50 protein-coding genes, 20 tRNA genes and 3 rRNA genes (2 of these 73 only partly in view) are annotated in these 56,929 nt (G+C 43.6%); 56 read left to right on the top strand and 17 right to left on the bottom strand.

The features are described from left to right. The 7 genes in view from NSQ49_RS10430 to gvpU are tightly spaced (at most 54 nt apart) and all read left to right on the top strand, a layout consistent with a single transcriptional unit that may run on beyond the window. Positions 1-86: the final stretch of a GvpL/GvpF family gas vesicle protein gene (locus tag NSQ49_RS10430; protein WP_159868987.1), read on the top strand. 721 nt of this gene lie to the left of the window's left edge; the window shows 86 of its 807 coding nt (coding positions 722-807); the start codon falls outside the window, past its left edge; its stop codon occupies positions 84-86. 14 nt (positions 87-100) lie between these two features. After that, positions 101-376, top strand: a complete 276-nt coding sequence (locus tag NSQ49_RS10425; protein WP_159868984.1) for a gas vesicle protein — start codon at positions 101-103, stop codon at positions 374-376. Next, the gene (locus NSQ49_RS10420) at positions 342-626 is read left to right on the top strand and encodes a gas vesicle protein K (RefSeq protein WP_159868981.1); all 285 of its coding nucleotides are present in this window, start codon (positions 342-344) and stop codon (positions 624-626) included. The genes NSQ49_RS10425 and NSQ49_RS10420 overlap by 35 nt, the downstream gene beginning before the upstream one ends. 25 nt (positions 627-651) lie before the next feature. Then, complete coding sequence (locus NSQ49_RS10415; RefSeq protein WP_159868978.1) at positions 652-987, top strand: gas vesicle protein; 336 nt, start codon at positions 652-654, stop codon at positions 985-987. A gap of 17 nt (positions 988-1,004) precedes the next feature. Beyond that, complete coding sequence (gene gvpT / locus NSQ49_RS10410; protein WP_251284958.1) at positions 1,005-1,541, top strand: YtxH domain-containing protein; 537 nt, start codon at positions 1,005-1,007, stop codon at positions 1,539-1,541. Between the two features lie 54 nt (positions 1,542-1,595). After that, positions 1,596-3,776 (top strand): GvpT/GvpP family gas vesicle accessory protein, encoded by a 2,181-nt coding sequence (gvpT, locus tag NSQ49_RS10405; protein ID WP_251284957.1) that lies wholly within the window; start codon positions 1,596-1,598, stop codon positions 3,774-3,776. 2 nt (positions 3,777-3,778) lie between these two features. Continuing rightward, positions 3,779-4,174: a gas vesicle accessory protein GvpU gene (gene gvpU, locus NSQ49_RS10400; protein WP_159868969.1), complete on the top strand. Its 396-nt coding sequence runs from the start codon at positions 3,779-3,781 to the stop codon at positions 4,172-4,174. Between the two features lie 527 nt (positions 4,175-4,701). Here the strand turns inward: gvpU and NSQ49_RS10395 are convergent. Both NSQ49_RS10395 and NSQ49_RS10390 read right to left on the bottom strand, forming a co-directional pair. Then, entirely contained in the window at positions 4,702-5,523 is an 822-nt protein-coding gene (locus NSQ49_RS10395; protein WP_159868966.1) for a manganese catalase family protein, read from the bottom strand. 327 nt (positions 5,524-5,850) lie between these two features. Beyond that, positions 5,851-7,068, bottom strand: coding sequence for an IS110 family transposase (locus NSQ49_RS10390; RefSeq protein ID WP_159871966.1), 1,218 nt, complete (start codon positions 7,066-7,068; stop codon positions 5,851-5,853). A gap of 287 nt (positions 7,069-7,355) precedes the next feature. Between NSQ49_RS10390 and NSQ49_RS10385 the strand changes: the two genes are divergently transcribed. Next, the gene (locus NSQ49_RS10385) at positions 7,356-8,714 is read left to right on the top strand and encodes an IS1182 family transposase (protein WP_159871981.1); all 1,359 of its coding nucleotides are present in this window, start codon (positions 7,356-7,358) and stop codon (positions 8,712-8,714) included. Positions 8,715-8,855: 141 nt separating this feature from the next. On the opposite strand, the gene NSQ49_RS10380 is transcribed toward NSQ49_RS10385, so the two are convergent. From NSQ49_RS10380 to NSQ49_RS10365, 4 genes are all read right to left on the bottom strand, one after another. Then, positions 8,856-9,863 carry a FecCD family ABC transporter permease gene (locus NSQ49_RS10380; protein WP_159868963.1) on the bottom strand — a complete coding sequence of 336 codons (1,008 nt, stop codon included), beginning with the start codon at positions 9,861-9,863 and terminating at the stop codon, positions 8,856-8,858. Then, complete coding sequence (locus tag NSQ49_RS10375) at positions 9,860-10,870, bottom strand: FecCD family ABC transporter permease (RefSeq protein WP_159869084.1); 1,011 nt, start codon at positions 10,868-10,870, stop codon at positions 9,860-9,862. The genes NSQ49_RS10380 and NSQ49_RS10375 overlap by 4 nt, the downstream gene beginning before the upstream one ends. Positions 10,871-10,969: 99 nt before the next feature. After that, positions 10,970-11,896 carry an iron-hydroxamate ABC transporter substrate-binding protein gene (locus tag NSQ49_RS10370; protein WP_159868960.1) on the bottom strand — a complete coding sequence of 309 codons (927 nt, stop codon included), beginning with the start codon at positions 11,894-11,896 and terminating at the stop codon, positions 10,970-10,972. Then, complete coding sequence (locus NSQ49_RS10365; RefSeq protein WP_159868957.1) at positions 11,847-12,692, bottom strand: ABC transporter ATP-binding protein; 846 nt, start codon at positions 12,690-12,692, stop codon at positions 11,847-11,849. The genes NSQ49_RS10370 and NSQ49_RS10365 overlap by 50 nt, the downstream gene beginning before the upstream one ends. A gap of 213 nt (positions 12,693-12,905) precedes the next feature. Between NSQ49_RS10365 and NSQ49_RS10360 the strand changes: the two genes are divergently transcribed. Next, positions 12,906-13,955, top strand: a complete 1,050-nt coding sequence (locus tag NSQ49_RS10360) for an NAD(P)/FAD-dependent oxidoreductase (protein ID WP_251284868.1) — start codon at positions 12,906-12,908, stop codon at positions 13,953-13,955. A 177-nt stretch (positions 13,956-14,132) separates the two neighbouring features. Here the strand turns inward: NSQ49_RS10360 and NSQ49_RS10355 are convergent, their stop codons facing one another. Continuing rightward, the gene (locus NSQ49_RS10355; protein WP_251284867.1) at positions 14,133-15,347 is read right to left on the bottom strand and encodes an MFS transporter; all 1,215 of its coding nucleotides are present in this window, start codon (positions 15,345-15,347) and stop codon (positions 14,133-14,135) included. Between the two features lie 144 nt (positions 15,348-15,491). Between NSQ49_RS10355 and NSQ49_RS10350 the strand changes: the two genes are divergently transcribed. Further along, entirely contained in the window at positions 15,492-15,827 is a 336-nt protein-coding gene (locus NSQ49_RS10350; protein WP_251284866.1) for an antibiotic biosynthesis monooxygenase family protein, read from the top strand. 50 nt (positions 15,828-15,877) lie between these two features. On the opposite strand, the gene NSQ49_RS10345 is transcribed toward NSQ49_RS10350, so the two are convergent. Both NSQ49_RS10345 and NSQ49_RS10340 read right to left on the bottom strand, forming a co-directional pair. Then, the gene (locus NSQ49_RS10345) at positions 15,878-16,909 is read right to left on the bottom strand and encodes a FecCD family ABC transporter permease (RefSeq protein WP_159868945.1); all 1,032 of its coding nucleotides are present in this window, start codon (positions 16,907-16,909) and stop codon (positions 15,878-15,880) included. Beyond that, the gene (locus tag NSQ49_RS10340) at positions 16,909-17,943 is read right to left on the bottom strand and encodes a FecCD family ABC transporter permease (RefSeq protein ID WP_159868942.1); all 1,035 of its coding nucleotides are present in this window, start codon (positions 17,941-17,943) and stop codon (positions 16,909-16,911) included. Before NSQ49_RS10340 ends, NSQ49_RS10345 begins: the two co-directional genes overlap by 1 nt. Positions 17,944-18,079: 136 nt before the next feature. Here NSQ49_RS10340 and NSQ49_RS10335 point away from each other — a divergent pair, with 136 nt between their 5' ends. The 8 genes from NSQ49_RS10335 (at position 18,080) to NSQ49_RS10300 (ending at position 27,713) form a co-directional block, all read left to right on the top strand. After that, positions 18,080-19,621: an AraC family transcriptional regulator gene (locus NSQ49_RS10335; RefSeq protein ID WP_236566301.1), complete on the top strand. Its 1,542-nt coding sequence runs from the start codon at positions 18,080-18,082 to the stop codon at positions 19,619-19,621. A gap of 153 nt (positions 19,622-19,774) precedes the next feature. Then, positions 19,775-20,722: an ABC transporter substrate-binding protein gene (locus tag NSQ49_RS10330; RefSeq protein ID WP_159868939.1), complete on the top strand. Its 948-nt coding sequence runs from the start codon at positions 19,775-19,777 to the stop codon at positions 20,720-20,722. A gap of 146 nt (positions 20,723-20,868) precedes the next feature. Then, positions 20,869-22,695, top strand: a complete 1,827-nt coding sequence (locus NSQ49_RS10325) for an IucA/IucC family protein (protein WP_251284865.1) — start codon at positions 20,869-20,871, stop codon at positions 22,693-22,695. Then, positions 22,667-24,382, top strand: a complete 1,716-nt coding sequence (locus NSQ49_RS10320) for an IucA/IucC family protein (protein WP_159868933.1) — start codon at positions 22,667-22,669, stop codon at positions 24,380-24,382. The genes NSQ49_RS10325 and NSQ49_RS10320 overlap by 29 nt, the downstream gene beginning before the upstream one ends. A gap of 19 nt (positions 24,383-24,401) precedes the next feature. After that, positions 24,402-25,637, top strand: coding sequence for an AMP-binding protein (locus tag NSQ49_RS10315; RefSeq protein WP_159868930.1), 1,236 nt, complete (start codon positions 24,402-24,404; stop codon positions 25,635-25,637). Next, positions 25,634-25,909: a petrobactin biosynthesis protein AsbD gene (gene asbD / locus NSQ49_RS10310; protein ID WP_159868927.1), complete on the top strand. Its 276-nt coding sequence runs from the start codon at positions 25,634-25,636 to the stop codon at positions 25,907-25,909. Before NSQ49_RS10315 ends, asbD begins: the two co-directional genes overlap by 4 nt. Then, entirely contained in the window at positions 25,906-26,889 is a 984-nt protein-coding gene (locus NSQ49_RS10305; protein ID WP_159868924.1) for a DUF6005 family protein, read from the top strand. Before asbD ends, NSQ49_RS10305 begins: the two co-directional genes overlap by 4 nt. Further along, positions 26,886-27,713: a sugar phosphate isomerase/epimerase family protein gene (locus NSQ49_RS10300; protein WP_159868921.1), complete on the top strand. Its 828-nt coding sequence runs from the start codon at positions 26,886-26,888 to the stop codon at positions 27,711-27,713. The genes NSQ49_RS10305 and NSQ49_RS10300 overlap by 4 nt, the downstream gene beginning before the upstream one ends. 122 nt (positions 27,714-27,835) lie before the next feature. Here NSQ49_RS10300 and NSQ49_RS10295 read toward each other — a convergent pair whose 3' ends face one another. Together NSQ49_RS10295 and NSQ49_RS10290 are read right to left on the bottom strand one after the other, a co-directional pair. Next, positions 27,836-28,060, bottom strand: coding sequence for a hypothetical protein (locus tag NSQ49_RS10295; protein WP_159868918.1), 225 nt, complete (start codon positions 28,058-28,060; stop codon positions 27,836-27,838). A gap of 168 nt (positions 28,061-28,228) precedes the next feature. After that, the gene (locus NSQ49_RS10290) at positions 28,229-29,962 is read right to left on the bottom strand and encodes an ABC transporter ATP-binding protein (RefSeq protein ID WP_159868915.1); all 1,734 of its coding nucleotides are present in this window, start codon (positions 29,960-29,962) and stop codon (positions 28,229-28,231) included. A gap of 125 nt (positions 29,963-30,087) precedes the next feature. Between NSQ49_RS10290 and NSQ49_RS10285 the strand changes: the two genes are divergently transcribed. The 4 genes from NSQ49_RS10285 (at position 30,088) to NSQ49_RS10270 (ending at position 34,602) form a co-directional block, all read left to right on the top strand. After that, entirely contained in the window at positions 30,088-30,705 is a 618-nt protein-coding gene (locus NSQ49_RS10285; protein WP_159868912.1) for a DUF3298 and DUF4163 domain-containing protein, read from the top strand. 129 nt (positions 30,706-30,834) lie between these two features. After that, positions 30,835-31,464 (top strand): MurR/RpiR family transcriptional regulator, encoded by a 630-nt coding sequence (locus tag NSQ49_RS10280; RefSeq protein WP_236566300.1) that lies wholly within the window; start codon positions 30,835-30,837, stop codon positions 31,462-31,464. A 221-nt stretch (positions 31,465-31,685) separates the two neighbouring features. Beyond that, positions 31,686-33,257, top strand: coding sequence for a PTS transporter subunit EIIC (locus tag NSQ49_RS10275; RefSeq protein WP_159868909.1), 1,572 nt, complete (start codon positions 31,686-31,688; stop codon positions 33,255-33,257). Continuing rightward, positions 33,244-34,602 (top strand): 6-phospho-alpha-glucosidase, encoded by a 1,359-nt coding sequence (locus NSQ49_RS10270; protein ID WP_159868906.1) that lies wholly within the window; start codon positions 33,244-33,246, stop codon positions 34,600-34,602. Before NSQ49_RS10275 ends, NSQ49_RS10270 begins: the two co-directional genes overlap by 14 nt. Before the next feature lie 99 nt (positions 34,603-34,701). Here the strand turns inward: NSQ49_RS10270 and ahpF are convergent, their stop codons facing one another. Both ahpF and ahpC read right to left on the bottom strand, forming a co-directional pair. Next, positions 34,702-36,231, bottom strand: a complete 1,530-nt coding sequence (gene ahpF / locus NSQ49_RS10265; RefSeq protein WP_159868903.1) for an alkyl hydroperoxide reductase subunit F — start codon at positions 36,229-36,231, stop codon at positions 34,702-34,704. Positions 36,232-36,245: 14 nt separating this feature from the next. Next, positions 36,246-36,809: an alkyl hydroperoxide reductase subunit C gene (ahpC, locus tag NSQ49_RS10260; protein WP_159868900.1), complete on the bottom strand. Its 564-nt coding sequence runs from the start codon at positions 36,807-36,809 to the stop codon at positions 36,246-36,248. A gap of 721 nt (positions 36,810-37,530) precedes the next feature. Here ahpC and NSQ49_RS10255 point away from each other — a divergent pair. Then, complete coding sequence (locus NSQ49_RS10255; protein ID WP_159868897.1) at positions 37,531-37,872, top strand: zinc ribbon domain-containing protein YjdM; 342 nt, start codon at positions 37,531-37,533, stop codon at positions 37,870-37,872. A gap of 140 nt (positions 37,873-38,012) precedes the next feature. Next, positions 38,013-39,641, top strand: coding sequence for an ATP-binding protein (locus tag NSQ49_RS10250; RefSeq protein WP_159868894.1), 1,629 nt, complete (start codon positions 38,013-38,015; stop codon positions 39,639-39,641). A gap of 78 nt (positions 39,642-39,719) precedes the next feature. On the opposite strand, the gene NSQ49_RS10245 is transcribed toward NSQ49_RS10250, so the two are convergent. Both NSQ49_RS10245 and NSQ49_RS10240 read right to left on the bottom strand, forming a co-directional pair. Next, positions 39,720-40,553 (bottom strand): aldo/keto reductase, encoded by an 834-nt coding sequence (locus NSQ49_RS10245; protein WP_159868891.1) that lies wholly within the window; start codon positions 40,551-40,553, stop codon positions 39,720-39,722. A 21-nt stretch (positions 40,554-40,574) separates the two neighbouring features. Then, entirely contained in the window at positions 40,575-41,777 is a 1,203-nt protein-coding gene (locus NSQ49_RS10240; protein ID WP_251284863.1) for an MFS transporter, read from the bottom strand. A 288-nt stretch (positions 41,778-42,065) separates the two neighbouring features. On the opposite strand from NSQ49_RS10240, the gene NSQ49_RS10235 reads away from it, so the two are divergent. After that, complete coding sequence (locus NSQ49_RS10235; protein ID WP_159868885.1) at positions 42,066-42,395, top strand: winged helix-turn-helix transcriptional regulator; 330 nt, start codon at positions 42,066-42,068, stop codon at positions 42,393-42,395. Positions 42,396-42,447: 52 nt separating this feature from the next. Here the strand turns inward: NSQ49_RS10235 and NSQ49_RS10230 are convergent, their stop codons facing one another. Further along, positions 42,448-42,774, bottom strand: a complete 327-nt coding sequence (locus tag NSQ49_RS10230; RefSeq protein ID WP_159868882.1) for a hypothetical protein — start codon at positions 42,772-42,774, stop codon at positions 42,448-42,450. Between the two features lie 127 nt (positions 42,775-42,901). Between NSQ49_RS10230 and NSQ49_RS10225 the strand changes: the two genes are divergently transcribed. From NSQ49_RS10225 to NSQ49_RS10110, 24 genes are all read left to right on the top strand, one after another. After that, on the top strand, positions 42,902-43,840 hold the full coding sequence (locus tag NSQ49_RS10225; protein WP_159868879.1) for an alpha/beta hydrolase family protein: 939 nt from the start codon (positions 42,902-42,904) through the stop codon (positions 43,838-43,840). A gap of 337 nt (positions 43,841-44,177) precedes the next feature. Further along, positions 44,178-45,727: ribosomal RNA gene (locus NSQ49_RS10220) — 16S ribosomal RNA — on the top strand. Between the two features lie 208 nt (positions 45,728-45,935). Beyond that, positions 45,936-48,871: ribosomal RNA gene (locus tag NSQ49_RS10215) — 23S ribosomal RNA — on the top strand. 138 nt (positions 48,872-49,009) lie between these two features. Next, positions 49,010-49,126: ribosomal RNA gene (gene rrf, locus NSQ49_RS10210) — 5S ribosomal RNA — on the top strand. Together the 16S, 23S and 5S rRNA genes with 20 tRNA genes alongside form the textbook arrangement of a ribosomal RNA operon. Positions 49,127-49,150: 24 nt before the next feature. Beyond that, positions 49,151-49,225 (top strand) — tRNA-Glu (locus NSQ49_RS10205). Positions 49,226-49,229: 4 nt separating this feature from the next. Further along, positions 49,230-49,305 (top strand) — tRNA-Val (locus NSQ49_RS10200). A 177-nt stretch (positions 49,306-49,482) separates the two neighbouring features. After that, positions 49,483-49,558: transfer RNA gene (locus tag NSQ49_RS10195), tRNA-Lys, on the top strand. A gap of 15 nt (positions 49,559-49,573) precedes the next feature. Continuing rightward, positions 49,574-49,658 (top strand) — tRNA-Leu (locus NSQ49_RS10190). A 6-nt stretch (positions 49,659-49,664) separates the two neighbouring features. Next, positions 49,665-49,739 (top strand) — tRNA-Gly (locus NSQ49_RS10185). Between the two features lie 7 nt (positions 49,740-49,746). After that, a tRNA-Arg gene (locus NSQ49_RS10180) sits at positions 49,747-49,823 on the top strand. Positions 49,824-49,828: 5 nt separating this feature from the next. Further along, a tRNA-Pro gene (locus tag NSQ49_RS10175) sits at positions 49,829-49,905 on the top strand. 18 nt (positions 49,906-49,923) lie between these two features. Further along, positions 49,924-49,999: transfer RNA gene (locus NSQ49_RS10170), tRNA-Ala, on the top strand. 19 nt (positions 50,000-50,018) lie between these two features. Continuing rightward, a tRNA-Met gene (locus tag NSQ49_RS10165) sits at positions 50,019-50,095 on the top strand. Positions 50,096-50,118: 23 nt separating this feature from the next. Further along, a tRNA-Ser gene (locus NSQ49_RS10160) sits at positions 50,119-50,211 on the top strand. Positions 50,212-50,311: 100 nt separating this feature from the next. Further along, positions 50,312-50,385: transfer RNA gene (locus NSQ49_RS10155), tRNA-Met, on the top strand. A gap of 3 nt (positions 50,386-50,388) precedes the next feature. Further along, positions 50,389-50,465 (top strand) — tRNA-Asp (locus NSQ49_RS10150). A 170-nt stretch (positions 50,466-50,635) separates the two neighbouring features. Beyond that, positions 50,636-50,711: transfer RNA gene (locus NSQ49_RS10145), tRNA-Phe, on the top strand. Between the two features lie 22 nt (positions 50,712-50,733). Continuing rightward, a tRNA-Tyr gene (locus NSQ49_RS10140) sits at positions 50,734-50,817 on the top strand. Between the two features lie 7 nt (positions 50,818-50,824). Further along, positions 50,825-50,898 (top strand) — tRNA-Trp (locus NSQ49_RS10135). 11 nt (positions 50,899-50,909) lie between these two features. Beyond that, positions 50,910-50,985: transfer RNA gene (locus tag NSQ49_RS10130), tRNA-His, on the top strand. Positions 50,986-51,010: 25 nt separating this feature from the next. Next, a tRNA-Gln gene (locus NSQ49_RS10125) sits at positions 51,011-51,085 on the top strand. A 10-nt stretch (positions 51,086-51,095) separates the two neighbouring features. Further along, positions 51,096-51,169, top strand: a tRNA-Cys gene (locus NSQ49_RS10120). 18 nt (positions 51,170-51,187) lie between these two features. Continuing rightward, a tRNA-Gly gene (locus tag NSQ49_RS10115) sits at positions 51,188-51,261 on the top strand. A gap of 8 nt (positions 51,262-51,269) precedes the next feature. Continuing rightward, a tRNA-Ile gene (locus NSQ49_RS10110) sits at positions 51,270-51,346 on the top strand. Between the two features lie 83 nt (positions 51,347-51,429). On the opposite strand, the gene NSQ49_RS10105 is transcribed toward NSQ49_RS10110, so the two are convergent. Continuing rightward, complete coding sequence (locus NSQ49_RS10105; RefSeq protein ID WP_268891637.1) at positions 51,430-51,561, bottom strand: hypothetical protein; 132 nt, start codon at positions 51,559-51,561, stop codon at positions 51,430-51,432. Between the two features lie 340 nt (positions 51,562-51,901). Between NSQ49_RS10105 and NSQ49_RS10100 the strand changes: the two genes are divergently transcribed. From NSQ49_RS10100 to NSQ49_RS10070, 7 genes are all read left to right on the top strand, one after another. Continuing rightward, a complete protein-coding gene (locus tag NSQ49_RS10100; protein WP_159862421.1) occupies positions 51,902-52,042 on the top strand; it encodes a cytochrome c oxidase subunit 2A in 141 nt (46 codons plus the stop codon). Positions 52,043-52,054: 12 nt separating this feature from the next. Further along, on the top strand, positions 52,055-52,519 hold the full coding sequence (locus tag NSQ49_RS10095; protein ID WP_035333055.1) for a cytochrome c oxidase subunit II: 465 nt from the start codon (positions 52,055-52,057) through the stop codon (positions 52,517-52,519). Positions 52,520-52,533: 14 nt separating this feature from the next. Further along, positions 52,534-54,228: a cbb3-type cytochrome c oxidase subunit I gene (locus NSQ49_RS10090; protein WP_159862420.1), complete on the top strand. Its 1,695-nt coding sequence runs from the start codon at positions 52,534-52,536 to the stop codon at positions 54,226-54,228. Between the two features lie 59 nt (positions 54,229-54,287). Beyond that, a complete protein-coding gene (locus tag NSQ49_RS10085; RefSeq protein ID WP_159862419.1) occupies positions 54,288-54,923 on the top strand; it encodes an SCO family protein in 636 nt (211 codons plus the stop codon). Next, complete coding sequence (locus NSQ49_RS10080) at positions 54,920-55,477, top strand: hypothetical protein (RefSeq protein ID WP_159862418.1); 558 nt, start codon at positions 54,920-54,922, stop codon at positions 55,475-55,477. Before NSQ49_RS10085 ends, NSQ49_RS10080 begins: the two co-directional genes overlap by 4 nt. A gap of 156 nt (positions 55,478-55,633) precedes the next feature. Beyond that, the gene (locus NSQ49_RS10075) at positions 55,634-56,422 is read left to right on the top strand and encodes a DUF2935 domain-containing protein (RefSeq protein WP_159862417.1); all 789 of its coding nucleotides are present in this window, start codon (positions 55,634-55,636) and stop codon (positions 56,420-56,422) included. A gap of 228 nt (positions 56,423-56,650) precedes the next feature. Next, positions 56,651-56,929, top strand: the 5' end (the start) of a protein-coding gene (locus NSQ49_RS10070; protein ID WP_159862416.1) for a cation diffusion facilitator family transporter. Its footprint extends 591 nt past the window's final position; the window shows 279 of its 870 coding nt (coding positions 1-279); its start codon is at positions 56,651-56,653; its stop codon lies beyond the right edge, outside the window.

The following is a 56,929-nucleotide window of genomic DNA, read 5'->3' as shown; positions in this document are numbered from 1 at the left end:
ATTATGAAAAGAGTATGCAAAAAGCCGGATGGCGGTTTGAGGCTACAGGGCCATGGCCGGCATATCATTTTTCCAGCTTTTCATAAGTGAGGATGAGAATATGTCACTAAGAGAATCTATTGAAAACAAAGATATTGCCTTAATTGATATCCTGGACGTCATTTTAGACAAGGGAGTTGCTATTAAAGCAGATCTCGTAATCTCAATAGCAGGGGTCGACCTGGTCTACCTTGACTTGAGGCTGCTCATAGCATCCGTAGAATCCCTTGTTCAGGCACAGGAGGGGAATGGCAAGACGATATCATCAGAACAATTTGACTCACAAAGGGAGGAGTTGAATCATGCAACAGGCCAGCCAGACAAATGGAAAGATTAATCTTGATCCTGATAATGCAGAGCACGGATTAGCCCAGCTTGTGCTAACCGTTATTGAGCTTCTGAGGCAAATTGTTGAAAGGCATGCCATCAGGCGTGTCGAAGGCGGGACTTTGACAGACGAGCAAATCGAAAATTTAGGAGAAGCATTAATGAATCTTGAAGAAAAAATGGAAGAGTTGAAAGAAATTTTCGGATTGGATGCTGAAGATTTAAATATTGATCTAGGTCCTTTAGGAAGCTTAATGTAATTCAACTGAAATAGGAGGACTTAAAATGGCAGTCGAACATTCAATGCAGTCAAGTACGATTGTTGACGTACTGGAAAAAATATTGGATAAAGGCGTGGTAATTGCCGGTGACATCACCGTGGGGATTGCTGATGTTGAGCTATTGACAATTAAGATCCGCCTTATTGTCGCTTCCGTCGATAAGGCAAAGGAAATTGGCATGGACTGGTGGGAAAATGATCCTTATCTCTCGTCCAAAGCTGCAGATAACAATACAAAAACTCTCCAGGAAGAGAATAGGAGACTGCAGGAAAGAATTGAATCTCTTGAGCAGCAGAATTTGTCCAATAACCGTCTGAAATCCACAGAAATAAACTATTAAAACGGGAGGTTTCGTCCATGGAAGCTACAAAAAAACCAGAAAGCGATTTTAAAGACTTGAACAATACTGAAAACCAAACACAAGAAACAAAAAACAGCGAGAACCAGACTGAGGATAATATTTCTAACGGGAGCCCGATTAAACGTACGATAACAGGCACCTTGATTGGGGCCACAATTGGATATTTGGCAACTCCTGAGAATGGGAAAAAACTTAAAGAGAGTATGAGTGCAGAGCAATTAAAAAGCACAGGATCCAGTATTGGCCAAACCGTGAAAGAGAAATCAAAGAAAGCCGTGGATACTATTAAAGGTTCGGCAGGGAAGCTATTCAAGAAAGACGATGTGTCTACCGATGGATACTCCAATGAAACCGATGAGAATCCTGAAAATGAAACCACTCTTAATTCCAATAACGAAAAAGACATAAAAAAACACAATAAGGAATCATCCGGTAACAGCGATGAAAATGTCAATGAACGCATTGACCGCTTAGAAGAGATGTTATCCCGGCTTCTTGAGGAGGACGGAGGACAGGAGACCTCTAACAAATAAAATATGAATCTATAAAAATAGTAAACAAAGATATAGAAAAATGGAGGTTTTAATATGGCTGAAAAAAATACAAATGAAACCCGGGAACAGGAATCCCAAAACGAAAATAATTCAAATGCTTTGCAGCTTAGACGCTCAATTGTAGGTGGACTGATAGGGGCTTCTATCGGATATTTAAGTGCGCCGGAAAATGGGAGAAAGCTTCTCTTAAGGCTGAATCCTGAAAAGGCAAGCGGGGAAGGCAAAGGGATAGGGCAGAAAGTCAAAGAAAATTCCCAAAAAGCAGCAGATTCCATTAAGAGCTCTGCTTCAAAGCTATTTAACAACAGCAAAGAAGATTCAGAGGGCGGTTGCTCCAAATCAAAACAAACAAGTCCTAAATCTGATAATAGCAAATCAAGCGAGACACAGCAGCGAAAATCAAATCAAGAAAGCGGAAGCCTTCATGACCGCCTTGACCACTTGGAAGAAATGATCACAAAACTATCTCATCAAAGAAAGAGCAAAAATAAAAAAGATGAAGGAACGAATGATTCTTCTGAAGCGAAGCAAGAGCCATCTTCCAGCAGTGATTTGAAGAGTGAAAAGGGGGATTACGAGGAAGTTCAGGGGAAATCCCAAGGTCAAAATAACGACACTGACTCTCAATCGTATTTAGAATCACCTTTTCAATCACAATCTGATGGTAAAGAAGAGAAGAACAGTACCAATTCCAAGCATAAGGGAAAAGAAGAAAATAAAGATACCCAGTTCCAACCGGGGGATGAAGATAAGAAAAAAGAAACCCAGTCTCAGCTGAATGAGGAAGAAAAACAGGAAGAAACCAACTCCCAGCGTGAGGATAGAGAAGGAATCTCTCCGTCACAATCAGAGAGTGCAGAAAAGAAGGATGGCTCACAGCCGCAATTAGAGGAAGAGGACAAAAATCAGATGTCTCAAACAGAAGGCCATGAGGACACTGATGAAAAGACCGATAAATCCAATGAAAACTCTTCCCGGGAATACGAGTCATTAAAAAAAGAAAATGAAGAATTGCAGGGGCGGCTAGGAAAAATTGAAGAGATGCTGACCGTTTTAATACAAGAGAAGAAGCCTAAAGATTCCTCAGAGGAAAGCCTGTCCCAGAGCAGCGATGAGAATAAAGAAGGATCAGGCCAGGAAAATGGAGACAATTTTGATGACGAAGACGAGTTAGGTGACGAATCTTCAGAGGAAAGCCAGTCTCAGAGTGGTGAAGAGAACAAAGACCAAGCTAAGCTAGAAGAAAATGATGGTTCCTCTGAGGGTGACGAGGAACAGTCAGAAGACAAATCTTCAGACAAAGGCCGACCCCAGAGCGGCAAGGAAAACCAGGACGAAGCGGATCAGGAAAAAAATGAAGACTCCCCCGGGGAAGACGAGGAACAGTCAGGTGACGAATCTTCAGAGGAAAGCCAGTCTCAGAGTGGTGAAGAGAACAAAGACCAAGCTAAGCTAGAAGAAAATGATGGTTCCTCTCAGGGTGACGAGGAACAGTCAGAAGACAAATCTTCAGACAAAGGCCGACCCCAGAGCGGCAAGGAAAACCAGGACGAAGCGGATCAGGAAAAAAATGAAGACTCCTCCGGGGAAGACGAGGAACAGTCAGGAGACGAATCTTCAGAGGAAAGTCAGTTCCAGAGTGGTGAAGAGAACAAAGACCAAGCTGAGCTAGAAGAAAATGATGGTTCCCCTGAGGAAGACGAGGAACAGTCAGGAGAAGAATCTTCAGACGAAAGCCAGTCCCAGAGTGGTGAAGAGAACAAAGACCAAGCTGAGCTAGAAGAAAATGATGGTTCCTCTGAGGAAGACGAGGAACAGTCAGAAGTCGAATCTTCAGACGAAAGCCAATCCCAGAGCGGCGAAGAAAACAAGAACGAATCGAATAAGGAAAGAAACGCAGACACCTCCGGGGAAGATCAGGATGATGACAATGAAGACCAGGACGAAGAGGAAGACGAGGAAGACAATGAAGAAGTGAAGAACCATGATCGGAATGAAGGTGATAAAGCTGAGAAAGATGATCAGGATAGTGAAAACGAAATAAATCCTGATAGTAATAAGGATAAGAATGCTAATAAAAGATCCGGCAAAAACAAAAAACGTGCTGCTGGCAAAAAATCAAAAGCTAAGGTATCCAAAGGTGATAAGGAATACACTGTTATTTCTGATGAGGAGGAGACATATCTATTAAATGGATTTAAAAAGGAGGATTAGAAATGAGTTCTGACACAACGAAAGATAACATTCTCGAGTTTTTTGTGCATGCAGCAAACAAACATGATTTTTCCTTAGATATTACATTGAATGTAAAGGGGGCCGTTATTACGGGAACCCTGGTATCTGCTAAGGAGTATTTTAATACACTAAGTCAAACGTTTGAGGATGGGAACGATGTTGCCCAAAAGGTAAGTGAACAGCTGGAAATAGCAGGGGAGGCCGCCCAGTCTAATGATGATTCGGAAATTAACTTCATTCATATGAAAGAAACAAAAGTATACTGCGGCGATAGTAAGCCGACCCCTTCAAAAGGGGATATACTCTGGCGGGGCAAGTTAAGTGAAGTGGATGGCTTCTTTTTAGGGAAGATTTATGACAGCGGTAAAAAAGACTAATAGAGTCAACCGGGAGTATTAGCAATTGTCAGGGAATGACCTGCAATTGCTAATATTCAAAATCCCTGGCTCTAAATGCAGTAGGGGAGAAATAAATTACCTGCAAGTCGGGCCATCTGCTGAGAAAACTCTATATGAGACATCCTTCTTAATTAGGAGGAGTAAAATCAATCAAACGTTTGATTGAATAAAGAAAGCTGTATGATCCAGCATATTTATTCTGATTTTTTTAAGTGAGTTTATCTTCACTAATTGTTATGATTTTGATTAAACAGGAAGGGCAGCCCTTTCAAAAGTTTCATCTGTAATGAGTTGAGATAGTAGCAAAAAGTTTTTTTATTGTCTGGATCCCCCTTTTCTTTTTAGAAATTAGCCGCTCTTTCTGCCAAAGAAGGGCAGGGATTACCTGGAAGATGGACTATCTGTTGAGGGAAATCTCTATGAAGAAAGGAATAATGAAATCAATCAAACGTTTGATTGAAATAACAAAACAGGCTATGCATAAGCCTGTTTTGTTATTTCTATTATTAATCCATCGGCAATGTATTATGAAGATTTGGAGGAGCAGGCTTAAGCATAGGCTTGTCTCCTTCTGGCTTTGGATTGCTGACATATTTGTATTCTCCCTGGCCATCAAGAGCAGGACCCTGTGCCCACCTGCCAGTACTGCTTTCTTCGCCGGCTGATAGGTTGTAGAGTGTGTAGGCGATATCTGTCCGTTCGTTTTCCCGCGGGAAAGTGCTAGGGACAAGCAGGCCTTCTTTTTCCTCAAGCTCTGCAATCGCTGCAGCCCATTGGTTTTGGTGGTAGGCGTCTCTGGCAATTAGGACGGAAAGCAGATCCTTAATGCCCTTATCATCTGTCATCTCATAGAGACGTGCAGCCTGCAGACGTCCCTGAGATTCTGCATTCAAGTTTGAACGGAAATCTGCTAATAAGTTTCCGCTTGCTGTAATATAAGAGCCCATCCATGGGTTCCCCACACTGTCAGAAGGGCGTGCGCCAAGTCCGGATACAATAGCATGCTGAGGATTCATTCCTCCCATGATCGCCCCAACAACTGGATCCTTCGCTGACTCTTCCTGCTGATTAATTGGAGCATTATCCATCAGTCTCGCAACCATTGTAGCAAGCATCTCGACATGACCAATTTCCTCAGTTCCTATATCGAGGAGAAGATCACGATATTTTTCATTCCCGCGTGTGGCCCAGCCCTGAAACATATATTGCATGGCAACAGTCATTTCACCATATTGGCCGCCAATTAGTTCCTGAAGCTTTTTTGCAAAAACGGGATCCGGACGTTCCGGCTTTGCTTCAAACTGCAATTCCTTTACATGAAAAAACATCTAAATTCCTCCAATTCTAGTAAACTGTTAAATGATGAGACTTTATATATTTGCCCAAGATTTCCAGAAGAAAACATAAATTATAAAAAAAATGACGTGCAGTATGCACGTCATTTCAGACTGTCGACAAACTCAATGAAAATTGAGCTTGTCTGCAGTCTTTCTTACGATTAGTCAAGCACCTTTAAACCGTTAATTTATTTTCTGTATAAATGAATCCCCTTCAACGTTGTGTTTGAAGAGGGGCCAGATTTATAGGTATACCTAATAGGCCTAGTGATTTCGCGTTTTTTAACTAGACCTGCCTTTGTGGTATTATGTACTAAACTATGATTGGGTGGCTAACCGGAAGTCATAGTTCATATTGTGTGTAATAAGGTGGAAGATAATCTTCAAAAGCTTATTCACACAGGCAATGGATGCAACCTTATGGCACTTGTTATAGGGTTGCGTTTTTAATTTATCGTAATAATCAACAATATGGTTTTGACTGAAACGGCGTAGTTTAATCATGTTCTGGATAATGATAAAAAGGAGCTTACGTAAATGCTTATTGCCACGTTTATTAATCTTGTCCTTGTAAAAGGTCTTACCTGATTGGTAACGGCGAATATCAATACCAGCGTATGCGTTTAGCTGCTTATTGTTTTCAAAACGTCTAATATCCCCTATTTCTGCCATTAGACGTACTGCAGTGTTTGAGCCAATCCCCGGGAAACTGAGGAGAATATGGTATTCAGCCCGGCTTTCTGCTAGTTGCGCCATGTCCTCGATACACCTTTCTTTCATGGATAGGAGTTCCTGGTAACGCCTAGCGTAAGATATCAGCTGGCTACACAGGACATCGGTTGACGAAACGGCAGGAAATGATAAATGCGCTGCTTCAAGCAATTGAGTAGCTTTTTTTTCAGCCCTTGCGGTAGAAATATTCTTATCAGTGTTTGTCCGGATTTTGTTCTTTATAACCGTTTTTGAATGTTGGAGCACCAAGTCTGGATGTGGGTACAATTGAACAATATTGAGGAATAGCTCTGATTTGGTTGTAAAGATTTTTTCCAGTTCCGGAAAGGTTAGCTGAATAACTTTATGCATGCGGTTGCGTGTTACGGATAACTCGTCATCAAGTTCACTGTAAAATCGGGATAGCGACTTCAATTGGAGAAAAAGATCTTCTGTGCCATTTCGATTAGTCCTTTGCGTTGAAAAGTGGGTAAGGGCAAGTTGGTGGGCATCACTCTTATCCGTTTTGTGGATCCTCAAGGAGTCGCACTGGAGCTTAGCTTCCAGGGGATTCAAGGAACAATAGGAAAAACCATTTACATTCATAAACCGCTCCAATTGCCTGGAATAGACCCCAGTTGATTCAAATACAATATGTGGCTGTTCACCATAACCTTCTGTTAATCTGTCGATCCTCTTCTTTAAGTTTTCAAATTCAGGCCGTGAATGCTTGATTTCTCCTTCATAAATACACTTTTTTAGTGTGTTGTAAATTACCATGTAGCTTTTTCCCATACTTACATCAAATGCGATGACATGTTTCACGTTATTTCCCCCAAAAAAGTTTTGAAGTTCCCTCACTTACTCTTATCGACTCCCATTTCTTATACACGATCTCAAGGATCCAACATACTTAAACCTGATTCGAATAAGGTAAGTGAAGAAGGTCAGTTTTTTGTACGGATTCTAAGATCCTAAGACTGCAACGACCTATTCTTCACTTCTACTATATAAAAAAATAGTAGTGCCAACCAATGCCTTGGTCAGCACTACTAATCTTAGTATGTTTTTTGTTTTAAAATAGAAGTAATACGATACTTGAGGTGATTAAGATGCTTTCTAAACATAATCCAATTCAACGGGATCAAATCGAAATGATTGCATTAGATGAACTTGTCCCAGCGGACCATTTGGTTCGCAAAATTGAAGCGGCGATTGATTTTTCCTTTGTCTATGATTTGGTGAAAGATATGTATTCAGAAGTAGGACGCCCAAGTATTGACCCTGTTATCTTAATCAAACTCACATTCATTCAATATACCTTCGGTATTCGCTCCATGCGTCAAACAATTGAGGAATTGAAAACAAATATGGCCTATCGGTGGTTTTTAGGATACGGCTTCCACGATAAAGTTCCTCACTTCTCAACTTTCGGAAAAAACTATGAGCGCCGATTTAAAAATACCGATCTCTTTGAACAGATATTCTATCGAATTTTAAAAGCTGCAGCTGAAAAGAATTTAATAAGTGCAGAACATGTTTTTGTAGATTCTACTCATGTAAAAGCGAGTGCGAATAAACGGAAATTTGAAAAGAAAGTTGTTCGAAAAGAAACCCGTGCCTATCAACAACGCCTTCAAGAAGAAATTAATCGAGATCGTGAAGATCATGGAAAAAAGCCTTTTCCGCCAGATAAGTTTGATAAGGAAGAATTCAAAGAAACTAAGGAAAGTACAACTGACCCAGAGAGTGGATACTATGTAAAAGATGAGCGTACAAAACAGTTCGCCTATTCTTTTCACGCTGCCGCAGATCGCAACGGCTTTGTACTAGGCACAACTGTAACCCCTGGTAACACGCATGATAGTCATATTTTAGAGCCATTGGTAGAACAAGTCATTGAGAAAGTTAGTAAACCAGAAGCTGTTGCGGCCGACGCAGCCTATAAAACACCTGCTATCACGAGCTACTTATTGAAAAACGACATCACACCTGCTTTACCTTACACACGACCTCGCACAAAAGAGGGTTTCTTCAGAAAACATGAGTATGTTTATGATGAGCATTTTGACTGTTACATTTGCCCAGCTGGTGAGATATTAAAGTATAAAACGACTACAAAGGAAGGTTATCGTCAATATAAATCAGATCCGCGAATTTGTGCTGGATGCCCGTTCTTGTCTCAATGCACACAGAGTCAAGCGCACCAAAAGCTCATTCAACGTCATGTGTGGGAGGAACATTTGGAAGAGGCAGACCACCTTCGCCACCATCAAAACGTCAAAAAAATCTATGAGAAGCGAAAAGAAACAATTGAACGTGTTTTCGCAGATGCAAAAGAAAAGCATGGCATGCGTTGGACAACTTTAAGGGGACTTAAAAAATTGTCAATGCAGGCGATGCTTACTTTCGCTGCCATGAATTTAAAGAAAATGGCCAACTGGACTTGGCAAGGCCCAGTAATAGCCTAGAAGATGACCTCGGAGAGGTTTACAGTCATGAAAAAATGCTTTCAAGTCCAATAAAAAGTAAAAAGGGTCCGGAATAAGGCTATTCCGAACCCCTTTTGTCTACAAACTGAAATGACGTGCAGTATGCACGTCATTTCATATTTATTTTTTTAATAATAGATATATAAAATAGGGAGCTCCGATAATAGCAACCATAATTCCGGCTGGCAGGCCATCCGGGTCAGCCAGGTTCCGTCCGAGTGTGTCGGCGAATAAGAGGAACCATCCGCCTAAAAGAATCGAGATTGGTATAAAAAGCTGATTCCGCGGTCCAACAAGTGCTTTAGCCATATGCGGTGCGATTAAACCGATAAAGGCAATTCCACCGGTAACAGATACAGCGGAAGCGGCCAAGGCAACGGCTGTAAGCAGGAGGACGATCCGTTCTCTTTCGATGGATACCCCTATGCCGATAGCAACGGGCTCGCTTAGACTTAATAGATTCAAGCGATTTGCTTTATATAAAGTGAACGGAATAAGCAGAAGAAGCCATGGGAGGATTGCCCAAATGAACGGCCAATCCGTTCCCCATATATTCCCTGATAGCCATTTAGCAATGAAATCGACTTTCTCTCTTTCCGCTGAAGAAATCAGGACAATCATCACACCCGAAAGCGCCATGGAAAATCCGACACCCACAAGCACCATCTTTACTGGCTGAAGTCCCTCTGCTTTTTTATAGGAAAAAGCATAGATGAGAATAGCAGTAACCAAGGCGCCGAAAAATGCGCATAACGGCAGCATGTAGATGAAAGTGCCTGCTTCAATCGGGAAGAACAGAAAGAAAACGGCAATTGCAACTCCGGCACCTGAATTTATGCCGATGATGCCTGGATCCGCCAGGTCATTGCGGGTAATTCCCTGTAAAATGGCACCGGATAGTGCCAGTGCCATACCGGCTAATACTGTAATAAACACTCTCGGGAGCCGTATGGAAAATAACACAAACTCCTCTTTAAAAGTTCCATGTCCCAGGAGGGTCGGGATTAACCGGTCATATGAAAGGGAGGCATAGCCTAATCCCATTCCTATAACAATGGTAACGATAATAAGTACTGTTAAAACGGCCATCAAGATTCGCTGTTTTTTTACTAACTCCGGCTGGATCATGAGAACACCTTACCCCCTTTATGAACAATGAACAGAAAGAAAGGTAGCCCCATTACAGCAATTATGGCCGCAACCGGAGTTTCATAAGGAGCATTCATGGTTCTCCCGAGTGTATCGGCAAGAAGCATGAACGAAGCTCCCGTGAGAGCGGACATCGGAAGGATATAACGATAATCCGTTCCGACAATGGCCCGGACGATATGAGGCACCATCAATCCTATAAAGGCCATATTGCCGACCAGTGCAACAGCTGCCCCTGCAAGCAGGGTGACTAAGATAAACAGGATGATTTTAATTTGAGTTGTATTCTGTCCCAAGCCTACTGCCACTTCTTCGTTTAAGCTTAGTATTGTAAGCTGCTTGGAAAGAAAAAGGGAAACGAGTATGCCTGCTGAGATAACCGGGACAATAATCTGCAGCTGGGTCCAGGATGTGCCGACGAGCCCGCCTGCAGTCCACAGACTGACATCTTTTGATATTTTAAAATAGATGCCGGTGCCTTCAGCTATTGCAAAAAGGAAGGCAGAAACTGCGGCTCCGGCTAAAACGATTCGAATCGGAGAAAAGCCTCCTTTTTTCATGGCGCCAATGCTGAAAACCATCCCCGCACCGATAGCTGCACCTATGAAGCAGGCGAACAGAATTCCTATGTAATTCGCTGATGGAATTAGAACGAGAGTTATGGCAAGTGCAGCATTGGCTCCAGCCGTTAATCCGAGTAGTCCTGGATCTGCAAGAGGGTTTCTTGTCATTCCCTGCATGATGGCGCCAGAAATGCTAAGAGCTGCTCCGACAAAAATTGCCGCAATTTCACGGGGCAGACGGATTTCACGAATGATCGAGATTTTTTCTCCGGAAGTATTGGAGGTAAGTGCAAGCCAAACATCTCTAACCGTAACATCGGCTGCTCCAAACACACAGGCAGCCACAAACATGCCTGCAAAAATGATGAAGCATGCCGCAAGTTTAATTATAAATGGAATAAAGGGCTGAGCGTCTTTAGTCATTGTGCGTCCATCTTTCTTCGGGTTTATTTTTGCCATTCGTGAACTATCTTTTTAAACAGGAAAGAGGAATTCCTAAAAATTAAGAATCCCTCGTGAGTATTAGTTTCCTAAAAATGATTCTTTAAAGAACTCCAGCTGTGCATCAAGTGTGATTGGATCACTGAAGGAAGCGCCATTGCCTTCCATTTCGAAAACACGGTTATTTTTCACAGCAGGGATATTTTTGTACGTATCGGTTTCCTGGAATGAATGGTCTGCATCTGAGTATTTGCTTATAATCATATAATCTCCTGCATATTCCGGCAGCACTTCAGCTGAAAGGGCATAGTATCCATCTTTTAGGGCCATTTCTTTAACCTTTTCAGGCATTTTTAAATCCATAGCCTGATACAGGATTTCAGTTCCGCGTGCCCAGTTATCGCCAAAAACATAAAGCTGTTTGTCGAAGATTTCAAATACAGAAACGGTTGCATCTTCACCAATTTTTGCACGAATGTCTTCCCCGGCTGCTTCAGCGCGCTGTTTGAAATCAGCTACCCATTTCTTTGCTTCTTCCTCTTTATTAAGCAGCTTGCCGATTTCCTCATGCTGGGAAAGATAATCTAATTTACCCCATGTATAAGTTACAGTTGGTGCAATTTCCTTAAGTTTATCATAGTTTTTAACAGTAGATAAGGCAATAATCAAGTCTGGTTCTAATTCGATTATTTTCTCTAGGTTATCTTCAGATACTTCTTCAGCATCCTTCAATTGTTCTTCAAAGCGAGGATTATTTTTGGACCAAGTATCCACGCCGACAATATTTACGCCCAATTGCATAACATTTCCTGTGAAGCCTGAAAGGAGAACAACTCTCTTAGGATCAGCCGGGACTTCAACCGGTCCAGTTTCAGATTCATAAGTGATTGTACCCGATTTTTTATCTTCCTTTGGTTCAGATGAGCTTGTATCTTTTTCTTCTGTATTGCCGCAGGCGCTAATAAGCAGAAGCAGCAAGATCGTAAATGGGATCAATAGTTTCTTCATGTTGATTTTCTCCTTTTAATAAATTATAAGTTATACACATTGGTTTGTTTGTGCGGGGATCACGTCCAATGACTGCATCAATATTGAACACCTTCCTTAAAACATCCTGTGTAATGACTTCTTCATAGCTTCCTGATTTAACAATCTCACCATCTTTTAATGCGACGATATGGTCGGCAAAGCGGGCTGCCTGGTTTAAATCATGGAGGACCATTACAATGGTGCGCTCTTGTTCCTCGTTCAGCTTTTGAAGAAGTTCGAGAACTTCAAGCTGGTGTGCCATATCTAAATAGGTGGTAGGTTCATCAAGGAAAATGATATCGGTTTCTTGTGCAAGTGCCATGGCGATCCACACTCTTTGGCGCTGGCCGCCTGACAAAGCATCAACAGGCCGGAACTTAAATTCTTTAGTGCCTGTCACTTCGAGAGCCCAGTCGATCACTTCATAATCCTTTTTCGTCAATCTTCCAAATCCTTTTTGATAAGGGAAGCGGCCATATGAGACTAGCTCGCCTACTGTTAAACCGCTTGCACTTTCAGGTGTTTGAGGCAAAATCGCCATCTTCTTGGCAAGGATTTTCGTATTTTCCTTTGAAATGTTCTCCCCATCCAGGATAACAGTGCCTGATTGATGGGAAATGATGCGGGTAATGGCCTTTAAAAGGGTTGATTTCCCACAGCCATTTGGACCAATGATTGTTGTGATTTTCTTATCGGGAATCTGGACGCTTAGATCCTTTACAATTAGTCGTTCGCTATACCCAATGTTCAAGCCATCTGTATATAGACGGACCATTATGTAACCTCCGTTTATGTGAGAATTTATTTTCAATTAGTGATAATGATTATCAGTGTCGGTTCATTTTTACTATAAGTCTAGTTAACTTATAAGTCAACAGTATTTGAAGGAAATTACCAAGGTAAATTTTTATTGTCAAAGGAGAAGAAAGGACGTATAGTTGAAGTGAGAATGATAATCAATAATAATTGATTATAGGGGTGAACGGATATGAAGCAGATGGAGATCTTTGATGTAACGGTTATAGGAGGAGGTCCAGCCGGGCTATACTCTTCTTTTTACAGCGGTTTAAGGCAAATGAAAACAAAACTGATTGAATTTCAGCCGCAGCTGGGCGGAAAGATTCATGTGTATCCCGAAAAAATGATTTGGGATGTCGGCGGGCTGACTCCTACTCCGGGAGCAAAGCTGATTGAACAGCTGGTCGAGCAGGGGCTGACCTTTAATCCGACGGTTGTCTTAAATGAAAAGGTGGAATCCATCAGTAAGAATAAAGATGGAGTATTTGTTTTGAAAGGGTCTTCAGGAGAAGAGCATTATTCAAAAACAGTGATTGTGGCAGTCGGCAGCGGAATTCTAAAGCCGCAAAAGCTGAAAATTGAAGGTGCAGAGCGCTTTGAAGTCTCTAATCTAAATTACACCGTCAAGTCTCTGGCCCATTTCAAGAATAAAACAGTAATTGTGTCAGGAGGAGGCAATTCTGCAGTAGACTGGGCCAATGAATTGGAGCCTGTTGCTAAGCAGGTATACATCACTTGCAGGCGGGATGCGTTAACTGGCCATGAAGCTCAGGTTTCACAGCTGATGAATAGTTCGGTTATCTGTATTAACCATACGTCCATCACCAAATTAATAGCAGGCGGAAACCACGAGGAAATTGAGCAGGTGGAATTGACGAATAATGAAACGGGTGAGGTTTCATATCTTGCCATCGATGAAGTGGTCATTAACCATGGATATGAGCAGGATACGGAACTCTTGAAAAATAGCAATTTGAATATTGATATGCTGGAAGATTTCTATATTGCTGGGAATGCAAACAGTGAGACATCAGTTGAAGGGCTTTATGCTGCAGGGGATATTCTTAAGCATGACGGCAAGCTTCACTTAATTGCGGGAGCCTTCCAGGATGCTGCGAATGCAGTAAATAAAGCAAAGCAGTACATTGAACCTGATGCAGCCGGGGCGGCGATGGTTTCATCACATAATGATGTATTTAAAAGGCGAAACCGGGAATTGGTGAAGCAGCTGGTTCTCTAAGGCAAATAAATTAAGTGCACATAAATTCTCTTTATCCGCACATAAAACAGGGTTATGCGCACAGAAAAAAGTGTATCCGCACGTAAAAATTGGCTATCCGCACACAATTGAAAAGACCTCTGACAATAAGGCGAAATAGCAGTAAAAAGCCGGCCCACACAAAGGTGAGCCGGTTTTTTACGTGCTGATTTTTTCTTTTATCTGTACTTCGGTCCTAAGCTGCTTGAATTTAAAGAAGAAAGCAGCTGTCATGACTAAGGATAGAATGCCAAAAATAACGACCATTACCTGAAGTCCAACGGCATCCAGCAGGAATCCTGTCAGCAGGAGCACAATTTGGAAAATAACACGATCTAGCATGTTCCGGAAGGAGAAGAATCTTCCGTGGAATTCCTTCGGCACCCTTGTTTGAAAAATGGTGGCTGCCGTTGGGAAGAAACAGCCAACGGCAAACCCGAATACAAAGAACGCCGCAATAGATAGGACAGGAACATCTGCAAAGTACAAAAGCAGCTGTGAAACGCCAATGATAAATGAGAAGAAAAATAAAATTGCGTAAGGCGACCTTTTTTGGCTGATTTGCTTGACGATAAATGCGCCGAGCATGAAGCCGATTCCTTCTGCCGTATAAATTAACCCTTTAATGGATGAACTGTCCTGAAGCTCGCTGATGTTAATGACCATAAGGTTGAAACCTCCAAGAAACAGCAGTGGAACCAGAGTTAATATCAGGGTCATGAATACAATGGGGAGGCCTTTAATAATCGGGAAGACTTCTTTAAATCCTCCGCTGCTTCGGGAAGACTGTTTTCCTGTGCCTGGCTGTTCTCTTTTTTCCTCAAAATCCATAAACCAGGTTATTCCGAATAGAGCCAGATAAGCGACCAGCGACCCGATATAAAGCATGGATAATGGCAGAATGACTAGCAGAACCCCAGCCAGGGCTGTGCCCAATATCCTCGAAAGGGTGGACACATTCATGTGTACTCCATTCAGCTGCAGCAAATCTTTTTCAGCAACAAAAAGCGGGATGGCTGCCTGCAGTGCAGGAAAGTAAAAGGCTGCAGACAATTGAATAATTACCAGGAACAGAACCATCCACCACACAGAGCCCGTTTGAATAGCAATCAGCATGAAAATTACACTAATAGCCCTGACAAAGCCTGATCCCAGCATGACGGTCTTTTTATTCAGCTGGTCGGTAATTCTGCCGGCAAGGGGGCCGACTGCAATTCCTGCCAGCAAACCTGACGCCAGAATAAGTGACTTCAGGAAGTCAGAAGGAACCTTTTCCTGCATAAACTCAAGGTTTCCTATAATGCCAAGCCAAAGGCCGAGCCCTGCTATAAATTCACCAGTTAAAAGAATCCATACGTTCTTATTTTTCCACATAAAACGGCCTCACAATTTTAGTAAATTTCGATAATCTAACAATACTATAAAATGAATGAATACTGAATCTATTTTTTTAAAACAGTTGAAAATGAAAATCGTTATCAATTATAATAACAAAAAAGAACAGAGGAGGAAATGGGTATGTTTGTTCAATTAAAGACAATTAAGGTTCAAGAGGGCCACGCTGAAAAAATGGTTGAGCGCTTTGCAGGGGATGGAATCATCGAAGAGCAGCCTGGATTTCTTGATTTAAATGTATTAAAGAAAAAACAGCGCAGCGGAGAGGAAGAAATCATTGTAATGATCCGCTGGGAATCTGAAGAGGCCTGGAAGGCATGGGAAACAAGTGATGTACATATTGCTGGCCACCGAGCAAACCGCCGGAAACCTAAGCCTGAATTTATTATCGACAGCCGTCAGGATGTATATCATGTGCTGGGGCAAAAACAATACAGAGAGCCTGCTGAAATCAAATAAAGCTGAATGCCCATTCAAAAGGGATTGTTGAATGGGCATTTTTCTTGAATTTAAACGCTTATCCCGGAGCCTTTCCGGGTCAGCAGCATGAAGATCAGGTAGGGGGCACCGATAACTGATATGACGATACCGACGGGAATATCCGCTGGTGCCAAAAGATTTTTTCCAATCATGTCTGCCATAAGCACCAGAACTGCTCCGATCAGTGCAGACAAGGGCAGACTGCTGAAGTAATTGGGTCCGCACAGCCGCCGTGCCAGATGGGGAGCCAGCAGACCAATAAATGCGATTCCGCCGCCGACAGCCACACATGCTCCTGCAAGGGCTGCAGAAAGGCACAGAAGCAAGCGGCGTTCAGACTCCACTTTTAAACCAAGAGCAATCGGAACTTCCTGCTTAAACTGAAGAAGATTCATGGTCCTTGCTTTGTAAAAGGCAGCGGGTATAAGAAACAAAATCCATGGAAGCAAAGCCCGTACATATGGCCACCCGGCTCCCCAGATGCTGCCTGTCAGCCAAATGGCAGCCTGCTGAAAATCCTTTGGATCCATTTTTAGCTGCAGAATCATTAGAAGGGCACCGCATAGAGCATTAAACCCGAGACCAACAAGGAGAAGCCGTTCTGGGTCAATTCCTCCTTTCCATGAGAACCGATATATCAGAGCTGCAATAGCGAGAGCGCCGGCAAAAGCGAAAACGGGCAGAAAAAATGGTTCAGAGAGGAGATTTCCTTTCTCCTGTCCGAAAAGATAGATCGAAAAAACGACAGCCAGTCCAGCTCCGGCATTAATTCCGAGAATGCCTGGGTCAGCCAGAGAGTTCCGGGAAAGTCCCTGGAGAATGCTGCCTGATAGTGCAAGTCCGGCACCAATCAGCATGGCAATGACCATTCTCGGCAATCTCAGCTGAAATAAAACAAGCTCTTGTCTTGGGGTACCGCTGCCAGCTAACGTGTTCAATACCTCAGAAATACTGATGGGCATCACGCCAGTGGACAGGCTCATTACAAAGGTGGCCATAATTAATAGGATAAAGGCTGCCAGCCAGTTTTTGGTTCGGCTTAATGCCAGCTTCCAATCCATTATAAATACCCCCTCTTCCTTCGGGATAAATATAGGAAAAATGGAACTCCAATCAAGGCGGTTACTGCGCTGACCGGTGTTTCGAAAGGCGGATTGATCATCCGTGCCCCGATGTCCGCGATTACCAGGAGAAGGGCACCGGCAATGGCACTTAACGGAATCAGCCATCTGTAATCAGATCCGATTATCATCCGCACCATATGGGGAACCACAAGGCCAATAAAGCCGACTGCCCCTGCAATGGAAACGGCTGCGCCAGATAATAGAATAACGGCAATGAGCCCGATCCACCTGACTTTCTCTCGTGATTGACCGAGGCCTGCTGCCACTTCTTCCCCTAAAGCCAATATAGTCAGAGAGCGGCTGATCCATAGGGATAGCAGCAGCCCTGTGATAACAGCGGGTAGCAGTATAAAAACATGCGGCCATTTGGTGCCGGACAGGCCTCCGGCAAACCAGAAGCTCAAGTCCTGTGCTACCTGGAAATACAGGGCGATACCAGTAGAAAGGGCGCTGAATAATGTGCTTAACGCAGCACCGGCAAGCGTCAGGGTCACAGGAGATATCCGCTCTTTTGAAATCATGGAAAAAGAGAGGACAAGCATGGCGCCTGCTGCAGAACCTGCAAATGACCAGACCAGAAGGATCCAGTAAGAGCCGCTTGAAACAAATGCAAGCGAAATGGCGATGGCAAGTCCGGCTCCATGGGTAATGCCAATGATTGAAGGGTCGGCAAGCGGATTGCGTGTGATGCCCTGCATAATAGTACCTGCCACTGCCAAAGCAGCCCCAATAAGAGCACCACCCAATGCCCTCGGAAGACGCACTTCCCTGATCAGCTGGTGTTCAATTTGGCCAGCTTGAAAAGAGAAAAAAGAGTCCCAAACGACAGAAGGGGAGATCCATATGGCTCCAAGTCCGATGGAAGCGAGCAGGCCAAGGAAAATACATACTAAGCCAAAAAGGCCCCATTTAATAGATTTTGAGTGAACAGGCCGATGGGGATCTGTTATGTCAGCGGCGGTTCTGGCCATTATGATCAGTCCTTTTTTTATGTATTTTATAATTGAAAATGAGAATCGTTATCGCATTAGAAGAACGATATTAATCTACTATCCTTCCACAGCATTTGTCAATTCATATTTCAGGAAAAGAAGGGAGTGTCTAAATATGCTGCTGAATAGCCATATGTTTGAATTTGCATCATTTCACCTGCGTGAGGGCTTATCCCAGGAAGTAAATGAAAAAAGCAGTCATTTTTTTATCCTATACATATTATCTGGAAAAGGCACCTTGGTAAGCGGGAACCAGAGATTGAGGGCAGAAGAGGGTAAAAGCTATTTCCTCACGGATTCCAGCACCCTCACATCGTCATCTTCTTCTCTGCTTTCTGTTCATTTGCTTTCCTGGCCAAAAGAAGGCGATGTGCTAAAAAGTATGTTATCCCGTCCGCTGGCTGACCTGGCCCCCGCAAAAATGGTTCCCCTATGGGAAGAGATGAAGAAAAGCCGGAAGGAAAAATCAGTTTCGGCCAAATGCCGATTTCTATCCCTGCTCTGGGAGATGCTATCCATCCTGACAGACGCAGCCGATATTGACCGAATGGAAGAAGCAGAGGAATTGATCCGGAACAGCCTGTCCCGTCCCTTAACCGTTGCAGAATTAGCTTCTAAAGCAAAAATGACTCCGGTAACATTTTCAAGGGCTTTTAGGAAAAGGACCGGTATGACCCCGAAGGAATTTTTAAATGCAGAACGAATAAAGACTGCCAAAAAGCTGCTGCTCCAAAATAGAGGAATTACAGCTAAAGAGGTTGCCTTGCAAATAGGGCTGCAGGATGAATTTTATTTCAGCCGTCTTTTTAAAAGCAGAGAAGGGATGCCGCCAACTGTTTTCATGAAAAGGGCAAGTGAACGGATTGCTGTCGTAAGTCAGCTGTTTCTGCAGGATCACCTTCTTTCACTTGGAATCCAGCCTGTTGCAGCTCCGTCCTACCCAACCGTCTATTCTGCCAGCAGAGGGGTGCCAAGCTATCTTCAAACAGAGCTCGAAGGGACTAAATTGTTAAACGCAGAAAAACCATTTCAGCCGGAAGATATTTTGCTGACCCATCCGGATCGCATTATTAAAACTCCTTTGCATCAATTTCAGCTTCAAAGTGTGCTGCTTTCAAAGCAGGAGCAAGTTTATCATATGTCTTTGAAGCAGGACTGGCGTCATTATCTCTTTGAAATAGCATCGGTGGTCGGCTGTGAAAGCCGTGCTGAATACATAGAAAAAGACATTCATTGTATGGAATGCCAAGTACGGGATGAGATGTGTCCATTAACGAAAACTGGCCAGTGGGCTGTCATTTGGATTCGCCCGGAAGAAATACGCCTTTACGGGAAGGGAAATCATGCCCTTCTCGATCTTCTTTTTCAAAGTCTGGGATTCCAGCCCCACCCTGATCTGCATGATGAGGGATACCGAAATGTCAGCCTGAAAGAGATTGCTGAATTAAACCCTGACAAGCTGCTCATTTTATGGAGTCATGAAAAGGATGTGTGGAGAACTGCCCATACTCCAGAATGGAATAAAATCCGTGCTGTCCGGAACGGAGAAGTCTATTACCCTGAAAGCCATGAGTGGGATCCGTGGGGGCCCATTGGGAGGAAGAAGCTGCTTGAAGTCTTTCCTTCAAGCATTCTTAAAGCCAAACTAAAAGCTTAAAGAAAATAATTAACGAGCAGCTGCAGACTTGCAGCTGTTTTTTTAATGAAAATTCATTTTGTGCATGCAGGAAGTTAAAAATGTCCATGTTCAGCAATGGTGATAATGATTATCATTGAGAATGAATTTCATTATTGTTAGGGAGGATTATTCATGAAGAAGTTCTTTGCTCCTTTGAGCGTTGTTTTTATGTTATTTATACTTGTTTTAACAGGCTGTGGAAAAGAAGAGGAAGCTTCAACAGAAGCAGCTGAAAAGAAGAAAGAGGAGAAAACAGAGGAAACAAGGACCGTTGAGCATTTATACGGAAAAGCAGAAGTCCCTGCCGAACCAAAGAAAATCATTCTGCTTTCGCATGTATCATGGGAAGGTTCACTAGTATCTGTTGGTGTAAAGCCTTACGCTGTGATGGCGTATGATAATGAGTTTCCGCCGCATTTAACAGAGGAGCTTGAAGGTGTGAAGGCTCTTCCTTATGCTGATGAAATAAATTCGGAAGAAATTTTGAAGCTGGATCCGGATCTGTTAATTATCAGTGATCGCTACAAGCCTCTTTATGACCAGCTGTCTGAAACCATTCCAACAGTTGTAGTTGAAGTGGGCGGTGATTGGAAGGAAGATCATCTGAAGGTTGCAGAAGCAGCTGGCAAGCTTGAAGAAGGAAAGAAAGTGATTGAAGACCTTGAGAAGGAAGCAGAAGATATCGGCAGCCGTGTAAGTGAGAAAATGGGCGATGAAACATTTATGGCAGTAGCCATAAATAAAAAAGATATTCGTGTATATGGCCGTACCAACCATGCAACCAATTCATTATTATTTGATGATTTGAAACTCACACCTGCGGAAAACCTTCCTGAGGATTTCGGAGAGAATATTTCGATTGAAGGATTAGCAAAGTATAATCCTGATCATATCCTCGATGTTTCTTATTTTAATAGTGGTGAGTTCTATGATTCTGTTACACAGGGAGAGGTCTGGAAAAGCCTGAAAGCCGTTCAGAATGGCAACGTACATACTCTTAAGACGACATGGGGGTATTGGGATCCAATTGAGCGCCAAAAAGGATTGAAAGAGATTGAATCCCTGCTCCTAAGTGAATAGCATCTTGATGAGAGGCTGGGACTTTCGAAGGTCCCTGTCTCTGTCATTCCATTGGTTTCTTTTAAAAGAAGAAATCAAATTTTTTAACCATTATTGAGAATGGTTATCAATTACTAGGTCTAAAGACTCGGTGAAAGGATGGAATTATGCATCATTCAGCCAAACAAATTGCAGAAAATGCAACGTTTCAAGCTTTTATAAATAGTTACTTAAGAGAAGTAGATTGCGGACAGTGGATGGAAAGGGAGGAATGGGTGCAGGAGCAGCGGCCATCTATGACTCTGTCAGGTGAATACATGGTGGAGATAGAACTTCCAGGCCAGTCTGCCGTATTTGCAGTGGAAGTGATTTACCAATCAAAAACTGGAAGACATTTGATCGGGGGTGCTTTAAAATATTGCAGCCAAAGGCTGGAATGGATCCCTCAGGATCGGCTTCCGATGATGATTGCTCTTATCCATGAACTGCATTTAATGGCAAAATCAAATGGATGCCATGAACTTTCATCCCATTTTGATGAGCTGGTGATCAGGCTGATTGAGAGCTATCAGACGATGGCTTTGTACATTGAAAAAAGAATGAAGGACGAAAGCAGCCTGTATTCCGAAGAAAGCACCTTCATTGAAGCCGAGCAATCACTATTGTTTGGTCACTGGCTTCACCCTACACCGAAGAGCAGGCAGGGAATGGCCGTATGGCAGCATCCGCAATATGCACCGGAGTTAAAAGGCCGTTTTCAGCTTCACTATTTTCAGGTAGACCGGGAGTTAGTCAGGGAAGCTTCAGCTAATCGGAAAAGCGCAAGTGATATTATACTCTCTTCCCTTAAGAAATCGATACCGCAATTTACTGTCCCGCATAGCAACTGCCTCATTCCGATGCATCCTCTTCAGGCTCAATGGCTGCTACAGCAGAATCATGTCAGGGAGGCGGTTGATAAAAAACTAATAAAAGACCTTGGCCCAATAGGAGCCTATTATTCAGCAACCTCTTCCATCAGAACAGTTTACAGCCCGGAAAATGATTGGATGTTTAAATTTTCCGTACCGGTAAAAATTACGAACTCATTAAGGGCGAACCGTCTGCATGAACTAAAGGCAGGTATCGCTATGACAGAATTAATGGATAAGCTTCGATTTACGGAAAAATATCCGTCATTTCGGATAATTGATGATCCGGCCTATATAACAGCTGAATTGCCGGGGCAAAAAGAGTCAGGGTTCGAGGTCATTATTCGCTCCAACCCTTTTCCGGAAGGGGAAGATAAGGGGATTACTTCTATCGCGGCATTGGTTCAGGACCCGCTGCCGGATCAACGCTCAAGACTTCAGCGGACCATTGAAGGACTGGCACAGGCAGAGAGAAGAGATCCGGAGGAAATCAGCATGGAATGGTTCGAAAAATATTGGAGATGCTCGATTGTGTCTCTGCTCCGATTATATGATGAACACGGGATTGCACTTGAGGCCCATCAGCAGAATAGCGTCCTGGATGTATCCTCGGGATACCCGGAAGCTTACTGCTACCGTGATAATCAAGGCTACTATCTATCAAACGATTACAGAGAAAATTTATCCGGCCTTTTGCCGCAATTGGCAGAATGCCCGGAACTATTTTATGACGATGACCTCATTCAGGAACGATTCACATATTACCTGTTTATGAACCAGCTCTTTTCTGTGATTTGCCGATTTGGGCAAGACGGTCTTATCAGTGAAGACTGTTTGATCGAATGGTGCCGGAAACAGCTTAGCATTCTTGAAAACGAACTGTCGGGTCAGGGGAAAGCATTCATCGGCCATATCCTGCGATCAGAAAAGCTGGCCTATAAAGCTAACCTGCTAACCCGTTTCCATGATGTGGATGAACTGCTTGCTAAGAACGAACAAGCCGTTTACACCTATATCCCAAATCCTTTTGCCATTGTGAAGAAGGAGGAGAACTATGCAGAAGCTGCATCCGCTGCCATCTAAGAAAATTGAAAGAAGAGTCATCCGGCAGTTATTGGAGGCCATTCTTTTTGAAGGGCTGATGGATTATGAAAAAACAGCACTCCAGCCGGGCGAACAATTATTGAGCTTTACCGTTTTCGGAAGGCATCGGTCTTATTGCTGTGAGGGAAGGATTGCTTCGTTTGACCGTGTGAGGCTGAAGGAAGACAGCATCTATTCTGTGCAGAGCGATGGTTCCCGTACGGAAACAAGCATAGAGGAACTGGCAGCAGACCTTGTATCAGATCCGGATAAAAGAAGCAAGCTTATTCACGAGCTGCAGCAAACCATTCTGCTGAGTGAATGGAATGAAAAGAATCTCATGCCAGCCATCTCAAGGAGAACATGCAGTTATGAAGAACTGGAGTCAGAAGTTTGGGAAGGCCATCCCTATCACCCTTGTTTTAAGGCAAGGACTGGATTCTCTCTTGAAGACCATGCTGCATTTGGTCCGGAAGCAGGGCAATCTTTTGCACTGCAGTGGGCTGCAGTCAGACGGGAGAATAGCCAAATGGCTATTCCCCAGGGTGAGAAGGAATTTTGGGAAAAGGAGCTGGGTCCACTCATGCTCGGGCAGCTGCTGACCGAGCTGCATCAGTTGGGAAAAACGTTTGAAGAATACACCTTTCTGCCAATCCATCCATGGCAGGTAAAGCATATCAAAGATGAACTGGAGCGGGGGGATCTCGTTCTGCTAAAAAGCAGCGGGAATTCTTATCGGGCAACCCAGTCGGTCCGAACACTTTGGAACGTGACCAGCCCAGAGAAAGCTCATCTAAAACTATCCATGAATATGGTGAATACTTCATCGCTAAGAACATTAGAAACACATGCCATCTGTGCCGCTCCCCATATTTCAAAATGGATAGCTGACACAGTGGAAGCGGATACATATTTAAAGGAAGAAGCTTCCTTAATTGTTTTGAAGGAGTATGCAGGAATTGCCTATCAGCCATTAGAGGCAGAAACAGAGGCAAGACTGGGAGCTATTTGGCGGGAAAGTGTCCGCCTCTACATGGAAGACGATGAGGAGGCTGTTCCTTTTACTGCACTTCCTTTAATAGAGAGGGATGGCTCTCCATTCATAGGTGAATGGCTGAAGTGCTATGGAATTGAAAGCTGGGTAAAAAGGCTGCTGGAAGTAAGTGTGGTTCCAGTCTGGCATTTACTCGCCGCTCATGGCATAGCTGTGGAGGCACATGCCCAGAACATGGTACTCCTTCACAAGAACGGCTGGCCTACCCGTGTTGTATTAAGGGATTTCCACGACAGTACAGAGTATCATCAAAACTTTTTGGCAGACCCCAGCCGGCTTCCAGACTTTGGAGAAATTCATGAACAGTTTAAAAAAGTCGGAGACAACGAGTATTATTGGATGGCTTCCGTAGAAGCACTAAGAGAGCTTGTTATGGATACATTGTTTGTTTTTCATTTAACAGAACTGTCTTTTGCGCTTGAAGAGCAGTACGGCTACAGTGAGAGAAAGTTTTGGAGGCTGGCTCGTGAGACGCTCGCCGGGCACATGAGCTGCTATCCAGAACTGATTTTCCGAAATTACCTGCTGGAGCATAATGCCCCTATGGTTTATGCCGAGTCACTGCTGAAAAGGAAAGTCCAAAAAGAAGAAGCTGGCGGGTTCCGCCATCTTGTCACTAACTCTTTAGCATAGAACACAAAGGAGAATTGAGATGTTTTTTGTAAATGATCAGTACTATACACTGGATGATCTTGAAAGACAATATACGATATTTGAAAATATACCTCATATAAAAGATTGCCGGAATAGGAGATTGGCAGTCTGTATGCAGGATGCTTTTCAATGGCTTGCACTCTGTTTATTTGTACGCAGTAAAGGAGGATCTATTGTCCCCCTTCATCCCTCTGTCCCGAAAGAAGGTGCAATCAGAATGGCAAAAAAAGCGGGGAGCCATTTCCTGCTTTATGAAAATATTCACCTGCCGATCCTCTTGTCAAAGGAAATAAATGAGAAGGAGGGCGTTCTGGTGCAAATGAGTTCGGGTACGACTGGGGATCCGAAATGCATTGAACGCACATGGGAATCGATTGAGAACGAGCTTGACAGTTATGTCTCGGTTTTGCCGGCTGATAATCAGACTGCTTCAGTCGTTGCCTGTCCGACGACACATTCCTACGGTTTAATCTGCGGTGTATTCGCGTGCATTAGGCGTGGGGCAAAACCGGTCATTCTGACAAATATGAACCCTAAGTATGTGCTGAAAAAGCTGAAGGAGCATCCCAAGCATATTCTTTACGGGGCTCCTGCACTGCTGCATACCTTAACAAGTTTAATCAGGGATGGACAGCGGCTGGATGCTGTCATGACATCAGGTACACTCATGCCAGCCGGCTGGCTGGAAGCCTTAAAAAAGGTTTCAAAACGAGTGCTTCAGCAATATGGCTGTTCTGAAGCAGGGTGTGTGGCCATTCATCCGGATGTAAGTGACTCACGTGAAATGGGCTATCCGCTGCCGCATGTCAAAGTGGAGGCTGGAAGTATCCAAAACCCTGGTGAAATCCTTATTCATGATTCGGAGAAAACAATTTATACAAAAGATCTTGGCTATATAGAAAATGGAATTCTTTCTTTTATGGCTAGAATCGATGACACCATTAATGTAGCAGGCTTGAATGTTTATCCGCAGGAAGTAGAAGACGTTTTGATGGGAGAATCCAGAATTATAGAGGCAGTTGTTTATAAAAAGGTTCATCCGCTTTCAGGGGAAAGAGTCTGTGCACAGTATGTCTGCTCTGAACCGATTGAGGAACAGGAGCTGAGGGAATGGTGCAGGAAGTATCTCGCCCCATACCAGGTTCCACTGGAATTTAATAGAGTGGAGGAAATTGAAAAGCTGCCAAACGGCAAGGTCAGCCGGAAAAGGCTGGGGGAAGGAGTTCTGGCATGACAAGACAAGAGATCTTACAAGTAATCCATGACATTTTGCAGCATCAATTAGAATTACCTTCTATTCAAGCTTTCCATGAAGATGCGCGCTTAAATGAAGACCTGTATATGGACTCTATTATGATTTTGCAGCTGATTCTCCATTTGGAAGTTGATATGGGCTTTAAAATTCCAGATGAAATGCTTGTGCCAAAAGACTTCCGGACGGTAGGAAGCCTGGCTGATTTTCTGGAGCGCCAGCAGGAGCCAGCTGCAGCGGAGGGATCAGTATGATTAAAGTGCATTGTTTTGTAAGCTGTGTATGCGAAGCTGTCAAAAAGACAAAAGGCGCTGACCATCGTCCTTATTATTTCGGAGTATGGGATGCCGATTTCGATGTGCTGGAGAATGGTGTGTTAACGTATCATTCCAAGCGGATCAACCATGATTTTTTTCATCAGTGGTATGAAATGCTTTATGGCATTAAGCTGAATAAATGGTACGACGAAAAACAAAGCAAACAGGAAAATATAAAGGAAATGCTGAGATTGATGGATAACAAGAAATCTCATCAATATGTAATGGTGATGCTCGATTTGTCAAAGCTTCCTGAGCGGGAAAATAAATTTCATCAAAGTCCTTTTCCCCATTACGTAATGCTGGAAAGGACGGAAAACGAAGAGGAATGGTTTATGTATGATCCGGACTTTCGCTGGGAAGGAGTGCTTCCAAAAGACCGGATTCTGGCTGCCATTGAGGATCCTTCAGCTGAAGGTGGTTATTTCTTTGATGCATCGTCCATTACCCCGCCAACTGCCGAAACTGTTGAAGCATATTTTAACACATGCATTAAGCATGACTGCAATCCAATGACAGATGCAGTTGCAAAGATTATTGAGCTTCATGCTGCTGGAGATGAAAAGTTTCCGCTGTCAGGGCTGACACTTGCCTTACGGGAATTGCCTGTTCTCGCCATTCGGAAGTACGCTTATGAACATGCTTTTGCGTTTTTCTGGGAATTGCTTGGCTTTGATGATGAAGACTTTGAAGCCTGGTGTGATGAAATTGAAAAACTTGTAAAAGGCTATACAGCCATCCAATACCGGGCAATGAAGCTCGGTATGACAGGCAATAGGCTGTTAGTGGATGAAATTACGGCAAAGCTGGAAGAACAGAATATTCTGGAATTTAAAATAAAAAGAGGGCTGCAGGAATGCTTTGAGGCTTGGGCTGAATTGCAGGAATCTCAAAAAATGAAGGAGGTCATCCAATGAAACTTTCTCTGTGCACCATCTCATTCCGGCATCATCTTCAATCTATCGACCAAATTGCGCACTGGGCCCAGAATAATGGGTTCCAGGGAATTGAACTATGGGGCGTCCATGCCAAAAATCTGGCGGAAGATATCCATTATGGAAGTGAGTGGCTGAGCTCATACGAACTTAAGACAAGTATGCTAAGCGACTATCTGCCCCTGGATGCACCGCTTCCCGCCTTAATAGCTGAAATGAACGCTCTATGTTCACTTGCACATCGCTGGGGAACGGACAAAATACGGACATTTGCCGGTAACAAGGGCAGTGCAGATATCAGCAGATTAGAGAGGATTGAGCTTGTTTCTCGCATGAAGATGCTTTGTAAAATGGCTGAAGCAGAGGGAATGCAGCTTTTGGTCGAGACTCATCCAAATACTCTGACTGATAATCCATCTTCTGCCCTTCAGCTTCTTGAGGAAACGGACCATCCGGCACTCAGGGTTAATTTTGATGTCCTGCACATATGGGAATCAGGGGTGGACCCTCTATTTGCTCTTAAACAGCTCCAGCCATATGTTTCGCACTTTCATCTCAAAAATATTGAATCACGCTGCAAGCTTGGTGTCTTTGCCCCTAATAATGTGTATGCAGCAGCAGGCAGCAGGGAAGGCATGGTTTCACTATTTGAAGGAGCGGTGGACTATCGTTTGTTTTTAAGAGAGGCTGCTGAAATGGTGGAAATGGATGCTTCACTGGAATGGTTTGGGCCAAATGTGAAAAGCATTCTGGCAAAAGACAGCAGGGAGATTAAGAAGCTTCTTCAGGTTGAAGAAGCAAGGTAAATGGACGATTTGAGACAGAAAAAAGTTCAATCAAACGTTTGATTGAAAGGGAATGGACGCAGTACTGGTGCGGGTAAAGAGTACAGGCTGCGTTTATTTATGATATGGATGAATGTGCGGGATTATTGATTACTGATTGCCTGTTCAATTGCAACTGCCGCACAATCAATGGAAGGATACGTTTTTTTCATTGAAGTTCCCGTATAAGTAATCTCAAAAGAATGAGACTCCTTTATATAACGGACAACTAGAATCTCTGATTGCTCTTTTGTAAACGTTTGAGTGATTTGGCAATCGCTATAGTATTTTAAAGTTTCAAGCATATTTTTCGTATGATCTAATGGCATAGTTCACAACCTCCTTTTTTAGCAGGTGTAACCTTAATACCATTATAAGGAATTTAACTTCCAATTTGTATGGATAATTTGTCACATTTTATCATAAAATTTTTAGTTTTAGAGAGAACTGAAAATAAGATACAGCAAAAAGGCCAGTCTGTGATAGACTGGCCTTTTTTATGCAAGCTGCTGCTCGGCAAACTCCCTGTATAGCTCATGGGTTCGGGTTAATTCATTATGCGTGCCAATGCCTGTCACCCGGCCTTTTTCAATAAAGACAATTTGATCCGCATCGACAATTGTAGAAAGACGGTGGGCGATGACAAAAGTTGTCCGCCCTTCCATTAGACGGCTAAGCGCCTGCTGAACGATGCCTTCCGATTGACTGTCCAGGCTTGCGGTAGCTTCGTCCATCATCAATATTTTAGGATCGCGCAGGAATGCGCGCGCAATGGCAATCCTCTGCCTTTGTCCTCCGGAAAGCTTCACGCCCCGCTCACCAACTTCTGTGTCAAGCCCCTTCGGAAAATCAGCAATGAATTGATCGGCATATGCCATTTTTGCCACTTCCCATAATTTCTCATCCGGAATGTTTTCAGGACTCTCCAGTCCATAGCATAAATTCTCACGGACCGTACCTGCCATCATGGCGCTTTCCTGTGAAACATAGCCGATTTGACTGCGCCAGGATTTAAGAGATATTTGCTGGATGGGTGTGTGGCCAATTTTAATTTCACCTGCAGTTGGCTCGTAAAAACGTTCAAGCAATCCAAATAAAGTGGTTTTTCCGCTGCCGCTTGGGCCTGCCAATGCAATCATCTGGCCCGGCTGGGCTTCAAGTGAGATATTTTCCAGGACAATCTCTTCTGCGCTATAGGAGAAAGAAACGTTTTCGATGGTAATCGGTTTGCTGCTGATATCCATCTCGATGCCGTCCTGCCCATCTTCCAATGGCTCTTCTAAAATTTCTATAATCCTTTCCGTTGCGCCTTTGGCTTTTTGCAGCTGTGTAAAAAACATTGCAAATGAAGTGATCGGCATAATAATTTGGAACAAATACAGCAAAAAGGCTACAAGAGAACCCGTTGACATCGTTCCGCTGGCCACACGCATGCCGCCATAGGCGATGATCATGACGATGACCACCATCATGATCAGGTACATTGTCGGGCCAATCATGGCAAAAATACGGGCTTCCCTCAAACCGTAGCCAAGCAGTTTGCCGATGCCATCCAATCCTTTTTCTTCTTCATTTTGCTCTGCAGTAGAGGACTTCATTAGGCGAATCTCACCAAGTGTTTGGGTGATGTTGCCGGTAAAGATGGCCGTTTCATCTTGAAGGCCCCGGGATATTTTTGCCATCTTTCGGCCGAGTGGAATCATAATGGCCAGTGTTATAGGAACTGAAGTGAGCATCAGCAATGTCATTTTCCAGTCCATCACAAGAAGGATAATAATTGCACCGATAATACTGATAATACCGGTAATAAATTGTGGAAAGTGATTGGTAATCAGCTCTCTGACAATGCTGGTATCATTAACTACGCGGCTGACTGTCTGTCCGCTGGATTGCTGATCGAAATATCGGACCGGCAGCCTTATGAGCTTTTTCCACATCCGGTCACGAAGACGTGCCACTACTTTTTGGCCGACATAGCTCAGCAGGTAGATGGAGATCCCGCTTATTATGGCCTGGACGATAAAGGCTGCCCCGATTCCAATGATGAGCGGAACGCTTAAAGATTCAACTGAAAAGCCATCCACCAGGTTTTTGGTCAGCAGCGGAACCACGAGTCCGGTCAGGGTGGTTAAGATGCTTGCTGTTAAACCAATGATGAGAGCAAGCTTTGGTATTTTTGTTGATAGAATGAGTGAAATGAATGGTTTTATACTGGTTTGCTTTTGATTCATTATGTGTGCTCCTGTCTCTTATATATCTTCATAATTATATAACATTGAAACTTCCATTTCCTGTTATGCACCTTAACGCCTATCCGATGAATAGGATGTGTTAAAAAACAAAAAGGATGATGGCCGTGGCAATCAACTTTCCTGTAGGCATCAAAACGATGACAATCAGCACGGGGCCCACCAAAGTCGTTTATTATCCCCGAGTATCTGGTATGCAAAATAAGCAGCTGCAGCAATTGATAAACAGTACTATTATTAGACAAAACCAGCAGCTCATTAACGAACAGACAGGCAATATGGATACCACCGTTGTGGATTTGTATGGATATTATGAGATTAAAAATAATCAGCGGGATGTGCTGAGCTTGTCTTTGAACAACTATGTGTATCATTATCATGCTGCCCATGGAATGACAGTTATAAAATCGCTGACGTTTGATCTTCAGAAGGGGAAGCAGGTAGCCCTTAAGGATTTATTTAAGCCGGGAAGCGACTATGTAAAAAGAATATCAGACCTGATTAAGGTGCAAATCAGAGAGCGTGACATTCCGCTTTTAGTAGACTTTCAAGCCATTAAGCCGGATCAGGACTTTTATATAGCAGACAAAGCGCTGATCATCTATTTCCAACTCTATGAAATCGCGCCATACGCCTATGGATTCCCGATGTTTCCGATTTCGGTATATGAACTGCAGGATATTATAGATGAAAATGGTCCGCTGGGAAGGATGGCAGCAAATTAAAGATCGAGAGGGGATCTGCGTTAATGCGGTATCCCTTTTTCACTGTAAAACAGTAAAACTTCCAGCTGTCTCATTTATAATAGAAATGGTTTAAATAAAACCCGTTCATAATAAGAAAGAGGTGAACCAATGGATAATGCAGACAAGATTTTCTTAGATTATACAATTGATAAAGACTTGAACGAGTCAGAGAAAGAGATTCTCTCTTTTTTGATTGAAAGCAGAATAGATGACCAGCAATTAAGTATCCGGAAAGCTGCGGATGAGCTGTTTACTTCTACTACATCTATCATCCGTTTGTGTAAAAAGCTGGGGTTTAGCGGATACAGTGAGTTTATTTATAATCTTGGCCTTAAAGTGAAGAAGGTGCACAATTCAGAGGCTGGATCAGTAGAAGAGATTCATCTTCCAATGGAAGCAGGTATTGGTGAATTTATTAAAAATATCAGGACTACTTTTGATTACATAGATGAGGAGAGTATCCAAGAATTTTTACATGAAATTAAAAAGCATAAGATGATTTATTTTTATGGAGCAGGCTTCTCTACGCTGTTCTCTAATTATCTTGCTAAAAAGTTGGAGCTTTTTGGGTATTACGTGTCGAATACATCGACTAGTGACAGCCGGGCGATTTTCTTTAATAACATCCAGAAGTATCGGCTGATGATTGTCTTTTCTCGTTCAGGGGAGACAAGCAAGGTGATCGAAAAAGTCCAGATTGCAAAAGAATTTAAAGACCGTGCTGTTTACAGGAAATGATAAAAGTACCACGGCGAAATTGGCTGATATTGTATTTACTATTCTTGATCCGACCATCGAATCCCAGCGTGAATTTGAGATTACCTCATTCGAGTCAAATATGTTTATGCTCATTGATATTATCCTGATTTTAGCTATTAAAAAAGGAATTATCCAAGAATATTAGCCTATGTAACATGTTACTTTATTTGGTGAAATGGTACAGAATCAGGAAGACAACAATGAAACAAGTGGTGAATGGTCTCCAGCTATTTGGAAAATCCTTGTTTGCCCCGATCTTAATATTACCGATCATTGGTCTTTTCATTGCTTTTGGAAATGTATTTGGCAACGGGAACCTGGCCCAGTACGTTCCGCTTCTTGAAAGTCCAATGATACAAAACGTCGGAAAGTTTATCTCTTCTTCCGCCGTATCCATCCTTCAGAATCTCGCCTTGATCTTTGCGGTCGGCATCCCGATCGGCTTGGCAAAGAAGGATAAAGGCTACGCAGCTTTAACAGGATTAGTAACCTTTGTCATTTTTATTAATGCGATGCATCAGGTTCTGAATCTATCGGAGCGTTTAGTTCCAGCAGAAGAAATGCAGATTTCCGGACAGGCAATGGTATTAAATGTTCAAGTTCTGGAAATGGGTGTTTTTGCCGGAATATTAATCGGAGCTTTAGTTGGTGTTCTTCATAATAAATATTGCGATACAGAATTTAAAGGCGTCTTTTCCATCTATTCAGGTCATCGCTTTGTAGCCATTTTGGCTATCCCATGTGCCATGATTTTAGGAGCGTTTGCAGCAGAGTTCTGGCCGATTGTCCAGAATGGGATCACGGCACTGGCTAATGGTATTCGAAGCTTAGGAGACTTTGGTTTCCTTATCTATGGTTTCCTGGAAAGAATCCTGATTCCGACAGGACTTCATCACCTCGTGTACACACCTTTCCTATATACAGAATTAGGCGGAACGGCAACAGTAGCAGGCGAAGTTGTCTATGGAGCAAGAAATATTTATTTTGCGGAAATGGCTGACCCAAGTGTGGCTGTATTAAGCAGCACAGTGAACTGGGATGCACGCGGTCTGGCAAAGATGTTCGGTTTAATTGGTGCAGCCTTGGCCATGTATGTTACAGCTGATAAAAATAAAAAAGCAATGGCAAAAGCGATTCTGCTGCCAGCAGCCGTCACTTCATTTCTGCTTGGGGTAACGGAGCCGATTGAATTTGCGTTCTTATTTACTGCTCCAATCCTGTTCTTTATCCACGCAGTTCTGGCCGGTACAGGAATGATGCTCTTAAACATCTTTGGTGTTCATGCCATCGGTGCAAATGGTGTCATTGACTTCCTTCTTTATAACCTGCCGCTTGGCACAGAGAAATCTAATTGGCCGATGTTCATTGTCGTAGGATTGATCATGTTTGCAGTCTATTTCCTTATCTTTAGATTCCTGATTCTGAAACTGAACCTAAAGACACCTGGCCGTGAAGAAGAAACAGAGGCAGCTGTTCAGCCGGCTGGAATTCAGGCAAAAGGAAATAACGCAGAAGGTTCTCCTCTTGGAGAGACAATTGTAACGGCACTTGGCGGAAGCAGAATTATCGAAAATGTTGATAACTGTTATACAAGATTAAGACTTGTACTAAAGGACCCTAATGCAGTGGATGAAAACCTATTAAAAGAAACCGGTTCAAAAGGGGTCATTAAGTCAGGCAACAACGTACAGGTTGTATATGGACTAAACGTAAAATCTGTTCGGGATCAAGTCGATCAAAAACTGGGAGGACTTAACTATGAAAACGTATAAACTATCAATTGCTGGCGGCGGAAGCACATATACACCAGGTATTGTGAGAAGCTTAATGGATAGACTAGAAGATTTACCTTTATCTGAAATCAGATTTTATGATATTGACGGAGAGCGCCAATCGAAAGTAGTAGTGGCAGCCAAAGCGGTTATTGCAGAGTATACAGATTCTATTAAAATAACTGAGACAACTGATCCTGAAACAGCATTTGAAGATGCAGATTTTGTATTTGCACAAATGCGTGTCGGCAAATATGCAATGAGGGAATTGGATGAAAAGATTCCTCTTTCACACAACGTGGTCGGCCAGGAAACATGCGGACCAGGCGGACTGGCATATGGTTTAAGAACCATTTTCCCAATGGTTGAGCTGATTAATTATGTAGAAAAATATGCGAAGGAATCATGCTGGATTGTCAATTATTCAAATCCTGCCTCCATTGTAGCGGAAGGGGTTCGCAAACTCCGCCCTAATGCCAAGGTTATCAACATCTGCGACATGCCGGTGGCAACAATGCGCAACATGGCCGGGATCCTGGGAGTTGAGAGAGAAGATCTTGTAGTAGATTACTTTGGACTTAATCACTTCGGCTGGTTTACTAAAGTAGAAGTGGATGGAGTTGACCGCCTTCCTGAGCTTCGTGAGCATATCAGCAAATGGGGTCTGCTGACAGAGGACATTTCTAAAATCGATTATCGTCATGCTGATTCATCCTGGATTAAGACTTTTAAGAACATCAAGCCGATTATGGATTACTTCCCGGATTACATTCCGAACCCTTATCTGCAGTATTACCTGCTGCCGGATTATATTGTGGAGAACTCAAACAAAGAGTATACCCGCGCAAATGAGGTAATGGCCGGCAGAGAAAAATCATTATTTGAGACGGTCAGCAAATTTGAGGAGACGGGCATCCTGGATGATGCGTTCCATGTTGGTGTACACGGAATCTTTATTGTCGATGTCACTGTTTCCATCGCACAGAATCTGGCAAAACGCTATCTTGTAATGGTAGAAAACAATGGAACTATCCCTAACCTGCCGGCAGATGCCATGATTGAAGTGCCTGCCCTGATCACTAATAAAGGACCTGTTCCTGAGTATGTCGGAGAAATACCGTACTTCCACAAAGCCATGATCGATCAGCAATTGGCATCAGAGAAAATTCTTGTGGAAGCCATAACAGAAGGGTCTTATGAAAAAGCATTGCAGGCATTCACACTTAACAAGACTATTCCATCTGCCATTGTGGCGAAAAAGATACTGGATGATCTTATCGAAGCCAACATGGAGTATTGGCCAACGCTTGAGAAGAAGTATAAAGAAGGTATATTGGCACACTGATAAAAAGGGTGAAGCACAGGCAATGTCTGTGCTTCTTTTTTTGATAGAAAAAAACCGCTCCTGCCAAAAAGGCAGAAAGCGGTTTTGTAAAGTTAAAAATTAATTTCGGATCAGATAGTCAAACGCACCAAGCGCTGCTGTAGCGCCGGATCCCATAGAAATAATGATCTGCTTATAGGCGCTGTCAGTACAGTCTCCTGCTGCAAATACTCCAGGGATGTTTGTGGCACCGTGCTTATCTACAACGATTTCGCCGAAGCGGGTACGCTCGATTTGGTCGCCTAACCAATCTGTGTTAGGAACAAGACCGATTTGGACGAATACACCTTGCAGTTCCACATGGTGTATTTTTTCTGTTTCACGATCCATGTATGAAATACCGTTTACTTTGTCCGTTCCGGTAATTTCAGTTGTCTGAGCATTTGTGACAACCGTTACGTTTGGAAGGCTGTTCAGACGTTCCTGCAGAACGGCATCTGCTTTCAACTCAGGGTTGAATTCGATAACCGTTACATGGTTAACAATCCCTGCAAGGTCAATCGCTGCTTCAACACCAGAGTTGCCTCCGCCGATAACAGCTACATCTTTGCCTTCAAATAATGGTCCGTCACAGTGAGGGCAGTAAGCTACCCCTTTGTTTTTGAACTCTGCTTCGCCTGGCACATTAACGTTTCTCCAGCGTGCACCAGTTGAAAGGATGACTGATTTACTTTTCAGTACAGCACCGTTTTCAAGTTCGATTTCAACAAGATCCTTCTTTTCAAGCCGCTTTGCACGCTGAAGGTTCATGACATCAATGCCATAATCTTTCACGTGCTCTTCAAGGCTTGCAACAAGCTTAGGGCCTTCTGTGTGCTTCACACTGATGAAGTTTTCAATGCCTAAAGTATCCATTACCTGGCCGCCAAAGCGTTCAGCAACGATACCGGTGCGAATGCCTTTGCGCGCTGCGTAGATGGCAGCACTTGATCCCGCAGGACCGCCGCCAATAACTAGCACATCATAAGGATCCTTGTCTGCAAATTCTGATGCGTCAGGGCCAGTTCCCATTTTCGCAAGAATTTCTTCAAGGGACATACGGCCGCTGCCGAATGATTCGCCATTTAAAAGAACTGTCGGCACTGCCATGATTTCTTTAGCATCTACCTCTTCTTTGTAAGCAGCACCATCGATCATTGTGTGAGAAATATTAGGGTTAAGAACACTCATGACGTTAAGAGCCTGTACTACATCAGGGCAGTTGTGGCAGCTTAAGCTGACATAAGTTTCAAAGCGATATTCGCCCTCAATTTTCTTCACCTGGTCGATGACTTTCTGGTCAACCTTAGGTGCCCTTCCGCTGACTTGAAGCAGAGCAAGCACTAAGGAAGTAAATTCATGCCCAAGAGGAATGCCGGCAAACGTAATGCCAGTATCTTCTCCTGGACGATTTACACTAAAGCTTGGCGTCCTTTGTAATTCAGTGCGCTCAACTTTAATGTGGGAGGACATATTGGCTAGTTCATCCACTAAAGCCAGCATATCGCTGGATACTTTGTCTGATCCAGCGCTGACTTTTAGAAGGATATCGCCCTCCATCATCTGAAGATATTGAGCTAATTGTGCTTTAATATCTGCATCAAGTAACATGATTATCGTACTCCTTAGATTTTACCTACTAGATCAAGGCTTGGCTTAAGTGTTTCAGATCCTTCTTTCCACTTAGCCGGGCAAACTTCACCTGGGTTGTTGCGTACATATTGAGCTGCTTTAAGCTTGCTTACAACCTGGCTTGCGTCACGGCCAATTCCGCCAGCGTTAATTTCAACTGTTTGGATGATGCCATCTGGGTCGATGATGAATGTTCCGCGTTCTGCAAGTCCGTCTTCTTCGTTTAGAACTTCGAAGTTGCGGGAAATTCTTTGGTTAGGGTCACCAATCATTACATATTCAATCTTGTTGATTGTTTCTGAGTTATCATGCCATGCTTTATGGGTAAAGTGAGTATCTGTTGAAACAGAATAAACTTCTGCTCCCATATCTTTTAAAGTTGCATATTCATTTTGAAGGTCTTCTAATTCAGTCGGGCATACGAATGTGAAATCTGCTGGATAGAAGCAAACAACGCTCCACTTTCCTTTGAAGTTTTCTTCAGTAACATCGATGAAATCACCGTTATGGTAAGCTTTTGCTGAGAATGGTAGTACTTCTGAACCGATTAATGCCATGATTAAATTCCTCCTTAAAATGGTTGGGTGATTTGATTATTAATTAAATAGCGAACTATTTAATAATAATTCTAATTCGGTAATAATTATCATATACCATGTTTTTTTTGTCAAGGGGAAAGCTGTGAAATTTGCTCCTTTTCAGTTGGGGAGCGGAAAGAGTATATGACAAAATAAGATGTCAACATTAATTCAGCTTTTTTTATAAGGTTTAACCACTACGGAGTGGCAGTCTTAATTCCGTTAACCTCAGTATAACTCTTTATTTTTTTTATTACCCTTTTTTTGCCTGTGCCAATCTCAACTAATATAAGTTTTAAGTTTATAATTGAGAATGTGATTAAGCATAAGTTAAAACAGCAGCTGGTCCACATTAACTTATTATTCCCTCTTTGGCTAAAAAAAATCGATATTCCTGCAAAATAGGTCAATCAAACGTTTGATTGAAAAGATAAAATGTCAACTTCAGACACAGAATGCTGAAATCCGGTAGTCAGAGGGCCGAATCTGGGAAAAATAATAGCTTGCATTACAATATAGACCGAGTTATATATGTATGGAAGGCGGAAATGGAGTCCAGCAGTTTTCGCTAACTGAGCGAGTGCTGAGTATTGTAAGTTTATCTGCTTATGTCTTATTTAACGTAATAGCATTCGTTAAGATTTGGGCTGTCATTACATGACAGAACAGAAAAATATACATATCAATGGAGGAAAACGAAATGTCTAGCTTGCCTAATTGCCCAAAATGCAGTTCGGAGTATACGTACGAGGACGGGCTGCTCTTAGTATGTCCTGTGTGTGCACATGAGTGGACAGCTGAATCCGAAATTACCAGTCTTGAGGAAGAAAAAATAATTAAGGATTCAAATCGGAATGTACTTAAAGATGGAGATACAGTATCAGTCATTAAAGATCTTAAGGTGAAAGGCACGTCTTCTGTTATTAAGATTGGAACCAAGGTGAAAAATATTCGCCTTGTGGATGGTGATCATGATATTGAATGTAAGATCGATGGTTTTGGTGCTATGAAGCTGAAGTCAGAGTTTGTGAAGAAAGTGTAGCAAAAAAGGCCTATCCTTGCATGGATTGGCCTTTTTTTATATCCCTTTGCGGGTCTTAAAATAGTAGTGGAAAGGTCATCAGCTCTGGTTTATGATAAAGAAAGAATATTAAGAATTTCTCTATATGGGTGGGAGCCTCCTTGATACTATTAGACTACATTGTCAATCTCTCCATTTTTTCATTATTGGTCAGTGTGCCTTTAATTCTTCGTTCTTTTATCAGTCATAAACCCCTTAAGGATCTCCATCTCTTGGGTGGGGTGTATGCAGGAATTATTTCTGTCATTCTAGTGGGTTTATCTTTTAATGAGCAGGGCTATAGCTATGATATTCGCTATGCCATTTTGATTTTGGTATTTTCCTATTTGGGGCCGGGAGCAGGGGTAATTACCGCAATTATTGCACTTGTCACGAGGCTTGCAGTCAGTGAGAATTGGCTGCCTGCCATAGTAGGGTTACTGCTTATTTTGCTTGCTTTTATTGTTGTACATAGATATGCCCAGTACCATAAGGCAGTTAGAAAAACAGCCATGTTATATGGTGCTTATTGTATTGTTTATATTATAACGGTACCGATCATTTTTAACGTTTTTAGAGACAGGCCGATTTTTCATCTGGAATATCTTCTGTTTGTGGGGCTTGGTGTCATAGTTGGGAGTTTGCTTATTGAGTCCTATGAAAAGCTGATTCGAATTATCACAGAAAAAAAGCGGATGGAAATGACGCTGGAAGAAAGTGAGTCTAAATACCGTTTAATTGCTGAGAATACTTCAGACCTTATCGCAGTTATGGGCAGGAATAGAAGTTTCAGTTATTTATCTCCGTCTCATGAGTTTGTTTTGGGTTATAAAGTAATGGAACTGCAAGATATGGAAATAGATATTGTTATTCATCCTGATGAGGCGGAGAAGTTCCGTGAAGGCATGCAATGGATATTTGAACATAATGAACAAATGACAATGGAGTTCCGATTAAGACACAGAAATGGCCACTGGATTGAATTTGAGTCAAGGAGTATGCCTGTTGAAGGCCAAAAGGGTGTAATCGAGCATGTTGTTATGATTAGCAGGGATATATCTGAACGGAAAAAGGCAGAGGAATTTCTTTTGCAATCTGAGAAATTATCTATTGTCGGGGAGCTTGCAGCCGGGGTTGCCCATGAAATCAGAAACCCGCTTACAACCATCAAAGGTTTCCTTCAGCTTTATAGAAGTGACAATAGCCAAATTAATGAATTACTGCTGAGCGAGCTGGAGCGCATAGAAAATATCACTACTGAAATGCTTTCTCTAGGAAAACCGCAGGCGATTAAAATGGAAACTGCAGATTTAAAGGATATCATAGTAAATACAGTCGAGTTATTATCCCCTCAGGCAAATATGAACGGTATTCAGTTTAAGCTGCATTTTACTGATGGTGTATTTTTGATCTCGTGCGAAAAAAATCAAATCAAACAGGTTCTTTTGAACATCTTAAAAAACGCAATGGAAGCTATGGATAATGGAGGAGATATTGAGATTTCCCTAAGGAGTAATAATGATGGGGAATGTATTGTCTCATTTCAGGGCCAGGGCTGTGGAATACCTGACGAATTTCTGACGAGACTCGGTGAACCTTTTTATACATTAAAAGAAAAAGGGACGGGGCTCGGACTTATGATTTGCCATAAGATCATCAAGCAGCATAATGGAACTATTGTATATAAAAGTAAGATTGGTGAAGGTACTTTAATAGATATTGCTTTGCCGCTTTTAAAAACAATTGAATAAATTGAAAAAAAGCAGGGGAGTCCCTGCTTTTTCAATGTTAGAAAGAAGCTTCAAGCTCCCTATCTAAAAACTTCTATATTAGAAATCAAAATTGTCGGGATCTGGTCCAACACGCAGATGTTCATCTAAAGAATCAATCAAGTCCATATCTTGCTGAGATAGTTCAAAGCCAAATAAATCTGCATTTTCTTTAATGCGTTTAGGCTTTGTTGATTTAGGAATAACAATAATGCCGTTTTGCAGGTGCCATCTCAGGACAATTTGCGCAATGGATTTACCGTGTTTTTCAGCAAGTCCCTTCAGGATCTCATTTTCAAACAACCCGCCTTGCATAAGTGGAGCCCATGCTTCAATGTGCATATCATGTTTAGCGGCAAAAGCACGCAGTTCAGCCTGTGCCAATTTCGGGTGCAATTCAATTTGGTTAATCATTGGTTTGATCTCAGCAGTTTCCAATAGATTTTCTAAATGGTGGATCTGAAAGTTGCTGACGCCAATTGCTTTGATTTTTCCTTCTTTATATAGGTCTTCCAATGCTCTCCAAGTTTCTGTGTACTTCCCTTCAACAGGCCAATGGATCAAATAAAGATCAAGATATTCAAGTCCCATTTTCTTCAATGAGCTGTTAAACGCCTTACGTGTTGCTTCATAGCCCTGGTCGGCGTTCCAGACTTTTGAAGTGACAAAGATATCCTCTCTATTTATGCCAGACTGGCGGATAGCTTCCCCAACCCATTCCTCGTTGCCGTATATGGAAGCTGTGTCGATGCTTCTATATCCAATCTCAATTGCTGATTTAACAGCTGTTATTAGTTCTTCTTCCTTTTCCACTTTAAATACACCAAGACCGATCCTTGGCATTTTTACTCCATTGGCAAGTGCTGCAGTACTTGATAAAGATAGGTTATTCATATTAAGACACTCCTTAATTAATTAGTTAGTTTGATTTGTTTCAAGTTTCTTTAGTCTTCCTGTCAGGATTACGGCCCCAAGCACCATTACTCCGCCAATCCACGGAGTGTGAATCAAGCCGATAGAGTCGACAATCAGTCCGCCTGCAAATGAGCCGATAGCAATCCCGATATTAAAAGCTGCGATATTTAATGCGGAAGCCACATTGACAGCTGAAGGTACATATTTTTCAGCCAGGTTTACCACTAAAATTTGAAGACCTGGCACATTCATGAAAGCAAATAAGCCCATTAGAAAAATAGCAATAAGTCCAAGGATTTTAAAAGGTGCGGCAAAGGTGAGCAGGCCCAGAATAATGGCTTGCAGAGTAAACATCCAAAGCAATGCTTTTAATGGATTTTTGTCAGAAGCTTTTCCGCCAAGCACATTGCCAATCGCCACGGCCACTCCGTAAGCAAGAAGAATGATGCTGACCCATTTTGGGCTAAACCCTGTTACATCTTCGAGAAGCGGAGTCAAATAGGTAAAAGCAACAAATGTGCCGCCATATCCCAATGCGGTGATGCTAAATGCTAAAAGCAGTCTTCCGCTGCTTAAAATTTTCAGCTGTTCACTGAACTTAGAAGCGGGTGCTTGCTCAAGGTCTTTAGGAACTAATATGGAACTGGCGATAATTCCAATTACCCCAAGCAGCGCCACGCCCCAGAATGTAGCTCTCCAGCCGAACGTCTGCCCGATAAATGTTCCGAGCGGGACGCCTGTCACAGTTGCGACAGTTAAACCGGTGAACATAAAAGCTATCGCACTGGCACGTTTATTCTCAGGAACTAAATCAGCTGCTATGGTCGAGCCGATTGAGAAAAAGATGCCGTGTGAAAAAGCAGTAATAAAACGTGCAGCCAGCAAAAGAGAAAAAGAGGTGGACAGGGCTGCGACTGAATTTCCGATGATAAACAAAACCATTAATGACATGAGCAAAGACTTTCTGTTCATTTTACTGGTTAAAGCAGTTAATACAGGCGCTCCAATGGCAACTCCCATGGCATAGCAGGAAATTAATAAACCGGCCAAAGTAATGGAAATTCCCATATCACCTGAAATGGTCGACAGCAGCCCAACAGGTACAAACTCTGTAGTGCCAATCCCGAATGCGCTGATTGCGAGTGCAAGCAGGGCAAAGGTGCCGCCTTTTTCTTTTTGTGCATTTATAGCAATAGAACTCATTGGATATGAATCCTCCTTATATTAAAAGTATCGGATGGAGCAAAGACATCCCAGCCAGGCGCCTTGGCTATTCAGTCTTAGTGAATGTTAGTATGAAGCATGCCAAGCATGGTGAACAGTACGTACTTTAAAGTAATGCAGGCACTAAAAAGTAACCTATGGTCATTTTCACCATTTTGTTTTATGCTTCCTTATGCTATTATGGATGGCATGAATCAAAAAGAACAGTACGCACTTTAAAGTAATGTAGGCACTTTTTAGTACCTATAAAAAAGAGGGGGAATGAAGTTGGCTTATAATATTCCGGTAGAAGCAACATTAGATGTGATTGGCGGAAAGTGGAAAGTGGTCATCATGTGTCATTTAATTAAAGGTGAAAAGCGAACTAGCGAACTTAAGCGGCTTATGCCGGGGATTACACAAAAGATGCTGACCCAGCAGCTGCGCGAGCTTGAAGCGGATGGCGTAGTAAACCGTGCTGTTTTTGATCAAGTTCCTCCAAAGGTTATCTATTCTTTAACAGATTACGGATGGTCTCTTCGCCCCATCCTGGACGCAATGTGCAACTGGGGAGAAGGACATATTGAATTAACAGGCAAAGAGCTTGTGGAACAATAAATAATTAAGGACTCGGGTGCTTTAGGCAACTGAGTCCTTTTTAATGGTAAAGCTATTTACTCTTAATTTGTTCCCGAATACTCTCGAGCTCCTCAAGTGATAATGAGCCAAGTGAATTCTTAATTTCTTCCTCGATTTGTTTCTTATTGTTTTCCCTGAATCGATCCCACCATTCCCGGAGGCCTTCCGTATTTGCAAGCAAATACTCGATATCAATTTCTTCTACTTCATCATCTGATAGATAATTTAACACAGAAGCTAACATCCTATTTAGTTTGCTTACTTCATCCTCGCTGTTTTTGGCAGGTGTATTTGGTGGTGCTGGACTATCCTTCTCCGTCTCTTCTCCGCTGTTTGCTGATGCTGCTTTCCTTGGCATAAAATCAGCCCTTTCTAATACAAATAAGACTTGCTCTTAGTATTGCCTCAAAAAAATAATAAAAAAACTGAACGATTTTTATAAGTAAACGTCTCATATATGAAGTCATTAATTGGGGGTACTCGTAATGAAGGAACGCGAGATCGTACTTAATACAGATGTAGATATAAAGGGGACCATAAGTTTACCTAAGGAGTCAGAAGGGAAGCTTCCCCTTGTTATTATCATTCATGGTTCAGGCCCTGTTGACCGGGACGGCAATGCGAAGGTTATGCAGATGAATGCTTATAAACTGTTCGCTGAGTTTTTTGCATCCGCCGGAGTGGCTGTTCTAAGATATGATAAGCGGGGAGCCGGTGAGAGCGGCGGCGATTTTTATGAAACAGGTATGTGGGATTTAGTAAACGACGGGATTGCTGCAGTGAAGGCAGTCCGCGAAATGCCGGAAATCGACCCTGAAAGAATTTTTTTGCTGGGACACAGTGAAGGGTGTACTTTAATTCCTCCTATTAATAGAAGTGCAGAAGCTGCGGGAATTATCCTCCTTGCCGGTCACGCGATGAATGTCAGGGAAGCTTCTGAGCTGCAAGTAAAGCTGCTGGAAGAGGAAGTTGAAAGGCTGAAGGGTGTTAATGGATTTATTCTTCGAGCTTTAAAAGTTCATACAAATACAGCATCCAAACAAAAGAAGCTTTTCAATGAAATGATGGACTCAGAAGCGGCAGTGATGAAAAAAGGATTTACAAAGATCAATGCAAAATGGGCAAGAGAGCACTTTAAATATAATATAGAAGAAGATTTGGCTGCAATTACATGTCCTGTTCTTTCGATTACCGGTAATAAAGATGTTCAAGTGGATCCTAGGCATGTCCATCTTTTTGCTGAAAAGGTGAATGGCCCTGCTGAAAGCTATAATGTTTCGAATATGAACCACCTTCTTAGAGAACAGGAAGAAGAAACTTCTATGATAAAGCTAAAGTCAATTTATAAAAGAAGTCTTTCAAATCCATTGAGCGCAGAAATGCTGGACATAATTGAAGCATGGATGAAGAGGTATATTCTCTAAAGAAGAAAAGATGCATGCGCATAGTTTTAGAAAAAATATGTTGCATGCAATTTTTTAAAATAAAGTATTGACTATAGGTATTGAATTATTGTAAGATAGTCTTTGTCGCTAAGAGGTTTCGCTCAGCGGTAAAGAAAAAACTTATAATTTGCTTGGATCTATCAAATAGAAAAAGGTAAAAAACTTGTTGACTTCTACAAGGAAAGATGATAAGATGAATATCGTTGTCACTTCGAAAGAAGTTAGCATATTAGTTCTTTGAAAACTAAACAAAACAGAAACGTCAACGTTTAATCATTAGTCTTTTTTGAAAAGACAATCGAGCTATATCAACTCTTATATGGAGAGTTTGATCCTGGCTCAGGACGAACGCTGGCGGCGTGCCTAATACATGCAAGTCGAGCGGACTGATGGGAGCTTGCTCCCTGAAGTCAGCGGCGGACGGGTGAGTAACACGTGGGCAACCTGCCTGTAAGACTGGGATAACTCCGGGAAACCGGGGCTAATACCGGATAACTCTTTCCCTCACATGAGGGAAAGCTGAAAGATGGTTTCGGCTATCACTTACAGATGGGCCCGCGGCGCATTAGCTAGTTGGTGAGGTAACGGCTCACCAAGGCGACGATGCGTAGCCGACCTGAGAGGGTGATCGGCCACACTGGGACTGAGACACGGCCCAGACTCCTACGGGAGGCAGCAGTAGGGAATCTTCCGCAATGGACGAAAGTCTGACGGAGCAACGCCGCGTGAGTGATGAAGGTTTTCGGATCGTAAAACTCTGTTGTCAGGGAAGAACAAGTACCGGAGTAACTGCCGGTACCTTGACGGTACCTGACCAGAAAGCCACGGCTAACTACGTGCCAGCAGCCGCGGTAATACGTAGGTGGCAAGCGTTGTCCGGAATTATTGGGCGTAAAGCGCGCGCAGGCGGTTCCTTAAGTCTGATGTGAAAGCCCCCGGCTCAACCGGGGAGGGTCATTGGAAACTGGGGAACTTGAGTGCAGAAGAGAAGAGTGGAATTCCACGTGTAGCGGTGAAATGCGTAGAGATGTGGAGGAACACCAGTGGCGAAGGCGACTCTTTGGTCTGTAACTGACGCTGAGGCGCGAAAGCGTGGGGAGCAAACAGGATTAGATACCCTGGTAGTCCACGCCGTAAACGATGAGTGCTAAGTGTTAGAGGGTTTCCGCCCTTTAGTGCTGCAGCAAACGCATTAAGCACTCCGCCTGGGGAGTACGGCCGCAAGGCTGAAACTCAAAGGAATTGACGGGGGCCCGCACAAGCGGTGGAGCATGTGGTTTAATTCGAAGCAACGCGAAGAACCTTACCAGGTCTTGACATCCCCTGACAACCCTAGAGATAGGGCGTTCCCCTTCGGGGGACAGGGTGACAGGTGGTGCATGGTTGTCGTCAGCTCGTGTCGTGAGATGTTGGGTTAAGTCCCGCAACGAGCGCAACCCTTGATCTTAGTTGCCAGCATTCAGTTGGGCACTCTAAGGTGACTGCCGGTGACAAACCGGAGGAAGGTGGGGATGACGTCAAATCATCATGCCCCTTATGACCTGGGCTACACACGTGCTACAATGGATGGTACAAAGGGCTGCAAAACCGCGAGGTTAAGCGAATCCCATAAAACCATTCTCAGTTCGGATTGCAGGCTGCAACTCGCCTGCATGAAGCCGGAATCGCTAGTAATCGCGGATCAGCATGCCGCGGTGAATACGTTCCCGGGCCTTGTACACACCGCCCGTCACACCACGAGAGTTTGTAACACCCGAAGTCGGTGGGGTAACCTTTTGGAGCCAGCCGCCTAAGGTGGGACAGATGATTGGGGTGAAGTCGTAACAAGGTAGCCGTATCGGAAGGTGCGGCTGGATCACCTCCTTTCTAAGGAATATTTACAAGAGACGTGATGCTTTCTGTTTTTGTTTAGTTTTGAGAGAACTAATCTCTCAAATATTTCGTTCTTTGAAAACTAGATAATGATTATGAAGAAGCAATAACCGAGTAATCGCCATTTTAGTGAATTCTCTCTATTATTAAATAGAGTTAAATACCTTTGATTTTGTTCATCTTCGATGAACCTGTCAAATACGGTTAAGTTAGAAAGGGCGCACGGTGAATGCCTTGGCACTAGGAGCCGATGAAGGACGGTACTAACACCGATATGCTTCGGGGAGCTGTAAGTAAGCTTTGATCCGGAGATTTCCGAATGGGGAAACCCCCTATCCGTAATGGGATAGGATCTTTACCTGAATACATAGGGTATAGAAGGCAGACCCGGGGAACTGAAACATCTAAGTACCCGGAGGAAGAGAAAGCAAACGCGATTCCCTGAGTAGCGGCGAGCGAAACGGGATTAGCCCAAACCAGGAGGCTTGCCTCCTGGGGTTGTAGGACACTCTATACGGAGTTACAAAGGAACGAGGTAAATGAACAGGTCTGGAAAGGCCGGCCAGAGAAGGTAAAAGCCCTGTAGTTGAAACTTCGTTCCCTCCAGAGTGGATCCTGAGTACGGCGGGACACGAGAAATCCCGTCGGAAGCAGGGAGGACCATCTCCCAAGGCTAAATACTCCCTAGTGACCGATAGTGAACCAGTACCGTGAGGGAAAGGTGAAAAGCACCCCGGAAGGGGAGTGAAAGAGATCCTGAAACCGTGTGCCTACAAGTAGTTAGAGCCCGTTAATGGGTGATAGCGTGCCTTTTGTAGAATGAACCGGCGAGTTACGATTACATGCGAGGTTAAGTTGAGAAGACGGAGCCGCAGCGAAAGCGAGTCTGAATAGGGCGAATGAGTATGTGGTCGTAGACCCGAAACCAGGTGATCTACCCATGTCCAGGGTGAAGTCCAGGTAACACTGGATGGAGGCCCGAACCCACGCACGTTGAAAAGTGCGGGGATGAGGTGTGGGTAGCGGAGAAATTCCAATCGAACTTGGAGATAGCTGGTTCTCTCCGAAATAGCTTTAGGGCTAGCCTCATGTAGTAAGAGTCTTGGAGGTAGAGCACTGTTTGGACTAGGGGCCCCCATCGGGTTACCGAATTCAGACAAACTCCGAATGCCAAAGACTTATCCATGGGAGTCAGACTGCGAGTGATAAGATCCGTAGTCAAGAGGGAAACAGCCCAGACCACCAGCTAAGGTCCCAAAGTATACGTTAAGTGGAAAAGGATGTGGAGTTGCTTAGACAACCAGGATGTTGGCTTAGAAGCAGCCACCATTTAAAGAGTGCGTAATAGCTCACTGGTCGAGTGACTCCGCGCCGAAAATGTACCGGGGCTAAACGTATCACCGAAGCTGTGGATTGACATCTTTCGATGTCAGTGGTAGGAGAGCGTTCTAAGGGCGTTGAAGCCAGACCGCAAGGACTGGTGGAGCGCTTAGAAGTGAGAATGCCGGTATGAGTAGCGAAAGATGGGTGAGAATCCCATCCACCGAATGCCTAAGGTTTCCTGAGGAAGGCTCGTCCGCTCAGGGTTAGTCGGGACCTAAGCCGAGGCTGAAAAGCGTAGGCGATGGACAACAGGTTGATATTCCTGTACCACCTCTTTACCGTTTGAGCAATGGGGGGACGCAGGAGGATAGGGTAAGCGCGCTGCTGGATTAGCGCGTCCAAGCAGTTAGGCCGGTAACGAGGCAAATCCCGTTACCACATAGGCTGAGCTGTGACGGCGAGGGAAATTTAGTACCGAAGTTCCTGATTCCACACTGCCAAGAAAAGCCTCTAGCGAGGGAAAAGGTGCCCGTACCGCAAACCGACACAGGTAGGCGAGGAGAGAATCCTAAGGTGAGCGAGAGAACTCTCGTTAAGGAACTCGGCAAAATGACCCCGTAACTTCGGGAGAAGGGGTGCTCATTAGGGTGAATAGCCCTGATGAGCCGCAGTGAATAGGCCCAGGCGACTGTTTAGCAAAAACACAGGTCTCTGCGAAGCCGCAAGGCGAAGTATAGGGGCTGACGCCTGCCCGGTGCTGGAAGGTTAAGAGGAGAGGTTAGCGCAAGCGAAGCTTTGAATCGAAGCCCCAGTAAACGGCGGCCGTAACTATAACGGTCCTAAGGTAGCGAAATTCCTTGTCGGGTAAGTTCCGACCCGCACGAAAGGCGTAACGATCTGGGCACTGTCTCAACGAGAGACTCGGTGAAATTATAGTACCTGTGAAGATGCAGGTTACCCGCGACAGGACGGAAAGACCCCGTGGAGCTTTACTGTAGCCTGATATTGAATTTTGGTACAGCTTGTACAGGATAGGTAGGAGCCTGAGAAGCCGGAGCGCCAGCTTCGGTGGAGGCGTCGGTGGGATACTACCCTGGCTGTATTGAAATTCTAACCCGCGCCCCTTATCGGGGCGGGAGACAGTGTCAGGTGGGCAGTTTGACTGGGGCGGTCGCCTCCTAAAAAGTAACGGAGGCGCCCAAAGGTTCCCTCAGAATGGTTGGAAATCATTCGCAGAGTGTAAAGGCACAAGGGAGCTTGACTGCGAGACCTACAAGTCGAGCAGGGACGAAAGTCGGGCTTAGTGATCCGGTGGTTCCGCATGGAAGGGCCATCGCTCAACGGATAAAAGCTACCCCGGGGATAACAGGCTTATCTCCCCCAAGAGTCCACATCGACGGGGAGGTTTGGCACCTCGATGTCGGCTCATCGCATCCTGGGGCTGTAGTCGGTCCCAAGGGTTGGGCTGTTCGCCCATTAAAGCGGTACGCGAGCTGGGTTCAGAACGTCGTGAGACAGTTCGGTCCCTATCCGTCGTGGGCGCAGGAAATTTGAGAGGAGCTGTCCTTAGTACGAGAGGACCGGGATGGACGCACCGCTGGTGTACCAGTTGTCTTGCCAAAGGCATCGCTGGGTAGCTATGTGCGGAAGGGATAAGTGCTGAAAGCATCTAAGCATGAAGCCCCCCTCGAGATGAGATTTCCCATAGCGTCAAGCTAGTAAGATCCCTGAAAGATGATCAGGTTGATAGGTCAGAGGTGGAAGCGTGGCGACATGTGGAGCTGACTGATACTAATCGATCGAGGACTTAACCAAAATGAAAAGCGGAGGCGACTGTTCAACTTCGAGAGAAGTTAGGAGCCGAAGCTAGACAAGTCATTGGTGAATACTCGGCAAAATGCTTCTTCATACATTATCTAGTTTTGAGGGAACGAAGTTTCTTCAACCAAATAGTCCGGTGGCGATAGCGAGAAGGTCACACCCGTTCCCATACCGAACACGGAAGTTAAGCTTCTCAGCGCCGATGGTAGTTGGGGGCTGTCCCCCTGTGAGAGTAGGACGCTGCCGGGCAACCCTGTTTGGGTAACTTTATATGGCCCCTTGGTCAAGCGGTTAAGACACCGCCCTTTCACGGCGGTAACACGGGTTCGAATCCCGTAGGGGTCACCACTTTGGAGGATTAGCTCAGCTGGGAGAGCATCTGCCTTACAAGCAGAGGGTCGGCGGTTCGATCCCGTCATCCTCCACCATAACTCCTGAATGAGCAAAATGCTCTTCAAAGAGGTATGAGCCATTAGCTCAGTCGGTAGAGCAGATTGCAGCATCAGTGAGATTCATCATCTGAATAGCAATCTGTGACAAAGCACGCAGGGCTTTGGAACATCTGACCTGGAAGTTTCAGGATTTAGGCAACGTAATTTTAGTGAGAGCCATTAGCTCAGTCGGTAGAGCATCTGACTTTTAATCAGAGGGTCGAAGGTTCGAGTCCTTCATGGCTCACCATTTTAATTTCATATTGCGGGTGTGGCGGAATTGGCAGACGCACCAGACTTAGGATCTGGCGCCGCAAGGCGTGGGGGTTCGACTCCCTTCACCCGCACCATTTTAAGCGGAAGTAGTTCAGTGGTAGAACATCACCTTGCCAAGGTGGGGGTCGCGGGTTCGAATCCCGTCTTCCGCTCCATTATTTTGCGCCCGTAGCTCAATTGGATAGAGCGTTTGACTACGGATCAAAAGGTTAGGGGTTCGACTCCTCTCGGGCGCGCCATATTACGGGGAGTAGCTCAGCTTGGTAGAGCACTTGGTTTGGGACCAAGGGGTCGCAGGTTCGAATCCTGTCTTCCCGACCAGCGACACTTCTTTTACATGGGGCCTTAGCTCAGCTGGGAGAGCGCCTGCTTTGCACGCAGGAGGTCAGCGGTTCGATCCCGCTAGGCTCCACCATAAAATATATAATCATTTCGGCGGTGTAGCTCAGCTGGCTAGAGCGTACGGTTCATACCCGTGAGGTCGGGGGTTCGATCCCCTCCGCCGCTACCAATATGATTATCTTATACAACATTGGAGGAATACCCAAGTCCGGCTGAAGGGATCGGTCTTGAAAACCGACAGGCGGGTCAAACCGCGCAGGGGTTCGAATCCCCTTTCCTCCTCCATATTTTCTTTAATATTATTGTCGCGGGGCGGTTATATCACCGAATAAGCTGCGATGAAATGCTTGATGTGAGCATAGACAAATCACATAAATAATACTATCGCGGGGTGGAGCAGTCCGGTAGCTCGTCGGGCTCATAACCCGAAGGTCGCAGGTTCAAATCCTGCCCCCGCAATCCGGTCCGGTAGTTCAGTTGGTTAGAATGCCTGCCTGTCACGCAGGAGGTCGCGGGTTCGAGTCCCGTCCGGACCGCCATTTTTACAAAGAGATATAAGCTTTGGCTCAGTAGCTCAGTCGGTAGAGGATTTTAAAAGAATGCAGCTGCGAAGCTTTTCATCATCGAATAGCATGCTTTTAAAATCTGCGACAAAGAACGCATGGCTTTGAAGCACATTTATTTAGATTTAGGGATATAATATTATTTTGGCTCAGTAGCTCAGTCGGTAGAGCAAAGGACTGAAAATCCTTGTGTCGGCGGTTCGATTCCGTCCTGAGCCACCATTTTCTTAGTCTTTACAGACTTGGAGGGGTAGCGAAGTGGCTAAACGCGGCGGACTGTAAATCCGCTCCTTCGGGTTCGGCAGTTCGAATCTGCCCCCCTCCACCATTGATATAGGGGTATAGTTTAATGGTAAAACGAAGGTCTCCAAAACCTTTGATGTGGGTTCGATTCCTACTACCCCTGCCAGTAGGATAGTGGCGGTTGTGGCGAAGTGGTTAACGCATCGGATTGTGGCTCCGACATTCGTGGGTTCGATTCCCATCAATCGCCCCATTATTCTTTTAAATTGCATTATTATTGGGCTATAGCCAAGCGGTAAGGCACCGGACTTTGACTCCGTCACTCGCAGGTTCGAATCCTGCTAGCCCAGCCATTTTTTTTAAGGCAGCATAGCCAAGTGGTAAGGCAGAGGTCTGCAAAACCTCCATCCCCGGTTCAAATCCGGGTGTTGCCTCCAACTTATATTCCTTACAAAGCGGGTGTAGTTTAGTGGTAAAACCTCAGCCTTCCAAGCTGATGATGAGGGTTCGATTCCCTTCACCCGCTCCAACACATATGGGCCTATAGCTCAGCTGGTTAGAGCGCACGCCTGATAAGCGTGAGGTCGATGGTTCGAGTCCATTTAGGCCCACCATTATACATACCATTTTCAAACTAATTCCAATAGGGATTAGTTTTTTTATATATGTGAAACTTCTTGAGTTTAGTCTGGCCATTCTAATTTTCGTTTATATTATCTTCTAAATCTTTCACTCTCTTTTCAAGTTTCTTAACTTTACCATCTGAAAATAATGCAAAAGAGAACGCACCCGCAGCTAATGAAAAAGCTAAAATCACGAAAGCATCCAAAATAGTCACCCCAATTTTAATTAATTTCTTAACTTGCGTTTAGTTTAAGAACAATAGTTTACATCCCTCAAAATCATTTTAACATAAAATACCATCTTACAAGCTTGAAATTCTATGATCATTATAGGACTTCTGGTAAGTGACTTTTTGTGAACTATTTGTGAACCTATATGCTTACCAGAGCACTGTTCAATAGAGATAACCCTTGGTACTACAGTGTTTAACCAAAATTGCAGGCCTTTTGCTTTGAAGATATATGAAAAAAGTGTGATTCAATTCACTTTTATGAAAACCCTTCTCAACTATGATGTAGGTAACAAAGCTAAGGAGCTGATGGAAGGTGGATGCACGAAAAGTGAACCAGAGCAGTTCAAAGGAACATAACTCTCTAAAGGGTACGTTCTTTTCAGTTACAGTTGTAGGGCTTGGGATCTTTGTTACTTATTTAATAGTGTATGGCCTGTATATGGCCAGATTATAGGGGGGATACAAAATGATGCATCGGTCAGAGAAGATATGGCTGATTCTAAGCTTTGGGATGATTATTGGATTCATGCTGATTACGGGCTACCAGACATTCGCCCTGGAGCTGGGGCCGCCGAGCTATGGAGAGCGAATTGATCCGCAGAAAGTGGATGAAACAGCACCGTTCGATAATCCAGGGATTAAGAAGATAGGCGAGAAAGAGTATGAAGTAGTCATGACGCTTCAGGTATTCAGCTTTACCCCAAATGAAATTGAGGTGCCTGCCGGATCAACAGTTCATTTTACATTGACGTCAAAAGATGTCGTTCATGGGTTTCAGGTTGCAGAAACTAACTTAAATGCTATGGTAGTACCTGGCTATGTACAAAAGATCACTCAGAAATTTGATAAGCCAGGTGAATATTTAGTACTTTGCAATGAGTACTGCGGTGCGGGCCATCAGATGATGAGCACGACCATTACGGTGAAATAAAGGGGTGATAGACAGTGGAAACAGTTATTAAGCAATCTGGAAGAACACAAGTTATTAAGGATAAAGCAAATAAAATTATGGGAATTAGCCTTGAGGATGCAAAATTAACGAAATCATATTTATCTGTTGCTTTCCTGGCCATCCTTTTGGGAGGAATACTTGGATTGCTGCAAGGCCTGAATCGGGCTGGAATGTTTGAATTGCCGGCATGGCTGAATTATTATCAGGTACTTACAGCTCATGGCCTTCTGCTGGTAGTCGTACTGTCGGCTTTCTTCACAATCGGATACTTCTATGCCGGGTTATCCCATACACTGGGCGGCCTGCTTCCTAAGGTCAGAAAGATGGCATGGATTGGCTTCTGGATGAAGATTTTCGGATTTGTCCTAGCGGTGATTCCGATTTTAATGAATGAAGCATCAGTTATGTATACATTCTATCCGCCAATGGCTGCTTCACCCATTTTCTATATAGGATTAGTATTTATCGTATTGGGTGTTTGGATGGGCGCCTTTGGTGCTTTCATCAATGTGGCCAGCTGGAGAAAGAGGAATCCGGGCCAGCATATACCGATCCTTTCTTTCTTTGCAACCGGGGTCTTTGTTCTCTTATTCTTCGGCAGCATACCTGTAGCGATTGAAGTCTTTACGATTATCCCATGGGCTTTTGGGTGGGTGGAGACAATTAATGTAATGGTTGCACGCACTTTGTTCTGGGCTTTCGGACACACGCTGGTTAACATCTGGTATTTAACAGCTGTTTCTGCCTGGTATGTCATTGTTCCAAAGATCATTGGGGGAAAAAGGTGGAATGACCTTTTAACAAGGATCGTAGTAATCGCACTCGTTATTATGAATATTACAGGCGGTTTCCACCATCAAATTATAGATCCTGGTATTTCAGAGCCAGTTAAATACATGCACGTGTTTATGAGTCTGGCAATTGGTTTCCCTTCTTTAATGACTGCTTATGCTATGTTTGCAGTATTTGAGCGTACAGCGAGAAAGAAAGGCGGAAGAGGTCTTGTCGGCTGGTATAAGAAACTTCCTTGGGGAGATGTACGATTCCTTGCACCATTTATCGCGATGGCTGCTTTTATTCCTGCAGGGGCGGGCGGAATTGTACAAAGCACAAATCAATTGAATCAGGTAGTCCATAACACAATGTGGATTGTCGGCCATTTCCACTTAACACTTGGCATGTCAGTGGTCATGACATTCTTCGGCATCAGCTATTGGCTCATTCCTTATGTATCAAAAAGAGTGCTGACACCGCAGATCAATAAACTTGGGGTTATACAAACGATCATATGGACGCTCGGTATGATCATCATGTCAGGTGCAATGCACTGGGTAGGGCTGCTGGGTTCTCCAAGAAGGACGTCCTATTCAACATACTTTGACAATGCGACTGCTTTAAGCTGGGATCCTTATCTGTTCTTCTTGGCCATAGGCGGTACCCTGCTGATGATTGGTGTACTCATGCAGGTATATGCCGTATTCTACCTCATGTTCTTTGCACCAAAAGGGAACACAGAATTCCCTGTTGCGGAAGTGGAAGAGGATGAAGCGCCTACACCTAGATGGACAGAGCGCTGGGGATTATGGATTGTGTGTATGATTGCCCTTGTCGGCATGGCATACGTCATTCCATTGGTCGATTTTATAGTCAACGCGCCTCCAGGTTCACCTCCATATAAAACCTGGTAAGGAAAGGGAGATAGCTCGGCTCTGGGCTGTCTCTTTCTTTTAAAAGGAAGTGATGAATCATGATTCCCAAAAATAGAACGGCTTTATCAAGCTTGCTTGTACTGATGTTTGGCACATTTCTTTTTTACATTGGCACAGATGGGTTTCAGGCATTTACGGCTGAAACAGCCAGGGTTAATCAGTTAATGGATGAAAAGCCTCAGTTCCCGGATGTAACACTTGAAGATAATAATGGAAGGAGCTACTCATTCTCGGAATTTAAAGGAAAGTATGTTTTTATTACTTTTTTATATACTTCCTGCGGTACTGTTTGCCCTGAGCTGGAAGTCAATATGTCAGAAGTATATAAACAAATTCCGAAAGAGTATATTGGCGATGACATTCAGTTCCTGAGCATCAGTTTTGATCCGGAGAGGGACGATCCGAAAACATTGGACACTTACCGTAAAGCTTTTGGCAGTGACGGAAAAACGTGGAGAATGGCCAGAATTCCAGATCAGGAGGAACTTAACTCTTTGCTGGACCGGTTTGGGGTCATTGTCATACCGGATGAATACGGCAACTTTGCCCATAACTCTGCTTTTTATCTGGTAAACTCCAAAGGACAGTTAATCGAAGTGATGGACTACACATTCATTGATAAAGCGGCTGATAGGGTAACGGAGATTCTGCGCAGCGGGAGGGAAGAAGGATGAGATCACCAGTTTACGGATTTTTCCTGCTCCTTGCATTGGCGCTGCCTCCTGTAGCTAATCTGCTGGAATCCATCATGATTACCCACATGCATATGCAAATGCCCCTGCTGGTGATCTCCGGATTATTCATGGCCAAGTTCTTTCAAAATCGCTTTCCTGAGTTTTTCTCAAAATGGAATGAAAATGGAGTTCCCGGTCTATTGCTGTTTTCAGTCATTATGGTGTATTGGTCTCTGCCAAGGACGATGGACGAAGCTTTGACGCTTACAAGTATAGAAGTCTTTAAATTTGTCTCACTGCCATTTTTGGCGGGGGTGCCATTGCGGGACAGCTGGCCAAAGCTAAGTTCATTTTGGAAGCATGCTTTCATTATTTTCTTTACTATTCTTTTTTTAGCTCTGGGATGGCTTTATATCTGGTCGCCTATACAGCTTTGCAATAACTACTTGGTAATCGAGCAGATTACCCTCGGCTGGGGCTTTATCTCAACTGCGTTTGCGATGGTAGTTTACTTGGTTTATAGCTATTTTCTGGATTTTTCAAAGTATGGGTAAAAGAATGACTGCTTTCTTATAGGAAACAGCTTTTATATTTTCAGCCAGTTTATCTGCCCATAAAGTAATGGATTAGTGAGAGATTTTTAAAATGGAATAATAACGAAAGATCCTAAATATATATGAGTAGGAGTGAGTAATTAAGGAGGGGAAGACATGGCGAACCCAATTGTCGCTAGATCACTGGATGAAATTAAATTTTGGTCAAGAATCATGAAAGAACATGCCTTGTTTTTGAGTTTGGGTTTTACATATGAACAGAAACAGCTTATTGCCGAGGCGCAGCAGTTTATTGCTGTGTTTGAAAGAATTGAGGAGAAGCTGGCAAGGTTTAATGTAAATTCCGAACTTGGCCAAGTGCAAGCTTTTAATAACGAGGTTTATCAGGCAGCTGCCGCTATCTGGAGCTATAAAAGAAAAGTATTAGGTTTGACATTAAGATGTGAAATTCGTTCAAATAATTATCCTTTATTAATTGACCACATCAGCCGGGAAGCAGCTTATTTTGCTAATCGATTAAAAGATCTTAACTCCGGGATACTCGCTCCAAAGCCAGAAGCGATAATAGAAGAGAATGTATTTTTCCTAAGGATCATGGCCGATCATGCTAAATTTATCGGCCATCTATTAGACCCTTCTGAAAGAAAGCTGGTGGAACAGGCCAGGGAGTTCAGCCATGATTTCGATCAATTGGTATTTCAGGCCGTGGACCTGGATTCAATGCAGCCTCAATCCGAAACGAAGCCAATCATGAGCCAATTCTTAAACCAGAATAAAGTATCTGTTGCTTCATTAAGGGATTTTAAGAAAACTGCCAGGGAATTAATAGAGGCATGTCGCATCAAAAGCAATATTCATCCTCTTCTGGCTGATCATACATTTAGGGAAGCAGAGAGGTTTTTGGAAATTATCGATTTGTTTGAGGCAAGTCTCAAAGGGGCTTAGATTTTCTTGATGAAAATCTATTATCAACGTACGGTTTGAATTATGTCTTCTCCTTCATATATAAATTGATATGAATCAAGCCAGCCTATTACGAGGCTGGCTTAATTTTCGTTAGTCCAACTTAATTGCACTTTGCTTATTTATTTAATAAAAGACAAAAAGATTGCTCTAGACCCAACCGAATCCCGCTTGGTAATATAAGCAAGGGTAATGTAGGAGGCTTGGGGCATGGAAGAAGAAAAGTATCAAAATCTTAAATTAGGTGAGCGGGCTGCGTATATTAGCATCGCAGCTTATATATGTCTTTCAATACTAAAGTTAGCAATTGGATATATGAGTGATTCAGCTGCGTTGAAAGCGGATGGATTAAATAATACAACGGATATTATTGCTTCAATTGCAGTACTTATAGGTCTTAGGATTTCTCAGCGTCCGCCGGATAAAAATCATGGGTATGGACATTGGAAGAGTGAAACCATTGCATCCATGGTAGCGTCTTTCATTATG

The sequence above is a fragment of the Cytobacillus sp. FSL R5-0377 genome (genome assembly GCF_038004385.1).
Classification (GTDB): Bacteria; Bacillota; Bacilli; order Bacillales; family Cytobacillaceae; genus Cytobacillus.
Note: the sequence above shows the minus strand (reverse complement) of the source record. Positions and strands in the feature narration are given on the sequence as shown.

What these genes read in the sequence shown, in the direction of transcription:
- NSQ49_RS10425 (WP_159868984.1), top strand. Translation starts at nt 101, where the DNA reads ATGTCACTAAGAGAATCTATTGAAAACAAAGATATTGCCTTAATTGAT.
- NSQ49_RS10420 (WP_159868981.1), top strand. Translation starts at nt 342, where the DNA reads ATGCAACAGGCCAGCCAGACAAATGGAAAGATTAATCTTGATCCTGAT.
- NSQ49_RS10415 (WP_159868978.1), top strand. Translation starts at nt 652, where the DNA reads ATGGCAGTCGAACATTCAATGCAGTCAAGTACGATTGTTGACGTACTG.
- gvpT (WP_251284958.1), top strand. Translation starts at nt 1,005, where the DNA reads ATGGAAGCTACAAAAAAACCAGAAAGCGATTTTAAAGACTTGAACAAT.
- gvpT (WP_251284957.1), top strand. Translation starts at nt 1,596, where the DNA reads ATGGCTGAAAAAAATACAAATGAAACCCGGGAACAGGAATCCCAAAAC.
- gvpU (WP_159868969.1), top strand. Translation starts at nt 3,779, where the DNA reads ATGAGTTCTGACACAACGAAAGATAACATTCTCGAGTTTTTTGTGCAT.
- NSQ49_RS10395 (WP_159868966.1), bottom strand. Translation starts at nt 5,523, where the DNA reads ATGTTTTTTCATGTAAAGGAATTGCAGTTTGAAGCAAAGCCGGAACGT.
- NSQ49_RS10385 (WP_159871981.1), top strand. Translation starts at nt 7,356, where the DNA reads ATGCTTTCTAAACATAATCCAATTCAACGGGATCAAATCGAAATGATT.
- NSQ49_RS10380 (WP_159868963.1), bottom strand. Translation starts at nt 9,863, where the DNA reads ATGATCCAGCCGGAGTTAGTAAAAAAACAGCGAATCTTGATGGCCGTT.
- NSQ49_RS10375 (WP_159869084.1), bottom strand. Translation starts at nt 10,870, where the DNA reads ATGACTAAAGACGCTCAGCCCTTTATTCCATTTATAATTAAACTTGCG.
- NSQ49_RS10370 (WP_159868960.1), bottom strand. Translation starts at nt 11,896, where the DNA reads ATGAAGAAACTATTGATCCCATTTACGATCTTGCTGCTTCTGCTTATT.
- NSQ49_RS10365 (WP_159868957.1), bottom strand. Translation starts at nt 12,692, where the DNA reads ATGGTCCGTCTATATACAGATGGCTTGAACATTGGGTATAGCGAACGA.
- NSQ49_RS10360 (WP_251284868.1), top strand. Translation starts at nt 12,906, where the DNA reads ATGAAGCAGATGGAGATCTTTGATGTAACGGTTATAGGAGGAGGTCCA.
- NSQ49_RS10355 (WP_251284867.1), bottom strand. Translation starts at nt 15,347, where the DNA reads ATGTGGAAAAATAAGAACGTATGGATTCTTTTAACTGGTGAATTTATA.
- NSQ49_RS10350 (WP_251284866.1), top strand. Translation starts at nt 15,492, where the DNA reads ATGTTTGTTCAATTAAAGACAATTAAGGTTCAAGAGGGCCACGCTGAA.
- NSQ49_RS10345 (WP_159868945.1), bottom strand. Translation starts at nt 16,909, where the DNA reads ATGGATTGGAAGCTGGCATTAAGCCGAACCAAAAACTGGCTGGCAGCC.
- NSQ49_RS10340 (WP_159868942.1), bottom strand. Translation starts at nt 17,943, where the DNA reads ATGGCCAGAACCGCCGCTGACATAACAGATCCCCATCGGCCTGTTCAC.
- NSQ49_RS10335 (WP_236566301.1), top strand. Translation starts at nt 18,080, where the DNA reads ATGCTGCTGAATAGCCATATGTTTGAATTTGCATCATTTCACCTGCGT.
- NSQ49_RS10330 (WP_159868939.1), top strand. Translation starts at nt 19,775, where the DNA reads ATGAAGAAGTTCTTTGCTCCTTTGAGCGTTGTTTTTATGTTATTTATA.
- NSQ49_RS10325 (WP_251284865.1), top strand. Translation starts at nt 20,869, where the DNA reads ATGCATCATTCAGCCAAACAAATTGCAGAAAATGCAACGTTTCAAGCT.
- NSQ49_RS10320 (WP_159868933.1), top strand. Translation starts at nt 22,667, where the DNA reads ATGCAGAAGCTGCATCCGCTGCCATCTAAGAAAATTGAAAGAAGAGTC.
- NSQ49_RS10315 (WP_159868930.1), top strand. Translation starts at nt 24,402, where the DNA reads ATGTTTTTTGTAAATGATCAGTACTATACACTGGATGATCTTGAAAGA.
- asbD (WP_159868927.1), top strand. Translation starts at nt 25,634, where the DNA reads ATGACAAGACAAGAGATCTTACAAGTAATCCATGACATTTTGCAGCAT.
- NSQ49_RS10305 (WP_159868924.1), top strand. Translation starts at nt 25,906, where the DNA reads ATGATTAAAGTGCATTGTTTTGTAAGCTGTGTATGCGAAGCTGTCAAA.
- NSQ49_RS10300 (WP_159868921.1), top strand. Translation starts at nt 26,886, where the DNA reads ATGAAACTTTCTCTGTGCACCATCTCATTCCGGCATCATCTTCAATCT.
- NSQ49_RS10295 (WP_159868918.1), bottom strand. Translation starts at nt 28,060, where the DNA reads ATGCCATTAGATCATACGAAAAATATGCTTGAAACTTTAAAATACTAT.
- NSQ49_RS10290 (WP_159868915.1), bottom strand. Translation starts at nt 29,962, where the DNA reads ATGAATCAAAAGCAAACCAGTATAAAACCATTCATTTCACTCATTCTA.
- NSQ49_RS10280 (WP_236566300.1), top strand. Translation starts at nt 30,835, where the DNA reads ATGGATAATGCAGACAAGATTTTCTTAGATTATACAATTGATAAAGAC.
- NSQ49_RS10275 (WP_159868909.1), top strand. Translation starts at nt 31,686, where the DNA reads ATGAAACAAGTGGTGAATGGTCTCCAGCTATTTGGAAAATCCTTGTTT.
- NSQ49_RS10270 (WP_159868906.1), top strand. Translation starts at nt 33,244, where the DNA reads ATGAAAACGTATAAACTATCAATTGCTGGCGGCGGAAGCACATATACA.
- ahpF (WP_159868903.1), bottom strand. Translation starts at nt 36,231, where the DNA reads ATGTTACTTGATGCAGATATTAAAGCACAATTAGCTCAATATCTTCAG.
- ahpC (WP_159868900.1), bottom strand. Translation starts at nt 36,809, where the DNA reads ATGGCATTAATCGGTTCAGAAGTACTACCATTCTCAGCAAAAGCTTAC.
- NSQ49_RS10255 (WP_159868897.1), top strand. Translation starts at nt 37,531, where the DNA reads ATGTCTAGCTTGCCTAATTGCCCAAAATGCAGTTCGGAGTATACGTAC.
- NSQ49_RS10245 (WP_159868891.1), bottom strand. Translation starts at nt 40,553, where the DNA reads ATGAATAACCTATCTTTATCAAGTACTGCAGCACTTGCCAATGGAGTA.
- NSQ49_RS10240 (WP_251284863.1), bottom strand. Translation starts at nt 41,777, where the DNA reads ATGAGTTCTATTGCTATAAATGCACAAAAAGAAAAAGGCGGCACCTTT.
- NSQ49_RS10230 (WP_159868882.1), bottom strand. Translation starts at nt 42,774, where the DNA reads ATGCCAAGGAAAGCAGCATCAGCAAACAGCGGAGAAGAGACGGAGAAG.
- NSQ49_RS10225 (WP_159868879.1), top strand. Translation starts at nt 42,902, where the DNA reads ATGAAGGAACGCGAGATCGTACTTAATACAGATGTAGATATAAAGGGG.
- NSQ49_RS10095 (WP_035333055.1), top strand. Translation starts at nt 52,055, where the DNA reads ATGATGCATCGGTCAGAGAAGATATGGCTGATTCTAAGCTTTGGGATG.
- NSQ49_RS10085 (WP_159862419.1), top strand. Translation starts at nt 54,288, where the DNA reads ATGATTCCCAAAAATAGAACGGCTTTATCAAGCTTGCTTGTACTGATG.
- NSQ49_RS10080 (WP_159862418.1), top strand. Translation starts at nt 54,920, where the DNA reads ATGAGATCACCAGTTTACGGATTTTTCCTGCTCCTTGCATTGGCGCTG.
- NSQ49_RS10075 (WP_159862417.1), top strand. Translation starts at nt 55,634, where the DNA reads ATGGCGAACCCAATTGTCGCTAGATCACTGGATGAAATTAAATTTTGG.